This window comes from Streptomyces sp. NPDC001508 (assembly GCF_040298665.1).
Classification (GTDB): domain Bacteria; phylum Actinomycetota; class Actinomycetes; order Streptomycetales; family Streptomycetaceae; genus Streptomyces.
Genome location: NZ_JBEPAP010000075.1, coordinates 1 through 44783, shown reverse-complemented (window position 1 = coordinate 44783; position 44783 = coordinate 1). Strand labels below are relative to the sequence as shown.

Here is a 44783-nt window from a genome sequence, read left to right as displayed (position 1 = left end):
GGTGCTGAAGAGCCTGTCGAAGGCGTTGGCCGACGGTGACCGCGTTCACGCCGTGCTCATGGGCAGCGCGGTCAACAACGACGGCGGCGGGCCGGCCCATGCGTCCGTGCCGGGCACCGGGGTGAGCAGCCCCTGGGTGCGCAGCGCGCCCGACAGGTCCCGCAGCAGCCGCAGATCGCCCCCGCAGATCCGGTGCAGCCGGCGCACCGTGAGCGGTTCCAGGGCGGCGCCGCGGGCGAGCAGCTGGGCCGTCTCCTCGTGGGGCAGCGGTTCCAGGGCCAGCCGCGGCAGGAGTTCACCTGTCCACAGCCGGGACACCGCGCCCGGGACGGGGGCGCGGTCGTCGGCGATCACGATCAGCCGGGTGCGGCCGTGCACGGCGAGCTGGTGCACCAGGGCGGCCGATGCCTCGTCCAGCAGATGGGCGTCGTCGACCACGAGGAGGCGCGTGCCGGACAGCGACCGCACCGCGTGGTGCAGCGAGACCGTCCCGGGCAGCAGCGGGGCGAATGCGGCGAAGGGCAGCGAGCGGGTCTCGAGCGTCCCGGTCACCCGGGCGCAGTCGGTGCCGCGCACGGCCTTGGTGACCAGCCGGGTCTTGCCGCGGCCGGCCGGGCCGGTCACCACGATGCCCTGCCGTCCCGCGGCCAGGGACCGGCCGATCAGCTCCAGTTCGTCCTCCCGGCCGGTGAACGGCCAGGGCAGTTCGAGGGTCTTGGCGTCCTGTACATGAATCGTCACGTCATGGAGAGTCCCGGTACTCACGCCTGATACAGGGGGACTTGAGTAGCCCCCGACTCAGGCGCGCCGGGCGGGGCCGACGGCAGTCTTGGCGCATGACCCAGCGCTACTGCTCACTTCCGCAGCAGCCTGCCCCGTCCTTCGCGCCGGGGCTGGCCGCCGAGCGGCTGAGCGCGCTCGTCGCGGGGCGGCGCATGTGGGTCAACGGCACGGTGCTGCACTACTACTTCTTCGAGGACGACACCGACGGCTCCGTGATCCCCGTGCCGGGGACCGGGGAGACCCGTTGGGTGCCGTGGGCCGGCGCCAAGGAACAGTGCGAGGTCGTACGGGAGTGCTTCCGTCAGTGGCAGGACCTCGGTATCGGGGTGACGTTCGCCGAGGTCGCCGACCGGCGCGAGGCGGAGCTGCGGATCGGGTTCCAGTACGGGGACGGCTCCTGGTCGCAGGTGGGCCGGGACGCCCTCGCGGTCGGCCTCAACGAGCGCACCATGAACCTCGGTTGGGACCTCACCCGGTCCGGTCAGCGGGTCACGGCCCTGCATGAGATCGGGCATGTGCTCGGCATGCAGCACGAGCACCAGAACCCGCTGGCCGGCATCCACTGGGACGACGAGGCGGTGTACGCCGACCTGGCGGGCCCGCCGAACCACTGGAGCCGGGACAGGACGTTCTTCAACATCCTGCGCAAGCTGGACCCGGCCGAGGTCAACGGGTCCGTCTGGGACCCGCAGTCCGTCATGGGGTTCCCGTTCGAGGCGGGGCTGGTCCTGGAGCCGGAGCGGTACCACGGGGGGCTGCATCCGCCGGGCACGCTGTCCCCGGCCGACAAGGAGTTCGTGCTGCGCTGGTACCCGCCGGCCGGGCCGGGACCGGCCGCGGACGGACTGGACGGGCCGGCCGCGCTGGTGCCTTTTCGCTCGGCGCCGCTCAGCCTGGGGCCCGGTGGGCAGGCCGACTTCACCGTCGATCCGCCCGAGACCCGTGACTACGCGGTGGGCACCTTCGGCGACGGGGACGGCGTCGTCGTCGCCTTCGAGGAACGCGACGGCGAACCGCGCTACCTCGCCGGGCGGGACGACGGGGGCACACCGCACAACGCCGTACTCAGGGTCAGGCTCGTCAAGGGCCGCCGCTATTTCGTCCGTGTCCGCCTGTACTCCACGTGGGGAACGGGCGAGACGGCCGTCATGTGCTGGTGACAGCACAGAACCGCGCCACGCGGACGCTCGGACCACAGTCCGGCACCGGGGGAGCGGTCGAGGACGTCACCTTCGGAAGGCGATGTCGCTGAGACACCGTTCGGGGGAGCAGGGTCTCAGCCGGACATCTCTGGTGACGTCCTCGACCACGCCACTCGCCTCGCGCCGTTCAGCGGCGCTGCCATTCCCGGGCCAGCAGTTCATAGGAACGGACCCGGGCCGTGTGGTCGTGGGTGATGGTGGTGATGAGCAACTCGTCGGCCCCGGTGGCCTCCTGGAGCTGTTCCAGGTGGTCGGTGACCTGGGACGGGGAGCCGACGAACCGGGTGTCGACACGGTCGCGCACCAGGTCTTGGTCCGCGTCGGACCAGGCGTGGGCGCGGGCCTCCTCGGGGGTGGGGAACGGGATGGCGCCCTCGGCGGTACGGATGCTGCGCACCCACAGGCCGTACCCGGTGGCGATGTCATGCGCGGTGGCCTCGTCCTCGGCGACCACGACGTCCGCGGAGACGCTGACGTACGGCTTGCCGAGGTCGTCGGAGGGCTGGAAGTACGCGCGGTAGCCGTCCACGGCCTCCAGGACGGTGGCCGGGCTGACGTGGTAGTTCGCGGTGAACCGCAGCCCGCGCCGGCCCGCGACCTCGGCGCTCGTGCCGCCGCTGCTGCCGAGGATCCACACCTCGACGTCGGCGCCCTCACCGGGCACGGCGTGCGCCTCGACGCCCTCCGCCGAGCGGTAGGTGCCGGCCAGCAGGGCGAGGATGTCGTCGACCTGCTCGGCGTAGTCCTGGGACTCGGCGCCCGGCAACTGCAGGAGCCGGCGCTGCAGGGCGATCCTCGGTGAGCCGAGCAGCCGCTCGAAGGAGAACCGGGGCGGGATGAGCAGGCCGCCCGGTGCGCGGCCGTCGACGACCGGGGTCACCGTCGGCGGCGGGTCCGCCCGTTCGCCCGGTGGCCGGCCGCCCGAGCGGCCGAGGCCCAGATCGACGCGGCCCGGGTGCAACGCGTCGATCAGGCCGAACTCCTCCACCGTGCTGAGCGCCGTGCGATGGCCGAGCTGCACGGCGCCCGAGCCGAGCCGGATGCTGGAGGTGGCGGCGGCCGTCAGGGCGAGGACGACCGCCGGTGACGTGCCGGCCACCCCGGGGTTGAGATGGTGCTCGGCGAACCAGTACCGGTGGTAGCCGAGGCGTTCGGCGTGCTGGGCCAGGTCGATGGAGTTGCGCAGCGCCTCGCCGGCCGTGGCCCCCGAGGGGATGGGGACCAGGTCGAGGACGCCGAGGGGTGTGCTGGAGGACATGCGGGCTCTCCCTCAGTGCGCGGCGGGCACGGGCCCGGGGTCCGGTGGCGCGAGCACCGGGCCCCAGGGGAACGGTGGGTCCGGGATGTCCCCGCGCAGCACCGGGGCGACCTCCGTCTGGAACAGCTCGAGCGAGTCCCGGTGCCGGCTCTCCGTCAGCCCGCTCGCGTCCGCGGACACATGCTGCACGGTGTGCCCGAGCCGCTCGTGGTAGCGGTGCACCTTGTCGATGACCTGCTGGGGGCTGCCGATCAGCGCAGAGCTGCGGTCGACGAAGTCCTCCAGGGTCTCGAAGACCACGGGCAGGCCGGTCGCCCGCTGGAAGGCGAGGTTGCCCTCGAAGACCGGCCGGTAGGCGGCGAGTGCTTCCTGTGTGGTCCGGGCGACGCACAGGCCCGCCGAGCCGGCGCCGACGGCGATGCCGGCCGGGTCGTGGCCGTGGTGCTCCCAGCGTTCCCGGTAGTGGCGGACCAGTTCGGCGTACGGCTCTATCGGGTGGGTGACGTTCGCGGAGAACAGCGGGTCGCCGTAGCGGGCGGCGAGGTCCACGCTCCGCTCGCTGGTGGCGCTGCCGTGCCAGACCCGTACGGGCCGCTGGTAGGGCCGCGGCCAGACCTCGGCGTCCGTCAGCTCCGGCCGGAAGCGGGTTTTGGCACTCACCCGGTCCTCGCGCCAGATCCGCCGGAACACCTCGTAGCTCTCGGCGTTGCGCTCCCACTGGTCCTCTGGGGTGACATGGAACAGCTCGCGCTGCGCGGCGCCGTTGCCCTTGCCGATGATCAGGTCGAGCCGTCCGTCGGCGAGATGGTCCAGGGTGGCGTAGTCCTCGTAGGCGCGCACCGGGTCCAGCAGGCTCAGCGTCGTCACCGCGGTGAACAGCCGGATCCGCCGGGTGCGGGCGGCGATGTGGCTGAGCACGACCGTGGGCGAGGAGGAGATGAACGGCCGCTCGTGCCGCTCCCCCACGCCGAAGCCGTCAAAGCCCAGCTCCTCGGCGAGCAGCGCGTTGTCGAGGACTTCCCGGAACCGCTCGTGTGTCGTCTTCCGTACGCCGGTGACCGGATCGGGACGGTGCACGATCAGGGTGATGGCGAGGAACTTCACGAGGCCACCCGCTCACGCTCACCCCGTGCGTCGTCGGGGTGGGCGAGGCCGAGGTGGTCGCGCAGGGTGGTGCCCTCGTAGTCGGCGCGGAAGACGCCGCGCTCCTGGAGCAGCGGGACGACGGTGTCGGCGAACGCGTCGAGGCCGCCCGGTGTGATGTGCGGGACGACGATGAAACCGTCGCTGGCGTCGGCCTGGACGAACTCGTCTATGGTGCGGGCGACGGTGGCCGGGGAGCCGACGAAGGTCTGCCGGTTGCCGGTGTTGATGACCAGGTCGCGGATGGACCAGCGGTGCGCGGCGGCCAACTCGCGCCACTCGCGGGCGGTGGCCAGCGGGTCCCGGTACATGCGGACCTGGGCGCGGCCCCGCGCGATGTGCTCCTCGTCCACGTTCGGGTCGATCTCGGGCAGCGGGCCGTCCGGGTCGTACCCGGACAGGTCCCGGTTCCAGACGAACTCCAGGTGCTTGATCGCGGTGGCGCCGCTGACCTGCTGCCTGCGCACCTCGCGGGCCGCTTCCTCGGCCTCGGCGTCGGTGTCGCCGAGCACGAAGGTCGCCGCGGGCAGGATGAGCAGCTGGTCGCGGCGCCGGCCGTGGGCGGCCAGGCGCCGTTTGACGTCGGCGTAGAACGCCTGGCCCTCCTTGAGGGTGGCGTGCCGGCTGAAGATCGCGTCGGCGCTCGCCGCGGCGAACTCGCGGCCCTCCTCGGAGTCGCCGGCCTGGAAGATCACCGGCCGGCCCTGCGGCGAGCGCGGCACGTTGAACCGGCCGTGGATGTCGAAGTGCCGCCCCCGGTGGACGAAGGCGCCGGCCCGGGCGTCGCGCAGGAAGGTGCCGGTGGCCTGGTCGGCGAGGATCTCGTCGCCGTGCCAGGAGTCGAACAGCTCGTTCGCGGTGGCCAGGAACTCCTTGGCCCGGGAGTACCGCTCCTGCTGGGGCAGAAAGCCGCCGCGGCGGAAGTTCTCGCCGGTGAAGGCGTCCCAGGAGGTGACCACGTTCCAGGCGGACCGGCCGCCGGAGAGGTGGTCGAGGCTGGCGAACTGGCGGGCCACCTCGTAGGGCTCGTTGAAGGTGGAGTTGATGGTGCCGGTCAGGCCGAGCCGGTCGGTGACGGCGGCCAGCGCCGCGAGGACGGTGAAGGTGTCGGGTCGGCCGACGACGTCCAGGTCGTAGATGTGTCCGCCCTGTTCGCGCAGCCTGAGTCCCTCGGCGAGGAACAGGAAGTCGAACTTGGCGCGTTCGGCGGTGCGCGCCAAGTGCGCGAAGGAGGCGAACTCGATGTGGCTGCCGGCGGCCGGGTCGCTCCACACGGTGGTGTTGTTGACGCCGGGGAAGTGGGCGGCCAGATGGATCTGCTTCAGTGGCTTGCTCATGTCGGTGCGGTCCCTCCGGCTCAGGCAGCTGTGTAGCGGTTGGCGGGGCGGGCGAGCCCGAGCAGCCCGCGCAGGGTGTCGGCTTCGTAGGCGCGCCGGAACAGGCCACGGCGCTGGAGTTCGGGCACCAGGCCCCGGGTGATCCGCGGCAGGTCATGGCCGAGTACGGCGGGCCGCAGCCGGAAGCCGGTGAGTCCGCCCTGCCGCAACTCGACCAGGAGATCGGCGAGTTGGCTGGGTGTGCCGGTGAAGATCCGGGCGTCCGAGGTGTACGGCTCACCCGCGAGGTCGTCCAGGCGGGCGCGGCGTGCCGACGCCTCGGCGGGGTCGTCGTCGAGGAAGACCAGCAGGTCGCCGAAGAGGTGCAGGGGCTCTTCGGCGCGGCCGGCCGCCGCCTGTTCGGCCCGGACCTCGGCGACGATCGCGCGGGCCTGTTCCGGGTCGTGCGGGGTGATGTATCCGACGTCGGCCTGGCGGGCCACGAGCCGGTAGGGGACGGTCTGGTGGGCCAGCGCGGTGACGAGCGGCTGCCCCTGCGGCGGGCGGGGCGTGATGCTCGGGCCCTTGACGCTGAAGTGCCGGCCCTCGAAGTCGATGTAGTGCAGTTTGTCCCGGTCGATGAAGCGGCCGGTGGCCGCGTCCCGGATCTCGGCGTCGTCCTCCCAGCTGTCCCAGAGCCGGCGGACGACCTCGACGTGGTCGGCGGCCTCGTCGAACAGGTCGGTGACCAGGTCCTGGGCGGCCGGGCTGTCGTAGGCGTCGAGTTCGGGGAGGGTGCGGCGGCCGAAGTGGGCGGCCTCGTTGGGGCGTGCGGTGATCTGGACGCGCAGGCCGGCGCGGCCGGCGCTGACATAGTCGAGGGTGGCGATCGCCTTGGAGATATGGAACGGCTCCGTGTGCGTGGCCACCACTGTCGGCACCAGACCTATGTGGCGGGTGAGCGGTGCGACACGGGAGGCGATGAGGACCGCGTCCAGCCGGCCGCGCACCTGGTCGGTGCGCTCGTCCGGGTCGAAGAAGCGCGAGGACTGCGGGCCCAGGCCGTCCTCGACGGTGACGAAGTCGATCAGGCCGCGTTCGGCCTCGGCGACCAGATCGGCCCAGTAGCCGGCGCTGAACAGGTCGCGGGGGCGGGCGACCGGCTCGCGCCAGGAGGCGGGGTGCCAGCCGGTGGCGTCGAGCGCTACGGCGAGGTGCAGGGGGGCAGGGGAGGATGAGGACACGAGTGGGCGCCTTCCTGGAGGTCCGTAAGGGATCGCCGGCCCGCCCCGGCCGTCGGGGCGGTGGCGGATGGGGCAACGGGTCAGGAACAACAGAGCGCGCCGGCGACGCGCAGCAGATCGATGTGCGGCCGGGAGTGGAGCCGGACGGCGCGACGGACCAGGAACATGTCCGTCACCTCCGCCCGTCCCGTCGGCGGCCGTGCCGCCGCGCCGTGCACATCTCGACTTCAGTCACAACACGCCGTCCGTCCGGTGTGTTCCGCAGCCGCTGCGGCGGCGGTCAGGAGTTGTCGAGGGGCAGTCCGGGCGGGTTGACCTCGGCCTTGGTGACGGCCTCGTTGGACAGGTTGTAGGCGGCGAGCCACTTGGCGTACTGCCCCTTCTGGATCAGGTGGTTGATCGCGTCGGCGACCGGCCGGGCGAGGCCGCTGTCCTTCTTCGTGGTCGCCGCGATCAGGCCCTGGAGCGTGGCGCCCGCGCCGGAGAAGGTGCCGCCGCTGCGGGTCGGGTTGGGCGATGTGGCCGTCTGCCTGATGTGGTAGGCGATCCCGGGGTTGGCGGAGAAGTACGCGTCGATCTTGCCGCCGGTCAGCGCGAGAGAGGTGGCGTTCTTGCTCGCGTAGTGCTTGACGGTGAGCTGCTTGCCCTCCTGCTTCAGCTTCGCCTGCCACTCCAGGAGGATCTTCTCCTGGTTGGTGCCGTTGTCGACGGCGACGGTCTTGCCGGCCAGGTTCCGGTAGTCGCCGTCGAAGTTCCAGGTGCTCTTCTTCAGCACCTCGAAGCCGAGGTTGTCCTTGCGGTAGGAGGCGAAGTCGTACTTCTTCTTGCGTTCCTCGGTGTCGGTGATGTTGGAGAAGCCGATGTCGGCCCGGCCGCTGTCGATGCCGACGAACATGTTCTCCCAAGTAGCTTTGGAGACCTCCGCCTTCAGACCGAGCACGGCGGCGACCAGGCGGGCGAGGTCGGGCTCGGCGCCGGTGAGGGTCTTCTGGTCCGAGCCGACGTACGCGAGCGGCGGGAAGCCGTCGGGCAGGGCGCCGACGACGATCTTCAGGGTGCCGCTGCCGCGGACGGATGCGGGCAGTTCGGCGCTGATCGACTTCACCTCCGAGACCTTGAGTTCGGTCTGTGTGGCGGCGCCGTTGGACACCCGGCCCACCGTGACCGTGCCCGCGGTGTCGGTGGTGGTGGCGGCGTCGCTGTCGCCCCCGCAGGCGGTGAGGCCGGTGGCGAGGGTGGCTGCGGCGGCGACCGCGGTGATGCCGCGGTTCAGACGGCGTCTGGAGAGCTGGCTGGGCATGGTTGTCCTTCGTCGCTGGGTTCGCTGGGTGTTCGGTGGGTGTGAGCGGGCGCGGGGTGAGTGGGCGTGGGTGTGAGGTGGCCGGGTGTTCGCTGGGTGAGTGGGTGTGAGGTGGCTGGGTGTGAGTGGGTGGGAGAGAGAGCGGGGGTGCGGGGCGGGTGCGGGGAACGGGCGGGCGGTCACAGGACCTTGCTGAGGAAGTCCCTGGTCCGCTCGTGCCGGGGGTGGTCGAGCACCTCGGCGGGCGGGCCCTGTTCGACGATCCGTCCGGCGTCGATGAAGACGATCCGGTCGGCGACCTCGCGGGCGAATCCGATCTCGTGGGTGACGATGACGAGCGTGGTGCCGCTGGTCGCGAGGTCCTTGATGACGGAGAGCACCTCGCCGACGAGTTCCGGGTCGAGCGCCGAGGTCGGTTCGTCGAACAGGATGATGCCGGGGCGCAGCGCGAGGGCGCGGGCGATCGCGACACGCTGCTGCTGGCCGCCGGACAGCTGCCGTGGATAGGCGCCCGTCCGGTCGCCGAGTCCGACCCGGCCGAGCAGGTCACGGGCGAGTTCCTGGGCCGCGGGCCGGGTGAGCCGCCCGGTGGCCACGGGGGCGGCGGCGACGTTGTCCAGCGCGGTCAGATGCGGGAACAGATTGAAGTTCTGGAAGACGAAGCCGATCCGGCTGCGCTGGGCGAGGATCGCCCGCTCGCTCAGTTCCTTCAGCCGCTGGCCGCTGCGTCTGACCCCGATCGGTTCGCCGCCGACGCTGACGTGTCCGATCTCGGGCCGCTCCAGGTGGTTGATCACCCGCAGCAGGGTGGACTTGCCGGACCCGGAGGGGCCGATGACGACGGTGACCTCGCCGGGGCGCACGGTCAGGTCGATGCCGTCGAGGACACGGTGGGCGCCGTACCACTTGTGCACGTTGTGCACCTCCAGGGCGACGGGGGCCTGGGCGGTGTGCGGGCCTGCGGTCATACGGCGGCCTCCCGGCGCAGTCGGGCGCGCAGTCCGGCGAGGCCGGAGCGGGCGCGCTGCCAGGGCGTCGGCGGCAGGGTGCGGGTGGCGCCCCGGGCGAAGTACCGCTCGACATAGAACTGGACGACGGACACGACACTGGTGAGGATCAGGTACCAGACGGTGGCGACCAGCAGCAGCGGCACGATGTCACCGGGGTAGGTGCTGCCCATGGTCTGCACCGCGCCGAACAGGTCGAGCAGCGACACATAGAACACCAGGGACGTGCTCTTGATCAGGCCGATGAGCTGGTTGACATAGTTCGGGGTGATGGACCTGAGGGCCTGCGGGAACACGATCCGGGTGAACTGGTAGCGCTTCGGCAGGCCGAGCGCGGCGGCGGCCTCGTGCTGGCCCTGGTCGACGGAGAGGATGCCGCCGCGGACCACCTCGGAGGCGTACGCCGCCTCGTTGAGGCCGAGCCCGACCACGGCGACCGCCATGTCGGTGGCCAGTCTCGACTCGTCGAAGGTGACGAAGGCGGGTCCGAAGGGGACGCCGAGGCTCACCGTCCGGTACAGGGCCGAGAAGTTGTAGAGGAAGATCAGTACGACGATGAGCGGCACGGACCGGAACAGCCAGGTGTACGTCCAGCTGACGGCGCGCAGCACGGGGCTTCCGGAGAGCCGGCCGAGGGCCAGCAGGATGCCGCCGAGCAGGCCCAGCACGGCGCTGAGCGCGGTCACTTCGAGGGTGATGAGCAGGCCGTCGAGGATGGTGGGGCGCAGAAACCAGTAGCGGAAGCGGTCCCACTGGTAGAAGGGGTTCGTGGCCAGTCCGTGCGCGATCTGCGCCACGACCACCAGCACGACGACCGTGACGGCCCATCGGCCGGGACGGCGCAGCGGCACGACTCGCTGGGCGGACAGGGTTTTTGACGATGTGTCGGCTGGCGGCGGCGCGGTGAGGGACACGGCGCCGCCCGGGGGTTCGGTCATGGCGGGCTCCGGTGGGATCGGGGCACCCCCAGGCCGGCGGCGCGACCCGTGTGGCTGCGACGGCGCTACGCCGGCGGCGTTGAGCCGACGGCGCCATGGCGCGGCGCGGTGCACGGGAGGGGCACGGGGACCGGGGAGGGGCGGGCAGCGGCACACCGCTCGGTCGGTGTGCGTCGGGAACGCGGGGGCCGGAAGTGGCGTCAGCCCCGGCGACGGGCAGGGCCCGAAGCGGTACACAGTGCGCTGTTCACGCGAAGCAGGTCGACCGCCCGGTCGGCGACGAGCAGACCCGCGTACGGATGTACGCAGCTTTGGGTGCGGCCGGCGGCCGTCCCGTCGGCTGCGTACATGTCCGTCACTCGCGTTACTCGCATTTCCGGCCCCTGCGGGGCCCTCGCGCTTACCGAAGCGTCATCCGGTCCGGTCGTCACCTGGGGCACCCCACCGCGGCGCGAGGGTTGCCGGCCAGCGAGCCAGGGCTTGTCGCTGACACTCATGACCGTGCTGAGCGGTAAGTAAGGCAGTTGGGCGGACGTATGTCAACGCCCGTCCGCTGGATGGACCGGTCGCCGCGCCGCTCAACCGCGCCGGGAACCGGGGGCGCCGGCCGCGTGCCGCGCCCAGTCCAGGATCTGCACGGCCGAGCCGGCCGCCTCAAGGCCCGCGCAACGGGCGTGATGACGACGGGCGATGCCGTCCAGGTCGAGGTGCGCGCCGAAGGCGGGCCGGGCCGCCAGCCGCCGGGCGTGCGCCCACAGCGCCGGATGATCGGCCACGCGGTGCACGGCGGCGGCGTCGAGGTGGTGGCGGTGCACGGTGTCGAGTTGCACCAGGGCGACCCACAACTCGACGTCGGCGGCGGTGAGTTTGTCGCCGACGAGGAACTCCCGCCCGGCGAGCCGCCGTTCCAGTTGGGCCAGGGTGCCGAGCAGGACGTCGAGCGCCGCGGCCCGCTCGGCCGCGTCCGCGCCGGCCCGGCCCGCCCGCTGTGCGGCCTCCTCGATGCCCTGCGCGCACAGCCGCTCGATCTCCTCGATCGCGGCCTCGGCGCCGCACGGGTAGAGCCGGTCGCGCCCGTCGCCGAAGCAGCGGTCCAGGTCGCGCAGGATGTCCGGGGCGTGGGTGCTGACGATCCGCCCCGACCAGTCGTCGCTGAGCACCGGCGCGAGCGCCGGCCCGGGGTAGCGGTGCGCGCTCGCCTCGTACAGCGGGCGCAACGCCGAGTGTCCGCCCCCGGGACAGTCGGGGACGGCGTCGAGGAAGGTGACCGGACAGATGTCGTCGAGGGCGAGGAGGCTGTGGCCCACGGCTATCCGCAGGCCGTCGGGACAGGCCGTCGTGAGGTGGAGCCGGTAGCGGCGCGGCACGGCGTAGTGGCCGCTGCGCGCGTCCCGGCCGATCCTGCCCCGGAAGCGTGCGGTCCGCTGGGCGGACGGGACGGCGGCGAGCGGCGTGCTGGACGTGGACATGCGTCTCCCCGGGTGCGAGCGCGCGGGTGTGCGCGGCTGAAGCGTCGTCGGTCGGTGGGTGCGAGGGGCCCCGGTCGGCCGGGAGCGCGGGACGGTCAGCCGCAAAGACTGATCGCGCTGCAGACCCGCAGCAGGTCGATGTGCCGGCGGGAGGTCAGCAGGGGCAGCGACGGCGCACGGCGGCCACGGCCGGTGCTCGTCCCACGGCGGCCCATCTTTTCCCTACCTTTTCACTAGGATTCCCTTCTGGAGTGTCGATCCGCGCCCACAGGCACGTCAAGGGGGCGTCCACCCCTGGAACACCGGCGCCTTTGGAGGGCCTGGCCGGCCCCTCGCGGGTCGGGTTCCATACCGGTCCGACGGCGCCGGACACCGAGGGGCGCGCCCCGTACGCCGACGATGCGGGCCTGGCCGTCCCGGCACCGGGTCGCGGCGTCGGCCGTGGCCGGCTCGCCGGTTCACCCGAACGGTCCGGTCACGCTGGTCGGCCGGGCGGTCCGGTGGTGGCGTGGAGGGACGTACCGCGTTGCGAGGAGGCAGCCCCGATGAACCGTCCGTACCGTCCCGCGCGTGTCCTCGCCTCGGCCCTGGCCGCCGGGTCACTGCTGGCCGCGGGCGCCTGCTCGGACGCCGACGGCGCCTCCGACACGGTGTCCGCCTCCCCCGCCGCCGAGCGGTCCCCGGATGCCGTGGCCGATCCCGGACGGGCCCCGAGCCCGTCCGCCACCCCCGCGCTCACCAGGGCGGGCGCGAAGGCCGCGCTGATCACCGCGGCCGATCTTGAGGACGACTGGACGCAGGCGAACGACGCCGCCTCCTGGCGCGACAAGCTGCTGCTGGGCAAGGTCGACATCGCCGCGTTCCTCAAGGGGAAGGCCGCCGCGGCCGACTGCCAGCGGCTCCTCCACAGCCTGTACTCCGACAGCCTGCTGGGCCGCGCTCCCGGCGCCTCGGCGCTCACCGGGTTCACGGATCCGCGGGCCCGGCTGCTGTACCAGGTCGGCGACTACGGCGAGGCTTCGGTGAAGAAGTCCCTGGACTGGCTGCGGAGCCTGCCGCGAAAGTGCGGCCAGTTCACCGCGACCGGCTCCGACGGCGGCAAGCGGACCGTCCAGGTGGTGTCGGCCCCGCTGCCCACCGTCGGCGACGACCGGGCGGGTGTCACCGTGACGGTGAAGGGCACGGCCGACGGGCAGCCGATCACCCTCACCACGGACGTCGCCGCGCTCCGCGTGGTCGCCTCCGGGGCCACCGTCATCAACGGCGGCCTCTCCGGCGCCGATCGCAGGAGCACCGAGGCGGCCGTGCGGGCGGGTGCGCAGCGGCTGAAGGACGTCCTCGCCGGGAAGACCCCGGCGCCACACCCCAGCGAGTTCGACTGACGGCGCCGTACGCGCGGGTGCGTCGCGGTGCCCGTCGGCCAGGGCCGGCTCGCCGAACGGTCATGATCAGTACGCCTGGCGCCCCTCGGCGCGCAGCCGCTCCCGCCATTGCTCCGCGTTCCTGCTGACCGGCCGCGTCGTCGCGATGAAGTTCTCCAGCACCGCCAGAAAACGGTGCGGATCGGCGCGGAACGGAAAGTGCCCCGAGCCCTCGAAGATCTCCAGACGGCTGCCGGGCATCGCCGCGTGCGCCACGTCGGCGTGCCCGGCGGGCACCACCTGGTCGCGCGAGCCCCAGACCAGCAGGGTCGGCATGCCCGCGGTGAGATAGCAGCGGTCGAGCATGGACACCACCTGACCACGCCAGTCCACCACCGCGCGCAGCGTGCGGATGAACGCGTCGCGGGAGGCCGCATCGGGCAGCGCGTCCACCACGCGCAGCAGATCCGGCGCGTCGACGCCGAGCCCGGTGTCGAGCAGCCGCATCAGCCGGATCACGGCGGCGGTCTGGACCCGCATCGTCGGAAGCCGCAGCAGGGCCAGGGCGAGATGGGCCCCGGGCAGCGAGGCCAGGCGCAACGCCGGGGTGACACCGCGGCCCACCCCGCCGGTGCTCACCAGCGCCAGCCGCTCGGTCCGGCCCGGGAACTGGTACGCGAACTGCATCGCCACACCGCCGCCGAGGGAGTGCCCGACCAGCGTCACCCTGTCGATGTCCAGCACTCCCAGCAGGTCCCGCATGCCGTTGGCGTACGCGGGGACCGAGTAGTCGCCGCGTGGCTTGTCGGAGGAACCGTGGCCCAACAGGTCCGGGGCGATGACCGTGTGGTGCCGGGCCAGCTCGGGAATCAGCTCCGCCCAGGTGTCGGAGGAGTCACCGATGCCATGGATCAGCAGCACGGCCGGACCGCTGCCCGCCATGCGGAAGGCCCAACGGTGGCCGTGCACGAACCGGTACTGCCGTGGGACGGGCTCCTGGATCGCGCGCAACCGCGTGGGCTCGCCACGCTGTGGGGGGATGCTTGCCACGGTGGCTCCTCTCCAGGGCGAAGCCCCTCGGCGCCGGTCGACGTGCTCGTAACTCATACGCTCCGCTGGAATCTAAATCAATAAGTCGACTTACCGAAGTCGGCTAGGTCACAGCGAAACGCCACTGGGGCGTGAGATATGCCATGCCGCCAACCGCGCGCGGCGGGCAGAAGGGGCGCGCGTGGCGGCTGGGCCGGCAGGCCCGCGCCGAGACACCCCTCCGCATCGTCGGCCCCGACCTCACCCACCTCGTCGAACAGGCCGGCCGGGCCGGCATCGCGGCATGCGCGCCGCAGTGCGCGAACAGCGGGCGGTTGGGGCCGAATTGGGCGCCGCAGTAGGCCCGTTGCGACTCTCGTCTCAAAGCTTGCGCACAAATTCCACACATCCTCTCTTCATACCGGTCCCGATGGTCTAGATTGACCGTGCTTCAGCCGTTCGGACACGAGGCGACCAATAATGATCTTTAGGTCCGGTACTACGGAAGGTCAGCAGTCGCGTCCCCGGCGCCGGGCGTGGGGATGATCGATTCTTGGGGCCCGAGAGGGGTCTTGGGTGCGGGGAGCACCCGAGGTTTCGACGGGTTCCCGCACACCTCAGGAGTCGGGCAGAACGGGTGAGTCCGCTGCCGTCGGGGTGGGGTGTCCAAGTATCCAAGTACCTCTGAACCAGCCGGAATGTCATGCGCGGGGGGCCAGGTGCCTCCCGGGGGGAGGAACAGCGCGGCACGGGGGGCGGGGGCCTCCCGGGGGAGGAACAGCACGGCTCGGGGGGCGGGGGCCTCCCGGGGGGGTGGAACAGCACGGCTCGGGGGGCGGGGGCCTCCCGGGGCGAAGAACAGTGTGCGGCGAACACGTCGAACCACTGCGGACCTGGGGGGTTCTGTGCGGCAAGGGGGATTGGTCAGCCCGTTTCCATCGGCGCGCGAGCGTTTGGCGAACGGGGAAATCAGCCAGACCGCGATCGACTGGGAGCAGCGCTACCGCCGTACCGTGATCATCAGCGATACGGTGGCCACCGGCTTCGTGGTGGCGGCGATCGGCAACTTCTTCGGGGCCCGGGACGCGGCCAACTGGCATGAGAAATGGGGGATTCTCGCCTTCGGCACCGAACTTCTGGTGCTGGGGGCGCTCGCGGTGAGCCGGTCGTGGGCGCCGGCCGTGCTCGGCCAGGGCGCCGAGGAATTCCGCCGGCTCGGCCGCTCACTGTTCACGGCGACCGTCGTACTGGCGCTCGGCGGAATCGCCCTCACCTCGCGCAACATCAAGCTCTGGATCTTCGTCGCGATCCCCGCGATCGCGCTCACCACCATGACCGCGCGGTATGTGCTGCGCCTGTGGCTGCACAAACAGCGCAAGGAAGGGCGGTGTCTGAGACCGGTGCTCGCGGCCGGGAGCCCGGCCACCGTGTGTGACCTGATCACCCGAACCCGTAAGTTCCCGCACCTCGGATGGCGGGTCGACGCGGTGTGCACGACGGACGGTGTCGGGCTCACCGGTGACCAAGTGGACGGAGTGCCGGTCGTCGGCCGGCTGGCGGACGTCGCGCGCCACGTGCGCCGCGACGGCTACCGTGTCGTCGCGGTCACACCGGACCCGCACTGGTCACCGGACCGGCTGCAGCGGCTGGCCTGGAACCTCGAAGGCAGCGACGCCGAGATGATCGTGGCCCCCGTGCTGATGGAGGTGGCCGGCCCACGGCTGCATGTCGACGCGGTGCTCGGGATCCCGCTGCTGCGGGTCAGCATGCCGGCCTTCACCGGGGGCCGCCGCGCGATCAAAGAGGTCGTCGACCGGATGGGCGCGGCGATCCTGCTGATGCTGTTCGCGCCGCTGATGGTGTTCGTCGGGCTGCTCGTGCTGGTGGACAGCCGGGGCGGGGCGTTCTACCGCCAGCGCAGGGTCGGCAAGGACGGCCGCGAGTTCACCATGCTCAAGTTCCGCACCATGGTCGCCGGGGCGCACCGGGCACGTGCCGAGCTGGCCCACCGCAACGAGGGCGCCGGCCTGCTGTTCAAACTCCGCCGGGATCCGCGGGTGACCCGGGTCGGAGCAGTGCTGCGCCGGTACTCGATCGATGAACTCCCGCAGCTTTTCAATGTGCTCACCGGATCGATGTCGCTCGTCGGTCCGCGGCCTCCGCTACCGGAGGAGTCCGCAGCGTACGGGCCGGACATCCGGCGGCGGCTGCTGGTCAAGCCCGGACTCACCGGCCTGTGGCAGATCAGCGGACGCAGCGACCTGTCGTGGGAGGAGGCGGTCCGGCTGGACCTGCGATATGTGGAGGACTGGTCGCTCGCCCTGGACACAGTGATCTTGTGGAAGACGCTGCGTGCGGTGCTCTATGGGCAGGGGGCCTACTGATGCGCGGGGGTCTGCAACTCAACGGTTACGCCGGCGTGCGGACCGCGGGCCGAAAGGGCCTGCCTGGGGGGAGAAACGGGTCATGAGAGTCAGCGTTTTCGGGCTCGGCTACGTGGGCTGTGTGTCGGCCGCGTGCCTGGCCGGCATGGGTCACGAGGTCATCGGGGTGGATGTGAACCAGGTGAAGGTCGACCTGGTCAACGACGGCAAGGCCCCGGTCGTCGAGGAGCGGATCGGCGAACTGATCGCCGAGGTCGTACGGACCGGAGCGTTGAGCGCCACCGGCGACGTCCGCGAGGCGATCATGGGCAGCGAGGTGTCGCTGGTCTGCGTGGGCACGCCGTCGGAGCCCAACGGCAGTCTGTGCACCACGTACTTGGAACGGGTCACCGAGCAGATCGGCGCCGCGCTTGCGGATCGTCATGGGCACAGCGGGCGGCACACCGTCGTGTACCGCAGCACCATGCTCCCGGGCACCTGCCTGAACCTGCTGGTGCCCATCCTGGAGAAACACGTCGGCGGCACGGCCGGGGTGGACATCGGGGTCGCGGTCAACCCGGAGTTCCTGCGTGAGGGCACGAGCGTGCGGGACTTCTTCGACCCGCCCAAGACCGTCATCGGCGAACTCGACCCGGCAAGCGGCGATGCGGTGAGGGCGCTGTACGACGGTTTGCCCGGCGAGGTGTTCCGGGTGCCGGTCCCGACGGCCGAGGCGATCAAATACGCGGACAACGCGTTCCACGGCCTCAAGATCGGCTTCGCGAACGAGCTGGGCGCGGTGTGCCAGGCACTGGGGGTGGACTCGCACCAGGTGATGGACGTGTTCCTGGCCGACCACAAGCTGAACATCAGCCCCGCCTATCTGCGGCCCGGCTTCGCCTTCGGCGGCTCCTGCCTGCCCAAGGACCTGCGCAGCCTGGTGCACGCGGCACAGCGGGCCGACGTCTCGGTGCCCATCCTCGCCCATGTGCTGCCCTCCAACTCCGACCATCTGCAACGCGCGGTGGAACTGGTCGAGCGCACCGGCAAGCGCCGGGCGGGCCTGTTCGGGTTGTCCTTCAAACCCGGCACCGACGACCTCCGCGAGAGCCCGCTGGTCGAGCTGGCGGAGAGACTCTTCGGCAAGGGGTACGACCTCAAGATCTACGACGCCAATGTGAGCCTTTCCCGGCTGCTCGGCGCGAACCGCGAGTACATCGAGACCCGGCTGCCGCATCTCGCGCAACTGCTCGCGGATTCCGTCGACGAGGTGCTTGAGCACGCCGAGGTGTGCCTGGTCGGGACCAGGGATCCGGCCGTGCTGTCGGCGCTGCCCCATGGCGACGGCCCGGTGATCGTCGACCTCATCCGTCTTCCCGACGCCGAAGCGCGCCAGGCCGAACCGGGGTACATGGGCCTTGCTTGGTGACACGACCGGCGGCGGCCGGCCGGGCCGGCACGCGCTGATCCTGGTGGAGAACCTGTCGGTGCCGTTCGACCGGCGGGTGTGGCAGGAGTGCACGACGCTGCGCGACGCGGGCTGGACCGTGCACGTCATCTGTCCTCAAGGGAGCAAGCGGGACACGGAGCCGGAGGCGGAGATCGACGGGGTGCGGATCCACCGCTACCCGTTGCGCGCGGCCACCGCAGGGCCGGCCGGCTACCTGCGGGAGTACGGCTCGGCGTTGTGGCACACGGTCCGGCTGGCCCGGAAGGTCGGCCCGGTCGACGTGGTCCACGCCTGCAACCCGCCCGACCTGCTGTTCCTGCCGGCGCTGTGGCTCAAGCGGCGCGGGGCGCGGTTCGTCTTCGACCAGCACGACCTGGTACCCGAGCTGTATCTCTCCCGGTTCGACCGCGGCGAGGATCTGCTCTACCGCGCCGTGTGCGCGCTGGAACGGCTGACCTACCGGGCCGCGGACGCCGTGCTCGCCACGAACGAGAGCTACCGTGATGTCGCGGTGCGCCGTGGCGGCCGGCGGCCGGACGACGTTTTCGTGGTGCGCAGCGCGCCCGACATCGACCGGTTCCATCCCGTACCGCCCGAGCCGGAGCTGAAGCGCGGCAAGCCTCATCTGCTGTGCTACCTCGGCGTCATGGGCCCGCAGGACGGCGTCGACTACGCCTTGCGGGCCCTTGCGAAGCTGCGCGACGAGCTGGGGCGTACCGACTGGCATGCGGTGTTCGTCGGCGCCGGCGACACCTTCGACGCGATGGTGGAGCTGTCCGGGCGGCTCGGCCTGTCGGAGCAGGTGCAGTTCACCGGGCGTGTTCCGGACGCCGATCTGGTGCGCTATCTGTCCACCGCGGACGTGTGCCTCTCCCCCGACCCGCGTAATCCGCTCAACGACGTGTCGACCATGAACAAGGTCCTGGAGTACATGGTGATGGGCCGGCCGGTCGTCTCGTTCGACCTGAAGGAGGCGCGCGTCTCCGCCGGTGACGCCGCCGTCTACGCGCCCGCCAACGACGAGGCCGAGTTCGCCGGGCTGATCGCGCTGCTGCTGGACGATCCGGCGAAGCGGGCCCTGATGGGCAAGGTCGGCCAGGAGCGGATCAGCGGGCCGCTCTCCTGGCGGAACTCGCAAGCGTCGCTGCTCGCCGCCTATGCCGCTGCCTGCCGTGACCGCGCTCCGGCGGCGGGCGGCCGGGACCGGGCAGGGCGGAGGCCGCGCCGTTGAGCGATGACACGATACGCCTGGTCACGATCGGGCGGATTATCCGTCGGCGCGGGCGGCTTCTCATCATCCTCGCCGTGGTGGGCGCGCTCGTCGGCTACGGCACCTCTTTGCTGCTTCCGCCGCGTTACACGACGTCGGCGTCGGTACTGCTGCCGGGGGCGTGGGAGGAGCGCGAGCTGCTGACCCAGGCGGAGATCGCGACCAGTTCGGTCGTGGTCGACCGCGCGGCCGCCGCGCTGCACTGGGCCGGGGTCAGCGGCAGCGACCTGCGGGACCGGGTGAGCGCCAAGGCCGCCGACGGGAACATCATCAAGATCTCGGGCACGGCGGACACCCCGGAGCGCGCGCAGCAGCTCTCCGACCAGGTGGCCCAGCAGTTCGTCACCTTCGCGGCGCGGATCGTGGACGAGAACACCGACCCCGACACGGCGGCACAGTTCAAGGCACTTCAGCAGATGGTGGTGCAGACCAACCGCCGCATCACCGAGCTGGCCGATGCGGCCGATCCGGGGCAGACCGTGGAGAGCGTGCAGACCCGCACCGAGCTGGCGAAGCTGCGCACCTCGCTGCAGGAGGCCATCGGCAAGCTGGACCAGGCCGACCCGGCCGCCGACAAGGCCAACATGGTCGTCATGGGGCTGGCGGCCCGGCCGGCCGGTGAGGCACCGCCGACGCGGATCCAGCTCATCGCCGCCGGGGCGCTGCTGTTCTTCCTCCTCGCGGTCATCGGCTATCTGACCGCCGCACGGATGAGTCGCCGACTGCGCACCCCGCCGGAGATCGCCGCGGTGCTGGGGGCGGTCCTGCTGGGTAGCGTCGACGTGCCCGATGAGCGGCCCGCGCACCGGCCGGAAGGCCGTGGCCCGCGGGCCCGGATCCGCCGGCTGCTCGGCGTCGACGCCCGGTGGGACACCCCGGCCCCGCGGACGTCGGGCGACGAGGCCGGCAGGCTGATCCGCTACCGGCGGGTGTGCGCCCGCCTCCGGGACCAACTGCCGTCCCCCCGGCGGCTGCTGGTCGTCGTCCCGGACGGCGACGAGATCGCCCGCCGGGCCGCCGGGCAGCTCGTCGCCGAGGCCGAGGGCGATCCGCTGCTGCGGGTGGTGGGGGTCTCCGTGTCCCAGCCGATGGTGCCGGACCGCGACCACGAGTCCGGTGCCCTGGTCGTACTGAGCGCGGGCAACTGGACCGCGGGGGAACTCGCCGGCGTCGCCGATGCCTGTGCGGACGCCGAGCACGAGGTCGTCGGCATCGTGCTCGCCGACCCGGTCCGGGTCCGTGCGACGCGGCCCGCCGGCCGTCCCCGGCCTGCCACCGCGCCGCTGCTCGCGGTCGGCGACGACGCGAAGGGAAGTTCAGGGTGACGACGAGTACGACTTCGCAGTCGTCGGCCGCCGCTCCGCTGCTGGACCTACAGGCGCTGGTGGTGGCGGTGCGCAGGCGGCGCCGCTTCTGGGGCTCCGTGGCGCTGCTGGGGCTGCTCGTCGGCGCGGCGGTGGCGGTGCTGCTGCCGCCGCCGCCGACCGCGGTGACCGAGGTGCTGGTCGCACATCAGGAGGACCAGCCGAACGACCCCGGAACGCTGATCCGCACCGACGCCGCGCTGCTGCACACCACGCGGATCGCCGGTGAGGCCCTGAAGCTGCTCGACTCCCCGGAAAAACCAGAGGACTTCATGCGGGACTACGAGGGGATCGGCCTGACCAACAACCTGCTGCGGATCACCGCGACAGGTGACAGCGACGCGCAAGCGGTCGCCCGCGCCAAGGCGCTGGCCGACGCGTTCGTCGCGGACCATGTCAGACGGATACAGGAAGCCGCGAACGCCGAGGCCAAGGCCCTGCTCGACCAGCGTGACCGGATGCGGGGCGAACTCGAACAGGTCAACAAGGCGATCGGAGACGGATCGTCGCAGAGCGGGCAGAAGGCGTCGGCGAACCTGGAGTCGCTCTTCGCCCGCCGGGCCGAACTCACCTCGCGCATCAGCGACTTCGGCCAGCGCGCCGCGGAGGCGCGCATCGGTACGCCCCAACTCGTCGCCGGCACACAGATCGTGGACGCGCCGCGCACGGTGCGGCACTCCCTGCCCAGAACAGCGGCCACCGACGCCGCGATCGGGCTCGTCCTCGGACTCGTCCTCGGGCTCGCGGTGGCCGCGGTCGGCACGGTCGTGGCGGACCGCCCCGTGCTGCGCCGGGACATCGCGGCGAACCTCGGTGCCTCGGTCATCGCGGAACTCCCCCGCCGGTCGGGCAGGCTGTGGCAGCGCCGACGGATCCGGGCGGCACGCGAACGGCTCACCGCGTCCCTGGCCCGCACCGCGCGCGGCTCCGCGGAACCGGTGTCGCTGCTGGAGTTGGGCTGTGCGCGCAGCACGAGCGTGATCGCCCTGGATCTCGCCAGGGCACTGGCGGCGGGCGGGCCGGTGGTCGTCATCGACGGTCTGCCCGGACTGCAACTCGCGGACCGCCGCCCGAAGCCGGGAGACCCCACCGTGGTCAGCGGCGAGCGTGCCGCGGCCGTGTCGCACCAGGAGCGCCGGCTCGGCGTCGGCTCGGTGGCGCCCGGCACGGCGTGGACCGACCTCCAGTACCTCGGCACACAGACCGTGCTCGTCGTGCGCGCCGGGCACGGCAGCGCCGCATGGCTGCACACCGTCGCCCGGCAACTCGCGGACCAGCGCATCTGGGTGATCGGTGTGGTGCTGATCGACCCCGATCCGCGTGACCGGACCGACGGCACGCTGTGGGACGGGCTGCACACCGCGCTGCGCGGCCACAGCGAGCGGCAGGCCCGGCAGAACGGTGGGGGTACCTCCCACGCCGTTCAGGCAGTGGGGGAGGGCCGGCGGCAGCCGGAGCGGCTGCCGACGTGGGCGGCACGGGTTCCGGACAGCGACCAGGAGGCGCGGTAGGACATGTGTGGCATCGCAGGCACGTACCGATGGCCGGACGGGAAGGCCGTGGCCGACCGGCTCACCGACACCCTCGCCCACCGCGGTCCGGACGGGGCCGGCCGCTACAGCCACCCCGCCGGTGACGGCGAGGTGCACCTCGGGCACCGCCGGCTGGCCGTCATCGACCTGTCGGAGACCGGCGCCCAGCCGATGGCCTCGGGCGGCCTCGTCCTGACGTACAACGGCGAGCTGTACAACGCGCCCGAGCTGCGTGCCGAGCTGGCAGCCGCCGGGGTGCGCTTTCGCGGTACCTCCGACACCGAGGTGCTGCTGGAGGCCTGGCGGCGCTGGGGCACGGACTGCCTGCCCCGGCTGCGGGGCATGTTCGCGTTCGGGATCTTCGACGAGCGAACCGGTGACCTGGTGCTCGCCCGCGACCAGCTCGGCATCAAGCCGCTGTTCCTGCTCCGGCGCGGCGAGGGCCTGGTGTTCGCCTCCGAGCTGAAGGCGCTCGCCGCCGTGACCGGCGGGTCGCTGGAGGTGGATCATGCGGCGATGGTGGCCTCGCTGCTGTACTACTGGGTGCCGGACTCACGGTGCGCGTTCCGCGAGGCGGAGAAACTGCCGCCGGGGAGCTGGCTGAGGTGCCGGCCTGACGGCCGGGTGGAGCGCGGCCGGTACTGGCACCTCCGGGACGTCGCCGCCGAGGCCCGGGAGCGGGCCCGGGGCGGCGAGCTGCCGGATGTCGCCGCCGTCGTGGAGGAGTCGACCCGGCGCCATCTGCTCTCCGACGTACCCGTGGCGACCTTTCTGTCCGGCGGTCTTGACTCCAGTTATCTGACCGCGCTGGCGGCCCGCGACCGACCCGGGATCTCCGCTTACACGATCGGGTTCCGCGCCGAGGACGCCCGGTTCGAGGCGATGCCGGACGACCTGCGCCATGCCCGGCGGGTGGCCGAGCGGTTCGGTGTCGACCTGAAGGAGATCGAGATCGCGCCGAATGTGCTCGACCTGCTGCCGCGGATGACGTACCACCTGGACGAGCCGATCGGCGACCCCGCCGCGATCAACACGTTTCTGATCTGCTCGGCCGCCCGGGAGGCCGGGGTCAAGGTGATGCTCTCGGGGATGGGTGCCGACGAGCTGTTCGCCGGGTACCGAAAACACCTGGCCAACCTGATCGCGCTGCGCTACCAGCGCGTCCCGCGGCCCCTGCGGCGCGGCCTGTCCGGGGCCGTGGACCGGCTGCCGGTCGCCACGGCCCGCCGGGGGTACCGGTCGGTGCGCTTCGCGAAGCGGTTCCTGTCCTTCGCCGATCTGCCGGAGGAGACCGCGTTCCGGCGCAGCTACACCCTGTACGACCGGGACGAACTGCTCGCCCTGATCGATCCGGACCTGGCCCACACGGTCGACGACGTGCTGACGGAGCATGCGGACATCTACCAGGACAACGACCTCGACGACTTCGTCAACCGCATGTGCCTGGGCGATGCCCGGATGTTTCTGCCGGGCCTGAACCTCGCCTACACCGACCGGTCGAGCATGGCCGCGTCGACCGAGGTGCGGGTGCCGTATGTGGATGTCGAGGTGGTCAAGGCGGCGTTCGCCGTGCCCGGTGATCGCAAGATCGTCGGACGGCAGGGCAAGGCCGTCCTCAAGGAGGCGGCCCGCTCGGTCCTGCCCCAGGAGATCGTGTACCGGCCCAAGGGCCTGTTCAGCGCCCCGCTGCGCGCCTGGATGAGCCGGGATCTGGCCCCGCTGGTGCGCGAGGTGATCAACGACGGCGAGCTTGTCCGTTCCGGGTTCCTGCGCCGTGACGCGCTGGCCCGGCTCGTCGCCGAGGACGCCGCCGGGCACCGGGACTTCTCCAAGCATCTGTGGCATGTGCTGACCCTTGAGTACTGGTACCGCGGCGCGACCTCCGGGGCCGGCCAGGACTCCCCCTTGACGGCGTAGAGACAAGAGGACTTCGGGTGAAACAGGTAGTGCAGAACTACAAGAGCGGCGAACTGGCGCTGCTTGACGTGCCGGTGCCCCGGTGCAAGCCGGACGGTGTGCTGGTCCGCAGCGCCTACTCGCTGATATCCACCGGGACCGAGCTGATGAAGGTGTCCGAGGCCGGCATGTCGATGCTGGGCAAGGCACGCTCCCGGCCGGACCAGGTGGCCAAGGTCGTGCAGAGCGTGGCCACCAACGGGGTGCCCGCCACCTACCGCAAGGTGATGGGAAAGCTCGACTCGTACACGCCCCTCGGCTACTCGCTGTGCGGGGTGGTGGAGCAGGTCGGCGCCGGGATCGAGGATGTGAAGGTCGGCGACCTCGTGGCCTGCGCCGGCAACGAGCACGCGTTGCACGCCGAGTTGAACTGGGTGCCGAAGAACCTCTACGCCCCGGTGCCGGACGGCCTCGCGCCCCGGCACGCGGCCTTCGGCACCGTCGGGTCGATCGCGTTGCAGGGCGTGCGCCGAGGCGAGCCGCAACTGGGCGAAGTGGCGCTGGTCATCGGCCTCGGCCTGATCGGGCAGCTGGTGGTGCAGCTCCTCGCAGCGTCGGGAGTCCGCGTCGTCGGCGCCGACCCCGACCCGGCGCGCTGCGGGCTCGCCGAGCGCCTGGGCGCGGCGGCCTGCGGCGATCCCGCGTCGGCTGCCGTGGAAACCGCCGTCGCCGAACTCACCGGCGGCCTGGGCGTGGACCAGGTGTATCTGGCCGCGGGCGGCGGCAGCAACCAGCCCGTCGAGCTGGCCGCGCGGCTCAGCCGGGACCGCGGCCGGGTCGTCGACATCGGCAAGTGCCGCCTGGACCTGCCGTGGAACGCGTACTACGAGAAGGAACTCGACGTCCGCTTCTCCCGTTCGTACGGCCCCGGTCGCTATGACCCGTCGTACGAGCTGGAGGGGCGCGACTACCCGATCGGTTATGTGCGCTGGACCGAGCGCCGCAACCTGGCGTGCTTCCTCGATCTCGTCGCCCGCGGACGCGTCGACGTGGAGCCGTTGGTCTCGCACATCGCCGACTTCGACGACGCCGTGGAGACGTATCAGCGCCTGAAGGACGGCGACTTGAAGGCCGTGGCCGTGCTGTTCCGCTACCCCGGCCACCCCGGCCACCCCGGCCGAGCCGCCGAAGCGGAGGCCCCGGCGGTGGCCGTGCCCGCGGTGAACGGGACACCGGGCCGGGCCCGGGCCGCCGGGACACCGGTGAAGCTGGCGTTCGTCGGCGCGGGCAACTACGCGACGTCGATGCTGCTGCCGCACCTGGCCCAGCGCGACGGCGTCGAGTTGTCGGCCGTCGTCACCACGACGGCGCTGTCCGCGGCCAACGCGCAGCGGAAGTTCGGCTTCGCCGAGGCGACCACCGATCTCGACGCCGTGCTCGGCGACACCTCCATCGACGCGGTGTTCGTGGTCACCCGCCACAGCTCGCACGCCGAACTGACCCGGCAGGCACTCCTGGCGGGCAAGACGGTCTTCGTGGAGAAGCCCCTGGCCCTCACCGAAAACGAGCTGACCGGCGTGCTCGCGGCGGTGGAGGAGTCCGGCAACGACCGGCTGCAGGTCGGCTTCAACCGCCGGTTCGCGCCGCTGCTGAACGAGGCCAGGAAGCGGTTCGGTGCCCGGACCGGCCCGGCGAGCCTGCGCTACCTGGTCAACGCGGGCCGGCTGGAGCACGGCAGCTGGTACCTCCGACAGGGCACCGAGGGCTCGCGGTTCGCCGGCGAGGGCGGGCACTTCATCGACACGGCGAGCTGGCTGCTCGGCGCCGACCCGGTCTCGGTGTACGCGACCGCCCCGTCCGGCCATGAGGATCTGCAGGTCGTACTGCGCTACCCCGACGGGTCCACCGCCACCATCGGCTACGTCACCACCGGCCCGGCCGGCCTCCCCAAGGAGACGCTGGACCTGGTCGGGGACGGCAAGGCGCTGCGGCTGGACGACTTCGTCCGTGCCAGTGTCTACGACGGCCGCCGCAAGCGGTGGGTCAGTTCACGCCTTCCCAAGGCCCGGGACAAGGGCCAGAACGCCGAACTGGCCGCGTTCATCAAGGCCGTGCGGACCGGGGGCCCGATGCCGGTGCCCCTGGAGTCACTGGTCGCCACCACGGCGGCCACCCTGGCCGTGCAGACCGGCCTGGCGGGCGGTGCGCCCGTGACGTTGGCGAGGGCGCGGTGACTGTCAGCTCCGGAGGTCCGGGCTGGTACCTGCGGCGGCTGTCCCGGATGGGACCGCGGGAGGTCGGCGGCCGGGCGGTCGACACGGTGCGCAGGCGGCGGTGGCGGTCGGCGCGGCCCAACTGCCCGAGCGTGACCGGCGCCCGGTTCACCGCGGTGCTGCCCGCGGGGACGCTCGCCGCGGTGCCACCGGACGCCGCGAAACGTCTGATCGCCGAGGCGGACCGGCTGATGGCCGGGCACGCCGAGTACTTCGGGGTGCACCGCGACGACCTGGCCGACCCGGACTGGTCGTACGACCCGAAGACCGGGCGCCGTGCTCCGTTCGGCTACGCCTTCGACGTGCCGTACCGGAACGAGGACGCGGTCGGGGACATCAAGCAGATCTGGGAGCTGTCCCGGCATCAGTACCTCACCGTGCTCGCCGCCGCCTACGCGATCACCGGGAACGAGCGGTATGCCGAGCGGGTGGCCGAGCACCTGCGGTCGTGGTGGTCGGCCAATGCGCCGCTGCGCGGAGTGCACTGGATCAGCGGCATCGAGCTGGGGATCCGGCTGCTGTCCTGGGTGTGGATCCGTCGGCTGCTCGACGGCTGGCCGGGCGCGGCCGGGCTGTTCGAGGACAACCCGGTGGCACTGGACCAGATCTGGCACCACCAGCGCTGGCTGGCCGCCTTCCCCAGCCGGGGGTCCTCGGCGAACAACCATGTCATCGCCGAGGCCGCCGGGCAGTTCGCCGCGGCCTGCGCGTTCGGCTGGTTCCCCGACTCGGCGCGCCTGCGTGCCGACGCGCTGCGGTCGCTGGAGCGGCAGCTGCGAGGCAACACCTTCGGCTCCGGCCTGAACCGCGAGCTGGCCACCGAGTATCACGGGCTGGTGCTGGAGCTCGGCCTGGCCGCGGTGGCCGAGGCGGATGCCGCGGGTGTGCCGGTCCCCGCGTCGATCCGGCTGGTGCTGCTGCGGATGACCGACGCGCTCGCGGCCGTCGTGGACGGCCGGCTGCGGCCGCCGCGTCAGGGGGACGCGGACGACGGGCACGGTCTGGTCGTGGACGGCGCGGGCACCGACCGCTGGGCCTCGCTGCTGGCCACCGGGGACGCCGTGTTCGGCCGGCTCGCCTGGTGGCCGGAGGTGACCGGCACCGATGTACGCACCGCGCTGCTGGCCGCGCTCATCCGGCCGTACCCGGACAAGGGAACCGCATCGGCCGCCTCCCGGCCGGCCGGCCGACCCGCCCATTTCGCCGACGCGGGCATGACCATCCTGCGTGGTCCGGCGGAGATCTGGTGCCGCTGCGACGGTGGTCCGCACGGATTCCTGTCCATCGCCGCGCATGCCCACGCGGACGCGCTGTCCGTGGAGGTCCGGCACGACGGGGTCGATGTGCTCGCCGACCCGGGGACGTTCTGCTATCACGGGCAGCCCGAGTGGCGGCGGTACTTCCGCTCGACCCTCGGCCACAACACCCTGCAAGTGGACGGCGGTGACCAGTCCGTCTCCGGCGGCCCGTTCCTGTGGACCCGGCAGGCCCGCAGCCGCGTCCTGGTCGCGGACACCTCCCATGAGGGTGTGGCCCGTTGGTGTGCCGAGCACGACGGCTACCGGCCGTCCGTGCACCGCCGCCAGGTGGAACTGACGGCCGCACACAAGGAGTTGAAGATCGTCGACGAGGTGCGTGGGCCGCGCCGCGCCGTGCGGCTGGCGTTCCATCTGGGCCCCGCGATCACCGCGGACCTGGTGGACAACCGGGCCGTGCTCACCTGGATCCGGGACGGCGAGGGGCGCTCCGCGGCGCTCGACCTGCCCGGGCAGCTGTCCTGGCGGGCGCATCGCGGCGAGAGCGACCCGCCGCTGGGCTGGTACTCCGCCGGGTTCGGCCGCAAGGAACCCACCACCACGCTGGTCGGCACCGGCTTCGCCGACGGCACGGAGGAGTTCACCACCGTACTCAGGTTCCGCGGCTAGAGGGGAGGACGCGTGGGGATCAAGTGGCGGCACTGGGCGTTGCCGGCGGCACCGCTGGCGCTGACCCTGCTGGCGGCGACCGGCTGTACGAACACGCCGGACGCCCGGGCGGAGCCGACCGCTGCGCCGTCCACGGCCGAGGCGCCCTCCACGCCCGTGGCCCGGGTGTGCGCCAAGCCCGCGGCCGGGCCGGTGAAGGCGCCGGCGGGCGCGGTGACGGTCGACCCCGCGGTGGTCGGTGACCTGGCCGCGAAGACCAAGAGCAGTCCCCCGGGCACCACGTTCTGGCTTCGGCCCGGCAAGCACAGGCTCAAGCCGGACCGCTACGCCCAGGTCATCGCCAAGAAGGGGAACCGCTACCTCGGCGCGCCGGGTGCGGTGCTCGACGGCGGGAAGAAGAACAACTACGCGTTCAGCGGTACCGCCCGCGACGTCACCATCCGCTATCTGACCGTGCAGCATTTCGTCGCGCCGCCCGATGAGGGCGTGGTCAACCATGACATGGCCGACGGGTGGGTGATCGAGCACACGAAGATCCAGTACAACTCCGGCGCCGGGCTGATGGCCGGTGCACGCCAGCAGGTCCGCGCCACCTGTCTGCGCGGCAACGGACAGTACGGAATGAACGCGTACAAGACCGGTGATTCCATCCGCGGCCTGGTGGTCGAGGGCAACGAGATCGTGGGCAACAACACCGACGACTGGGAGCGGCGGAAGCCGGGCTGCGGCTGCACCGGAGGCATCAAGTTCTGGGCCGTCAACGGCGCCGAGATACGCGGCAACTGGGTGCACGGCAACCACGGGGCCGGGTTGTGGGCGGACAACAACAACAACGACTTCCGCATCGAGGACAATCTGCTCGAGGCCAACGACGGTGCCGCGCTGATCTACGAGACCAGCTACAACGCGGTCATCCGGAAGAACACGATCCGGCGGAACAACTGGGTCGAGGGCCGCAAGTACGCCGACCGCGGCGACGACTTCCCGTACGCGACCGTCTATGTGTCCGAGTCCGGGGGCGAACCACGGATCCGCGCACGCACCGACAAGATCGATATCTACCGGAACGTGCTGGAGAACAACTGGAACGGGATCACCCTGTGGGAGAACGCCGACCGGTTCTGCAACAGCCCGGCCAACACCTCGACCGGTTACTGCACGTTGCTGGTGAAGGACACCGACCGCTGCGCGAAGCCGGCGATCGCCACCGCTCCGCTCTACGCCGACTGCCGGTGGAAGACCCAGCGGGTGGACATCCACGACAACCGCTTCCTGCTGGACACGTCCGTCGTCGAGTGCACGACGGAATGCGGCCGCATGGCGGTCCTCGCCAACTACGGCACCTATCCGGACTGGTCGCCGTACAAGGGCAAGCCGGTGGCCGAGGCGATCACCCACAAGCAGCACAACCGCTGGCACGACAACGTCTACCGCGGACCGTGGAGCTTCGTCGCGGTCGACACCGACCACAAGCTCGACTCCGGGCAGTGGCAGGGCCCGCCGTACCGGCAGGACACGGGCAGCACCTTCGACCCGGGGGCCGGTGGCTGAGATGGACGGAAACCCGAGGCACGGCGTCCTGCCGGACGGACCGGACACGGCAGGCACGCTGTCCGGCGCCGCATCGCGCCCTGCCGGCACACCGAAGGCCGTCGGGATCGTCTGGGCGTTGCTGGGCCTCAACACGCTCGGCTCCGCCGGTGCGAAGACCATCGTCGCGCTGCCCCGCTCCCTCATCCAGATGGTCACCATGGGGGCGCTGGCCGCCGCGTTCGCGCTGGCGCTCATGCTCAATCTCCGGCTGCGCATCCGGGCCAGCGCCTTCGTGTTCCTGCTCAGCCTGCTGCTGGTGCCGAGCGTGATCTCCAGCGCGAATCTGGAGGTCGGGTTCGGCGCGCTGTTCCGCTGCGCCCGGCTGGCTCTCTTCGTCGGCACGCTGTGGCTGCTCAGCCGCTGGTGGGACGGCAGCCTGACCTTCGTCCGGCACCACGTCCGGATGTACTTCGCGGTGCTCGGCTCGGTGGCCGCCGGCCTGGTCGTCTCACCGGGCACGGCCCTGCCCGAGTACTACGGCGGACGCCTTGTCGGCGCGTTGTGGCCGCTCACCCCGCCACAGATCGGACAGTACGCCGCGGTGATCATCGGGCTCACCGTTCTGCTCGTACTGGGCCGCCGGGTCGACAGGACCAGTGCGGCGGTGGTCATCGTGGCCTCACTCGTGCTGCTCGCGTTGACCCATACCCGGACGGCCACGCTGGGGCTGCTCCTCGGACTGGCGCTGGCGATCGGCTCGCTCATCCTGACCAGTTCCGCCGCCCGCCGGTTCTTCACCTGGGCGGTGCTGTGCGCCACGGTGGCCGCGGTGGTGTTCAGCTCCGCGCTGCAGGCGTGGTTCCTGCGCGGACAGAGCAAGGAGAACTTCTCCAACCTCACCGGCCGGGCCAAGGTCTGGGACGCCCTGCTGGCGGCGCCCCGGACGACCTCGGAGTACCTGTTCGGCACGGGCCTGGGCGACAAGTCGTTCGGCGGGCTGCCGATCGACAACAGCTGGCTGGCCGTCTACAACGAGCAGGGTCTGATCGGGGTGGCCCTGGTGGCGGCGTTCATCATCGTGCTGGGCGGTGTCGCGTTGCTGCGGCCACCGTCGCTGTCGAGGGCCTGCGCGATCTTCCTGATCAGCTACGTCGCGATCTCCTCGTACACCGAGGCCGGCCTCGGTGACGCCTCGCCGTATCTGCTGCATCTGGCCCTGGCCGCCTCGCTGCTGGCGGCACCTGCCGCGGACACGCCCCTGACGAAGGCCGCGCCCCTGACGACGTCCGCAGTCCCTCGACAACGTATCCCGCGATGGGCCCGCAACCGGGAGGTGAACTGACCATGCACGTCCTCGTGGTGCACAACCGCTACTCCTCGGCGCAGCCGAGCGGGGAGAACAGGGTCGTCGACCAGGAAGTGGGGCTGCTGCGCGCGGCCGGCCACCGGGTCGAGGTGTTCGAGCGGCGCAGCGACGACATCGCCGACCGGTCCCTGCCCGGCAAGGCCGCCGTGCCGCTCCTTGTGCCGTGGAACCCGGCGGTCCGCGCGGAACTCACCGCCCGGCTGCGCACCGAGCGGCCGGACGTCGTCCACGTCCACAACGTCTTCCCGCTCCTGTCGCCCGCCGTGCTTGCCGCCTGCGCGGACGCCGGGGTGCCCGCCGTCGCCACGCTGCACAACTACACCCAGGTCTGCCCGCCCGGCACGCTGCACCGGGACGGCCGGGCGTGCACCGAGTGCGTCGGGTCGAGGGCGTCGCTGCCCGCCGTCCGGCACGGCTGCTACCGCAACTCCCGCCTTGCGACGGTGCCGCTCGCGGTCAGCCTCATGGTCAACCGGCGGCGGTGGTGGTCCGGCGTGGAGCGGTTCTTCTGCATCTCAGCGGCGCAGCGCGACGTCCTGGTGCGGTCCGGTATGCCATCCGAGCGGCTGACGGTGAAGCACAACTTCGTACCCGACCCCGGCGCCCGCCGGGCGGGCGACGGCGAGCAACTGCTCTTTCTCGGCCGGCTCGCGGAGGCCAAAGGCGTGCGGCTGCTGATGGCCGCGTGGGACGAGATCGCCGCGGACGGCGGTGTGGGTGTGCCGCTCGTGCTCGCGGGCGCGGGGCCACTGGAGCGGGAGGTGACCGCCTGGGCGGCGGGCCGCGACGATGTGCGCCACGTCGGCCTGCTCGACCCGGACCAGTGCCGACGGGCCGTCGGGCGGTCGGTCGCCGTGGTGGCTCCCTCGTTGGCCCTGGAGACGTTCGGTTTGGTGGTCGCGGAGGCGATGGCGGCGGGGGTCCCGGCCGTCGCCGCCGGTCACGGCGCCTTCGTCGAACTCGTCGAGGACGGGGTGACCGGGCTGCTGCACCGGCCGGGCGATCCCGCCTCGCTCGCGTCCTGCCTGCGCCGGATCACGGCCGGGCCGGCCCGGAACCGGGAGATGGGCCAGGCGGCCCGGCGCCGCTACGAACAGCGCTTCAGCCCGGCGATCGGGCTGGAGCGCCTGGTGGAGGGGTACCGCACCGCGATCGCGGGTCGGTCGGAATCAAGGGGGACGGAATCAATGGGGGGCAGTAGATGACACGATGCCGACTCTGCGGCTCGGCGGCACTGGCGAGCGTCGTCGATCTCGGGGCGACACCACCGTGTGAGAGCTTTCTCGCCGCGGACCGACTGGACCGGCCGGAGCCTGCGTACCCGCTGCATCTGCGGGTCTGCACCGACTGCTGGCTGGCGCAGATACCTCCGCTGATCACGCCGGAGGAGACGTTCACGCAGTACGCGTACTTCTCCTCCTACTCGACATCCTGGGTGGAGCACGCGCGCACATTCGTCGCCGACGCCGTACAGCGCCTCGCGCTCGGACCCGACGCCTTCGTGGTCGAGGTCGCGAGCAACGACGGTTATCTGCTGAGGCACCTGGTGGACCGGGGGATCCGCTGCCTCGGCATCGAGCCGTCGGTGAACGTCGGCGCCGCGGCGCGGGACGCGGGTGTGCCCACGCTCACCGAGTTCCTGGACCCGGCCACCGGCTCACATGTCCGCGACGAGCACGGCCCGGCGGACCTGGTCGTGGCCAACAACGTGTACGCGCACATCCCCGACGTGGTCGGGTTCACCCGGGGCCTGCGTGCCCTGGTCGCCGACGACGGCTGGGTCTCCATCGAGGTGCAGCACCTGCTGACCCTGATCGAGAAGAACCAGTACGACACGATCTACCACGAGCACTTCCAGTACTACACGGTAGCGTCGGCGGCCCGGGCGCTGGCCAGCGGCGGACTCGCGCTGGTGGACGTCGAGTTGCTGCCCACGCACGGCGGCTCCGTCCGGCTGTGGGCCCGGCCCGCCGAGGTGGCCGGCGAGCCGACCCGTCGGGTGGCCGATGTGCTGGACCAGGAGAAGGCCGCCGGACTGCAAGAGCTGTCCGGTTACACCGAGTTCTCCGCCCGGGTGGCCAAGGTGCGCCGGGACCTTTTGCGGTTCCTCATCGAGGCGGCCGAGCGCGGCGAGACGGTGGTCGGCTACGGCGCCCCGGGCAAGGGCAACACCCTGCTCAACCACTGCGGTATCCGGCCCGATCTGCTCCCGTACACCGTCGACCGCAACCCGTACAAGCACGGCAGGTTCACCCCGGGCACCCGCATCCCGATCCTGCCGCCCGAGCGGATCAGCACCGACCGACCGGACTATGTCCTCGTCTTGCCGTGGAACCTGCGGGCCGAGCTGGTCGAGCAACTCTCCTTCATCCACGAGTGGGGCGGCCGGCTGGTCTTTCCCATCCCGGAACTGAGCATTGTCGAGGTCAAGTCATGAAGGTCGTTCTGTTCTGCGGCGGCTACGGGATGCGGATGCGCAACGGGGCCACCGACGACATGCCCAAGCCGATGGCGATGGTCGGCCCCAGGCCGCTGATCTGGCACGTCATGCGCTACTACGCGCACTTCGGGCACACGGAGTTCATCCTGTGCCTCGGGTACGGGGCGCACCACATCAAGAACTTCTTCCTCACCTACGAGGAGACGACGTCCAACGACTTCGTCCTGCGCAGAGGGCGGACCGAGCTGCTGTCCACCGACATCGCCGACTGGACGATCACGTTCGCGCAGACCGGCGTCGAGTCACCGATCGGGGAGCGGCTGCGCCGGGTGCGGCACCACCTGGACGGCGACGAGATGTTCCTCGCCAACTACGCCGACGTGCTCACCGATGCCCCGCTGGACGAGATGATCGACCGGTTCGCCCGGCGCGACGCCGGTGCGTCGATGATGGTGGTGCCGCCGCAGTCCTCGTTCCACTGCGTGGACCTGGGCGAGGACGGCCTGGTGGGGGGCATCACCGCGGTGAGCGAGCTGCCGCTGTGGGAGAACGGCGGCTACTTCGTGCTCCGCCAGGAGGTCTTCGACCACATACCGGAGAACGGGGACCTCGTCGCCGACGGATGTGCCCGACTGGCCAAGCGCGGCCGGCTGGTGGCACATCAGCACCGCGGCTTCTGGAAGCCGACCGACACCGTGAAGGAGCGGGCCGCGCTGGATGCCGCCTACGCCCGGGGCGACCGCCCGTGGGCCGTGTGGGAACGGCAGGGCGCGGGGGCGGACGCCACAGTGAGGACCGCATGATCCAGCTCGGCGCCGGGCGCCTGGACCGGATCGTCGCGGTGGGCGCGCACTGCGACGACATCGCCATCGGCGCCGGCGGCACCCTGTTGACGCTGTGCCTCGCGCGGCCGGGTGTCCGCGTCGACGCGCTGGTGCTCTGCGGCGGTGGCAGCGAGCGGGAGCAGGAGGAGCGGGCCGCGCTCGCCGCCTTCTGCCCGGGCGCCGACCTGCGGCTGACCGTGCTGAAGCTGCCGGACGGACGGCTGCCCGTGCACTGGGACGAGGCCAAGGCCGCGGTCGAGGAGTTGCGCGTGCGGACCGAGCCGGATCTGATCCTGGCCCCGCGTACCGACGACGCGCACCAGGATCACCGCGGCCTGGCGCAGCTGATACCCACCGCGTTCCGCGACCACCTGGTCCTCGGCTACGAGATCGTCAAGTGGGACGGCGATCTGGGCCGTCCGGCGGCGTACCAGCCGCTGACACCTCAGATCGCCGAACAAAAGGTGCGGCTGCTGCAGGAGCACTACCCCTCGCAGCGGCACCGGCCCTGGTACGACCGGGAAGCCTTCCTCGGGCTGGCCCGGATCCGCGGCATCGAATGCCACGCGCGCTACGCCGAGGCGTTCGCCGTCACCAAACTCACTCTCAACCTGGGGGGTTGAACCTTGCGCGTACTGCTGACCGGACACCAGGGCTATCTGGGCACCGTCATGGCCCCGGTCCTCACGGCCGCCGGACACGAGGTCGTCGGCCTTGACGCCGGTCTGTTCGCCGACTGCGTGCTGGGGCCGCCGCCCGCGGACCCGCCGGGGCATCGGGTGGATCTGCGCGACGTCACGGCCGACCATGTGTCCGGGGTGGACGCCGTGATCCACCTGGCCGCGCTGTCCAACGACCCGCTGGGAGCGCTGGCGCCCGACCTCACCTACGACATCAACCACCACGCGTCCGTGCGGCTGGCCCGGCTGGCCCGCGACGCCGGAGTGCGGCGCTTCCTGTACGCGTCGACCTGCTCGGTCTACGGCGCCGCCGGCGGCGGCGACCTGGTGACCGAGGACGCCCCGCTGCGCCCGGTGACGCCGTACGCGGAGTCCAAGGTGCGGGTGGAGGACGACCTGCACGCGCTGGCCGACGGCGACTTCAGCCCGGTGTACCTGCGCAACGCCACCGCCTTCGGCCACTCGCCCCGGCTGCGCGCCGACATCGTGCTGAACAACCTGGTGGGCCACGCGCTCCTGTCCGGCGAGGTGCTGGTGCTCTCCGACGGCACCCCCTGGCGCCCGCTGGTGCACGCCGCCGACATCGCACGGGCCTTCGCGGCCGCGCTGGTGGCGCCGCGGGAAGCGGTCCACGACCGGGCGTTCAACATCGGCAGCGAGACCAACAACGTCACGGTCGCCGAGATCGCCGAGCAGGTCGCCGCGGCGGTGTCCGGCTCGCGGGTGGTGATCACCGGGGAGACCGGTGCCGATCCGCGGTCCTACCGCGTGGACTTCTCCCGGTTCCGCGCCGCGGTGCCCGGCTTCGACTGCGAGTGGACGGTGAAGCAGGGCGCGCTCGAACTCGCCGACGCCTACCGGACCCACGGGCTGACCCGGGAGGACTTCGAGCGCCGCTTCACCCGGCTGGCCGTGCTGCGCGCCGCGTCCGACGCCGGTGCCGTCGACGCCACCCTGCGACGGCGCCGATGAGCGCCGCCGGCGAGCAGCTGTTCGCGCTGGTGGAGCGGCTGTACCCGCTGTGCCGGAGCATCACGGGCGACGGTGTGCGCGCCACCCTGAAGATCGTCGACGAGTACGTTCCGCTACAGGTGCACGAGGTGCCGACCGGGACACAGGTGCTCGACTGGACGGTGCCCAAGGAGTGGAACATCCGGGACGCGTACATCGCCGACACCGCCGGCCACCGGGTCGTCGACTTCGCCGCGTCCAGCCTGCATGTGCTCGGCTACAGCGTGCCGGTGTCGGCGACCATGCCGCTGGCCGAGCTGCGCGGGCATCTGCACACCCTGCCGGAGCACCCGAACTGGGTGCCGTACCGCACCAGTTACTACCGGCCGGAATGGGGGTTCTGCCTGGCCCAGGAGACCCTGGACGCGATGCCGGACGGCGAGTACCGGGTGCACATCGACTCCACACTCGCGGATGGCCACCTCACCTACGCCGAGCACGTCGTCCCGGGGCAGGTCCCCGACGAGGTGATCGTCTCCTGCCATGTCTGCCACCCGTCGCTGGCCAACGACAACCTGGCCGGCATCGCGGTGGCGACGTTCCTGGCGCGGGCGCTGGCGGAGCAGACGCCGTACTACACCTACCGGTTTCTGTTCGCGCCCGGCACCATCGGGGCGATCACCTGGCTGGCCCGCAACAGGGAACGGGTGGAACGGGTCAAGCACGGTCTTGTGCTGGCCTGCGCCGGCGACCCCGGTCACCTGACGTACAAGCAGAGCAGACGCGGCGACGCGGAGATCGACCGGGTGCTGCACCATGTGCTGGCCGCCTCCGAACGCCCGCACCGCATCACCGAGTTCACTCCGTACGGCTACGACGAGCGGCAGTTCTGCTCCCCCGGGTTCGATCTCGGCGTGGGCTCGCTCACCCGCACCCCGTACGCCGGTTACCCCGAATACCACACCTCGGCGGACAACCTGGACTTCGTCTCCCCCGAGGCGATGGCGGACACCCTCGCCGTCTGCCGCGAGGCATTCGCCGTCCTCGACCGCAACCGGCGGTACGTCAACCTCAGTCCCTACGGCGAACCACAGCTGGGGCGGCGGGGGTTGTACGACTCGCTCGGCGGCCGCAGCGACGCGAAGCAGGCCCAGATGGCCATGCTCTGGGTGCTCAACCTCTCCGACGGCGAGCACAGTCTGCTGGACGTCGCCGAGCGGTCCGGGCTGCCGTTCGACACCGTCGCCGTCGCGGCCGACGCCCTGCACGGCGCCGGGCTGATCAAAGCATGACGCCGATGACCAGCGAGGGGGAGAGTCCGCAGACACTGGGGACACCGGCCGGATCCGCCAAGCGGGCCCTCGTCGGCCGGCTGTCCTGGGGGCTGGCCGACCAGGCGGCCTCCAGCATGTCCAACTTCGTGGTGGGCGTCTATGTGGCCCGCTCGCTGGGGGTGACCGCGTTCGGCGTGTTCAGCCTCGCCTGGGTGACCTACGGCGTGGTGCTCAACGTCTCCCGCGGGCTGGCCACCGACCCGCTCGTGGTGCGCTTCAGCGGCGTGTCGGACACGTCCTGGCGCGGGGCGGTGGCCCGGTCGTCGGGTACCGCGCTCGGCGTCGGCGCCGCCCTCGGCGCGGCGTGTCTGCTGGCCGGGCTCGCTCTCGGCGGCCGTGTGGGACCCGCGTTCGCCTGCCTCGGCGTCGTACTGCCGGGGCTGCTGCTGCAGGACGCATGGCGGTTCGCGTTCTTCGCCGCCGGCACCGGACGGAAGGCGTTCGTCAACGACCTCGTGTGGGGCGTCGTACTCGTCCCGGCCATGGTGGCGGCGGCCCGCGTGGGCAGCGTGGCCGCGTTCGTGCTCGCCTGGGGCGCATCCGCCGCGGTGGCCGCGGTGTACGGCTGCTTCCAGTCCGGCATCCGGCCCCGTTCGACCGGAGCGCGCGAGTGGCTTCGTGAGCACCGCGACCTCGGCTACCGGTACCTGGTCGAGAACATCAGCAACAGCGGCGCCAGCCAGCTGCGGGCGTACGGGCTCGGCGCGATCGTCGGGGTCGGAGCGGTGGGCGTGATCCGTGGTGCCGAGCTGCTGCTCGGCCCGTTCATGGCTGTGCTGATGGGGCTTTCGCTGGTCACCGTGGCGGAGGCGGCCCGGGTGCTGCGGCGGGCCCCGCAGCGGCTGGGGACGTTCTGCCTCCTGCTCGGCGGCGGGCAGGCCGTCGCCGCGCTGCTCTGGGGCGCGGCGCTGCTGCTGGTGCCGGACCGGGTCGGCGAGTTCGTGCTCGGCGGCGTCTGGCACTCCGCCGAGCAGCTCATCGTGCCGGTCACGCTCGGCGTCGCGGGCGCCGGCCTCGGCACCGGCGCGGCGGCGGGGCTGCGCGCGCTCGGCGCGGCCCGGCGCAGCCTGCGCAGCCAACTGATCGCCTCCGCCTGCTATGTCGTCGGCGGGCTCGGCGGCGCGGCCGTGGCCGGCACGGTCGGCTCGGCCTGGGGCGTCGCCGCCGCGACCGGCTGCGGCTCGGCCGTGTGGTGGCTGCAGCTGCGCTCCGCCCTGCGCGAGCGCCACCGGAACCCCATCCCCGAAGTGAGGACGTCATGACCGCCCACCCCCGGCTGAGCATCGGCCTGCCCGTGTACAACGGCGAGGAGTACCTCGCCGAGTCGCTCGACGCCCTGCTCGGCCAGACCTACGAGGACTTCGAGCTGGTCATCTCCGACAACGCCTCGACCGACGGGACTCAGGAGATCTGCCGCACGTACGCCGCACAGGACTCGCGCATCCGGTACATCCGGCTGCCCCGGAACATCGGCGCCGCGCCGAACCACAACTATGTGTTCACCGAGTGCCGCGGCGAGCTGTTCAAGTGGGCCTCGCACGATGACCTGTACGCCCGGGACCTGCTGCGGCGCTGCGTCCAGGCGCTGGACGAGCGGCCGGAGGTGATCCTCGCACACGCCGACCAGGCGGTCATCGACGGCGACGGCCGGGTGAAGGTCCCCTACGAGTACGGGCTCGCCACCGACTCGCCGCACGCGCCCGAGCGGTTCCGCAGCATGCTGTTCGAGCCCGGCGGCGACGATTTCTACGGGGTGATGCGGGCCGATGTGCTGCGCCGGGTGAAGCCGCACGACAGCTACCACCACGCGGACCGCACGTTCGTCGCCGAGATCGGCCTGCACGGGCCCTTCCACCAGGTGCCGGAGCTGCTGTACTTCCGCCGCGACCACCCCACCCGCGCCGAGCGGGCGAACCCCGGCAAACGCTCCCGGTGCGTCAACCTCGACCCGCGCCGGGCAGGCCCGCTGCATCCGACGCCGCGGCTGCTCGCCGAGTACGTCTGGGGCTTTGTCGCGGCGATCCGGCGGGCGCCGTTGTCCCCGGCCGACCGGCGCGCGTGCTACCGCCACCTGGCCGCGTGGATGGCCAGCCGGGTCCGGCCGGGCGCCGGCGAGCGGGTCGAGGACCGCGCCCCCGTCGACCCGGCCCGGCTCACCGTCTCCGTCGACGCCCTCGTCGCCGGCCGTGAGGGGAGGCGGGCATGACGTCCGCGGACCGGCCTCCGGTGCGGGTCGGGGTGTTCGGCCTGCTCGGCTCCGGCAACCTCGGCAACGACGGGTCGCTCGAGGCCGTGCTCGGGTACCTGCGCGCCCAGCACCCGGAGGCGGTCGTGGACGCGCTGTGCGGCGGACCCGAGGTCGTCGCGGCCCGGTACCGGATCCCCGCGACACGGCTGCACTGGTACCGCGGGGAGTACCGGACCGCGTCACGTGCGGGCGCGATCGCGGCCAAGGGTCTTGGCAAACTCGTCGACGCCGTCCGCACCGCCGCCTGGGTGCGCCGGCACGACGTGGTGATCGTGCCGGGCATGGGCGTCCTGGAGGCCACCCTGCCGCTGCGGCCATGGGGCTTCCCGTACGCCCTGTTCCTGCTCTGCGCGTCCGGCCGGCTGTTCGGCACCCCGGTCGCGCTGGTCGGCGTCGGCGCCGCCCCGATCGGCGACCGGCCGACCCGGGCCCTGGTGCGCTGGTCGGCGCGGCTGGCCGCCTACCGGTCGTACCGGGACGCCCCGTCCCGCGACGCGATGCGGAAGATGGGCGTGGACACCGCGCGCGACGAGGTCTACCCGGATCTCGCGTTCGCCCTGCCGACGCCGCCGGCGAGCACGCCCTCGGACCCGCCGGGCCGAGTCTGCGTCGGTGTCATGGACTTCCACGGCGGCAACGACGACCGCGCCCGGGCCGAGGAGATCCACCGGCGCTACCTCGACGGGACGACCCGTTTCGTCCGCGCGCTGGTCGAGGACGGCAGGCCGGTCCGGCTGCTCACCGGCGACGAGTGCGACGCGTCGGTGGTCGCCGCGATCCTCGACGCGGTGGACTCGCCGCTGGTCACCGCCGCCGAGACGGCCTCGCTCGCCGACCTGATGAAGGAGACGGCGGCTGCCGAGACCGTGGTGGCGACCCGCTACCACAATCTGATCTGCGCGCTGAAGGCCGGCACTCCGACGCTCGCGCTCAGCTATGCGGCGAAGAGCGACGCGCTCATGGCGCAGATGGGCCTTGCCGCGTACTGCCATCCGGCTCGGGAGGTCGACGCCGACCGGCTGCTCGAACAGTTCCGGGCGCTGGAGCGGAGATCGGCGCAGCTGCGACGGACCCTCACCGAGCGGAACCTGACCGCTGCCCGGCGACTTGAGCACCAGTTCACCGCCCTGACGGCGGCGCTGTTCCCGGCGACCGACCACGTTCACGCCCATGCCCTGCGGGAGACTCTGTGAAAGCGACCGAAGTCCCGGCGATCGCCGGCGCGTACCTGTTCGAGCCGACGCCGTACGCCGACGAGCGCGGCTTCTTCTGCCGCACCTTCGACGCCGATGTCGTCCGCTCGGTGGGCCTCGACCCGGACGCCTTCGTCCAGGACAGCCTGTCCCGCTCGGCCCGGGGTGTGCTGCGCGGACTGCATCTGCGCTCCGGCGCCGGCGAGGCCAAGCTGGTGCGGTGCTCGTACGGGAGGATCTTCGACGTCGTCGTGGACCTGCGGACACAGTCGCCGACCTACCTGGGCCGGGCCTTCTTCGAGCTGTCCGACGAGACGCAGGCGACCCTGTACATCCCGGCGGGGTGTGCGCACGGCTTCCAGGCACTGACCGAAACCGCCGACACCTCGTACCGGATCGACCGCCCGCACGATCCGGCCGAGGACATGACGATCGCCTTCGACGACCCGGAGCTGGCCATTCCCTGGCCGCTGCCCGTCACATCGATGTCCCAGCGGGACCGGGAGGCGCCGAGCCTCGCCGACGTCTCGAAGCAGAAGGAGAGTTGAGGTCGGCGTGGACACCGAAGACACCGAGGGGCTTTTCCTGCCCCGGTCGCGGCAGGCGAACGAGCGGCTGCACGCCCTGATCCCCGGGGGCGCGCACACCTACGCCAAGGGCGACGACCAGTACCCCGAACACCTGGCCCCGGTCATCAGCCACGGCCGTGGTGCCCATGTGTGGGACATCGACGGCAACCGCTACATCGAGTACGGCTCCGGCCTGCGGTCGGTCAGCCTCGGCCACGCCCACCCACGTGTGATCGAGGCGGTACGGCGGGAACTCGACCGCGGCAGCAACTTCGTACGGCCGTCCATCGTGGAGGTCGAAGCCGCGGAACGCTTCCTGGCCACGGTGCCCACCGCCGAGATGGTGAAGTTCGCGAAGAACGGCTCCGACGCCACCACCGCCGCGGTGCGGCTCGCCCGCGCCGCCACCGGGCGCCCGCGGGTGGCCGTCTGTGCCGACCACCCGTTCTTCTCCGTCGACGACTGGTTCATCGGCACCACACCGATGTCCGCCGGTGTTCCGGCGGCGAGCACCGAGCTGACCGTGGCGTTCCCCTACGGGGACCTGGCCGCCACGGAGGAACTGCTCACCCGGTACCAGGACGAGGTCGCCTGCCTGATCCTGGAACCCGCCACCCACACCGAGCCCCCACCCGGGTACCTCGCCGGCCTGCGCGAGCTGGCCGACCGGCACGGCTGTGTACTGGTCTTCGATGAGATGATCACCGGCTTCCGCTGGTCCGAGGCGGGCGCCCAGGGCCTGTACGGCGTCGTCCCCGACCTGTCCACGTTCGGCAAGGCGCTGGGCAACGGATTCGCCGTCTCCGCGCTGGCCGGGCGCCGCGAGCTGATGGAACGGGGCGGGCTGCGTCACTCCGGCGACCGGGTGTTCCTGCTGTCGACCACGCACGGTGCGGAGACACACTCTCTGGCAGCCGCGATGGCCGTGCTCACCACCTATGTCGAAGAGGGCGTCACCGCGCGGCTGCACGCCCTCGGCGAGCGGTTGGCCGCCGGGGTCCGCGAGGCCGCGGCCGGCATGGGCGTAGGCGACCACATCGTCGTCCGGGGCCGGGCCAGCAACCTGGTCTTCGCCACCCTCGACGAGAACCGGCAGCCGTCGCAGCGATACCGCACCCTGTTCCTGCGCTGGCTCCTCGCGGGCGGGGTGCTGGCCCCGTCGTTCGTGGTGAGCAGCGCGCTCAGCGATGCGGACATCGATCACACCGTCGAGGTGGTGGCCCAGGCATGTGCGGTGTACCGGAAGGCACTGGACGCCGCCGACCCCACCCCCTGGCTGGCCGGCCGGCCGGTGAAGCCGGTGTTCCGCCGCTTGGCGTGAGGTGAGGTGTGAGTGTGATGACGTGTGACGTGAGGTGACGTGACGCGAGGTGAGGTGCGGTAACGCGACGTGAGGTGAGGTGACGCGAGGTGACGTGACGTCAGCGGTGCTCGGTCCGGCCGGCGTCGGCGGTCCGATCGACCAGCCGGTCGGCCGTCCGGTCGATCAGCCAAGCGGTCGCCGGTATCACCGCGAGCGCGGTGCACCAGCCGCCGAGGACGTCGGTCGGGTAGTGCGCGCCCAAGGTGACCTGCGCCCAGCCCATGGCGGCGCCGGCGACCAGCGCCGCGGCGAGCACGAGTGACGTACCGGCCGTCCTGCCGAGACCGAGCCGGCCGGTCACGGGCAGCGCCACCACGAGGGCGAGCGCGGTGGCGAAGGCGGTGTGCCCGCTCGGGTAGGACAGGTTCCCGTCGTGAATGGTGCGTCCTACAAGGGACTTGAGCACCGTCGCCGTCCCCACGGTCAGGCCGGCGCCGACGACGATGAGCACCGCCGCGCGGGGACGCCGAAGCAGCAGGCACCCGGTCACGGTGACCGCGACCAGCGTCGCCGCTCCCACGGGCTCCCCCAAGGAGTCCACGGCCAGAGCGACATGCCGCCACGGCGGCCCCACGCCGTACACCGCCGCCCCGATCCGCGCGTCCACCCTGCCGGGCTCGCTGTCGTCGGCATACAGGACCCCGAGCACGACGACCAGCAGCGCGGCGAGGGCAGCGATCGGCCCGAGCCACGCGCGCAGCGACACGGGCAGCACCGCGGCCGCCGACCGCCCGCTCACCCGCCCACCACATCCGGTCGACCCGCGGTGCGAACGGCCGCCGCTACCGCGACGCGATCGTGAGCTGTACGGGCTGCGCACGGTTTCGGCTTCTGCTGCCGCCAACTCCCCACCGACGAGCCCCCGTCGTGTCTCCAGCCCGCCCATCACCCTGGCCGAGGCCATCGAAACCAGTCCTACTCGCCACCCTAACCAACAACGCGACCCCGGCACACCACCGCCGGAAATTCCTACGCCGCCGCCTCTCCGCACCTCAGCACGCTGCACACACGCCCCCACGTGGCCCCAGGAGCAGACACCCCGCCCCGCAACACCCGAAGACCGCTCTGTTTGCTGGTCCGGTGGCGTGCGTGAGTATCCGTGGTTGTGCGGGATCTCTCTCCTGCCGTCAGGCGTTCAGCCCAGGTACGGCCTGTCGCGATGTTCCAGGAAGTGCCGGAGTCTGAGCCGTTGAGTGGGGTGCATCGGCAACTGCTCGCTATCTTCGGGCGGTACGAACCGGAGTTCGGTGGACTCGTCAGAGATCTCCAGTTGGCCGCCGGTGATGCGGGCGGTGAAGCAGACGTTGAACTGTCGCCGGACCTCACCGTCGGTGTAGGCCATGACGTGTTTCGGATCGGTGTAGGTGCCGACCAGGCCGGTGATCTCGACGTCGAGGCCCGTCTCTTCCTTGACTTCGCGGACGGCCGTGCCGGGCAGGGAGTCGGTGAGGTCCATGCCACCGCCGGGCAGCGCCCACAGGCCGTTGTCGCGGCGGCGCTGGAGGAGGATGCGGCCGTGGTCGTCAGTGACGACGGCGGATGCGGCGACGACCATGCTGTTCGGCTCAGGCGCGTTCGGGTCGTCGTAGTACTCGGTGCGGGCCACGGTCAGCCTTCCTGTTGTACGCAGGGGCACAGATTCACGCCGCCGAGGAGCGTCAACGTGCCAGCGAACGCCATCCCATGTGTTCCCGCCCTGCGACCGGATGCCCGGCCTCGGACTGCCTGTCCGGGGCGGCCACGATGACGGCCCACAACCCTGACGCGGGCCGGCACACCACCTCGCCAAGTGTGGGCGCCGTGATGGTCGACCGCCGTAACGGCAAGGTGGGCGTGGTGATGGGCCATGTGGGGCCGTACGTGCAGCTTCGGCCGCCGCGCGGTGGCCGGGAGTGGGACGTACCGCCCGATGACGTGCGTCCGCCGACCCCGGCCGAGGAGTTGAGCGCCAAGGTTGCCGTGGCCAACCGGAGGTGGGGACGGTGAACCCTCGCTCGGTCCTCCGTTACGAAACCTGGCCCCTCCAACCCGACCGCGAGCCGGACGCGGAGCCGGTCCTGTACGCGATGAACCGCCCCGGCTCGAATGGAGACTCGATTTCATGAAAGGATCGAGTCATGGCACGACCTTCCCGTTACCCGCTTGAGCTCCGTCGTCGT

At 71.7% G+C, this 44783-nt stretch carries 39 protein-coding genes, 1 pseudogene and 1 riboswitch; of the genes and pseudogenes, 26 read left to right on the top strand and 14 right to left on the bottom strand.

The window, feature by feature from the left end; translation table 11 throughout:
- Window positions 1-81 precede the first annotated feature (81 nt).
- Window positions 82-741 (bottom strand): annotated as a pseudogene (locus ABT245_RS39830) (ATP-binding protein); the annotation flags it as partial.
- A gap of 95 nt (window positions 742-836) precedes the next feature.
- Between ABT245_RS39830 and absR1 the strand changes: the two are divergent.
- Entirely contained in the window at window positions 837-1943 is a 1107-nt protein-coding gene (gene absR1, locus ABT245_RS39825) for a beta-glucuronidase AbsR1 (protein ID WP_351744124.1), read from the top strand.
- A gap of 169 nt (window positions 1944-2112) precedes the next feature.
- Here absR1 and ABT245_RS39820 read toward each other — a convergent pair whose 3' ends face one another.
- The 10 genes from ABT245_RS39820 to ABT245_RS39775 all read right to left on the bottom strand — a co-directional run bounded on the left by ABT245_RS39820 (window position 2113) and on the right by ABT245_RS39775 (window position 11875).
- A complete protein-coding gene (locus tag ABT245_RS39820; protein ID WP_351744121.1) occupies window positions 2113-3243 on the bottom strand; it encodes an LLM class flavin-dependent oxidoreductase in 1131 nt (376 codons plus the stop codon).
- A gap of 12 nt (window positions 3244-3255) precedes the next feature.
- Window positions 3256-4347: an LLM class flavin-dependent oxidoreductase gene (locus ABT245_RS39815; protein ID WP_351744119.1), complete on the bottom strand. Its 1092-nt coding sequence runs from the start codon at window positions 4345-4347 to the stop codon at window positions 3256-3258.
- On the bottom strand, window positions 4344-5723 hold the full coding sequence (locus ABT245_RS39810; RefSeq protein ID WP_351744116.1) for an NtaA/DmoA family FMN-dependent monooxygenase: 1380 nt from the start codon (window positions 5721-5723) through the stop codon (window positions 4344-4346). Before ABT245_RS39810 ends, ABT245_RS39815 begins: the two co-directional genes overlap by 4 nt.
- Before the next feature lie 20 nt (window positions 5724-5743).
- Window positions 5744-6946, bottom strand: a complete 1203-nt coding sequence (locus tag ABT245_RS39805) for an LLM class flavin-dependent oxidoreductase (RefSeq protein WP_351744114.1) — start codon at window positions 6944-6946, stop codon at window positions 5744-5746.
- An 80-nt stretch (window positions 6947-7026) separates the two neighbouring features.
- Window positions 7027-7113, bottom strand: coding sequence for a putative leader peptide (locus ABT245_RS39800; RefSeq protein WP_351744130.1), 87 nt, complete (start codon window positions 7111-7113; stop codon window positions 7027-7029).
- Between the two features lie 113 nt (window positions 7114-7226).
- The gene (locus ABT245_RS39795) at window positions 7227-8246 is read right to left on the bottom strand and encodes a transporter substrate-binding domain-containing protein (RefSeq protein WP_351744112.1); all 1020 of its coding nucleotides are present in this window, start codon (window positions 8244-8246) and stop codon (window positions 7227-7229) included.
- Between the two features lie 179 nt (window positions 8247-8425).
- On the bottom strand, window positions 8426-9214 hold the full coding sequence (locus ABT245_RS39790) for an amino acid ABC transporter ATP-binding protein (RefSeq protein WP_351744109.1): 789 nt from the start codon (window positions 9212-9214) through the stop codon (window positions 8426-8428).
- Window positions 9211-10191, bottom strand: a complete 981-nt coding sequence (locus tag ABT245_RS39785; protein WP_351744106.1) for an amino acid ABC transporter permease — start codon at window positions 10189-10191, stop codon at window positions 9211-9213. Before ABT245_RS39785 ends, ABT245_RS39790 begins: the two co-directional genes overlap by 4 nt.
- Before the next feature lie 391 nt (window positions 10192-10582).
- Window positions 10583-10692, bottom strand: a riboswitch (SAM riboswitch).
- A 77-nt stretch (window positions 10693-10769) separates the two neighbouring features.
- Window positions 10770-11660, bottom strand: coding sequence for a glutathione S-transferase C-terminal domain-containing protein (locus ABT245_RS39780; protein WP_351744103.1), 891 nt, complete (start codon window positions 11658-11660; stop codon window positions 10770-10772).
- 95 nt (window positions 11661-11755) lie between these two features.
- Window positions 11756-11875: a putative leader peptide gene (locus ABT245_RS39775; RefSeq protein WP_351744101.1), complete on the bottom strand. Its 120-nt coding sequence runs from the start codon at window positions 11873-11875 to the stop codon at window positions 11756-11758.
- A gap of 330 nt (window positions 11876-12205) precedes the next feature.
- Here ABT245_RS39775 and ABT245_RS39770 point away from each other — a divergent pair, with 330 nt between their 5' ends.
- Window positions 12206-13042, top strand: a complete 837-nt coding sequence (locus tag ABT245_RS39770; RefSeq protein ID WP_351744098.1) for a hypothetical protein — start codon at window positions 12206-12208, stop codon at window positions 13040-13042.
- Window positions 13043-13108: 66 nt separating this feature from the next.
- Here ABT245_RS39770 and ABT245_RS39765 read toward each other — a convergent pair whose 3' ends face one another.
- Entirely contained in the window at window positions 13109-14071 is a 963-nt protein-coding gene (locus tag ABT245_RS39765; RefSeq protein WP_502982282.1) for an alpha/beta fold hydrolase, read from the bottom strand.
- A 143-nt stretch (window positions 14072-14214) separates the two neighbouring features.
- Here ABT245_RS39765 and ABT245_RS39760 point away from each other — a divergent pair, with 143 nt between their 5' ends.
- The 22 genes from ABT245_RS39760 to ABT245_RS39655 all read left to right on the top strand — a co-directional run bounded on the left by ABT245_RS39760 (window position 14215) and on the right by ABT245_RS39655 (window position 42582).
- On the top strand, window positions 14215-14412 hold the full coding sequence (locus ABT245_RS39760) for a hypothetical protein (protein ID WP_351744096.1): 198 nt from the start codon (window positions 14215-14217) through the stop codon (window positions 14410-14412).
- A 543-nt stretch (window positions 14413-14955) separates the two neighbouring features.
- Window positions 14956-16434 carry a sugar transferase gene (locus ABT245_RS39755; protein WP_351744094.1) on the top strand — a complete coding sequence of 493 codons (1479 nt, stop codon included), beginning with the start codon at window positions 14956-14958 and terminating at the stop codon, window positions 16432-16434.
- An 82-nt stretch (window positions 16435-16516) separates the two neighbouring features.
- Window positions 16517-17842: a nucleotide sugar dehydrogenase gene (locus tag ABT245_RS39750; protein ID WP_351744091.1), complete on the top strand. Its 1326-nt coding sequence runs from the start codon at window positions 16517-16519 to the stop codon at window positions 17840-17842.
- Window positions 17832-19094 (top strand): glycosyltransferase family 4 protein, encoded by a 1263-nt coding sequence (locus ABT245_RS39745; RefSeq protein WP_351744088.1) that lies wholly within the window; start codon window positions 17832-17834, stop codon window positions 19092-19094. Before ABT245_RS39750 ends, ABT245_RS39745 begins: the two co-directional genes overlap by 11 nt.
- Window positions 19091-20458 carry a Wzz/FepE/Etk N-terminal domain-containing protein gene (locus ABT245_RS39740; RefSeq protein ID WP_351744085.1) on the top strand — a complete coding sequence of 456 codons (1368 nt, stop codon included), beginning with the start codon at window positions 19091-19093 and terminating at the stop codon, window positions 20456-20458. The genes ABT245_RS39745 and ABT245_RS39740 overlap by 4 nt, the downstream gene beginning before the upstream one ends.
- Window positions 20455-22008, top strand: a complete 1554-nt coding sequence (locus ABT245_RS39735; RefSeq protein ID WP_351744082.1) for a Wzz/FepE/Etk N-terminal domain-containing protein — start codon at window positions 20455-20457, stop codon at window positions 22006-22008. The genes ABT245_RS39740 and ABT245_RS39735 overlap by 4 nt, the downstream gene beginning before the upstream one ends.
- A 3-nt stretch (window positions 22009-22011) precedes the next feature.
- Window positions 22012-23946 carry an asparagine synthase (glutamine-hydrolyzing) gene (asnB, locus tag ABT245_RS39730; protein ID WP_351744080.1) on the top strand — a complete coding sequence of 645 codons (1935 nt, stop codon included), beginning with the start codon at window positions 22012-22014 and terminating at the stop codon, window positions 23944-23946.
- Between the two features lie 17 nt (window positions 23947-23963).
- A complete protein-coding gene (locus ABT245_RS39725) occupies window positions 23964-26159 on the top strand; it encodes a bi-domain-containing oxidoreductase (RefSeq protein WP_351744077.1) in 2196 nt (731 codons plus the stop codon).
- A 47-nt stretch (window positions 26160-26206) separates the two neighbouring features.
- The gene (locus ABT245_RS39720; protein WP_502982283.1) at window positions 26207-28123 is read left to right on the top strand and encodes a heparinase II/III family protein; all 1917 of its coding nucleotides are present in this window, start codon (window positions 26207-26209) and stop codon (window positions 28121-28123) included.
- 12 nt (window positions 28124-28135) lie between these two features.
- Window positions 28136-29674 carry a right-handed parallel beta-helix repeat-containing protein gene (locus ABT245_RS39715; RefSeq protein ID WP_351744072.1) on the top strand — a complete coding sequence of 513 codons (1539 nt, stop codon included), beginning with the start codon at window positions 28136-28138 and terminating at the stop codon, window positions 29672-29674.
- A gap of 1 nt (window position 29675) precedes the next feature.
- On the top strand, window positions 29676-30998 hold the full coding sequence (locus ABT245_RS39710; protein WP_351744069.1) for an O-antigen ligase family protein: 1323 nt from the start codon (window positions 29676-29678) through the stop codon (window positions 30996-30998).
- Window positions 30999-31000: 2 nt separating this feature from the next.
- Window positions 31001-32227, top strand: a complete 1227-nt coding sequence (locus ABT245_RS39705) for a glycosyltransferase (RefSeq protein WP_351744066.1) — start codon at window positions 31001-31003, stop codon at window positions 32225-32227.
- The gene (locus tag ABT245_RS39700) at window positions 32224-33459 is read left to right on the top strand and encodes a class I SAM-dependent methyltransferase (RefSeq protein ID WP_351744064.1); all 1236 of its coding nucleotides are present in this window, start codon (window positions 32224-32226) and stop codon (window positions 33457-33459) included. Before ABT245_RS39705 ends, ABT245_RS39700 begins: the two co-directional genes overlap by 4 nt.
- A complete protein-coding gene (locus tag ABT245_RS39695; RefSeq protein ID WP_351744061.1) occupies window positions 33456-34265 on the top strand; it encodes a sugar phosphate nucleotidyltransferase in 810 nt (269 codons plus the stop codon). The genes ABT245_RS39700 and ABT245_RS39695 overlap by 4 nt, the downstream gene beginning before the upstream one ends.
- Entirely contained in the window at window positions 34262-34909 is a 648-nt protein-coding gene (locus tag ABT245_RS39690; protein ID WP_351744058.1) for a PIG-L deacetylase family protein, read from the top strand. Before ABT245_RS39695 ends, ABT245_RS39690 begins: the two co-directional genes overlap by 4 nt.
- A gap of 3 nt (window positions 34910-34912) precedes the next feature.
- On the top strand, window positions 34913-35938 hold the full coding sequence (locus tag ABT245_RS39685) for an NAD-dependent epimerase/dehydratase family protein (protein ID WP_351744055.1): 1026 nt from the start codon (window positions 34913-34915) through the stop codon (window positions 35936-35938).
- Window positions 35935-37209: a DUF4910 domain-containing protein gene (locus tag ABT245_RS39680; protein ID WP_351744053.1), complete on the top strand. Its 1275-nt coding sequence runs from the start codon at window positions 35935-35937 to the stop codon at window positions 37207-37209. The genes ABT245_RS39685 and ABT245_RS39680 overlap by 4 nt, the downstream gene beginning before the upstream one ends.
- The gene (locus tag ABT245_RS39675; protein WP_502982281.1) at window positions 37206-38513 is read left to right on the top strand and encodes a hypothetical protein; all 1308 of its coding nucleotides are present in this window, start codon (window positions 37206-37208) and stop codon (window positions 38511-38513) included. The genes ABT245_RS39680 and ABT245_RS39675 overlap by 4 nt, the downstream gene beginning before the upstream one ends.
- The gene (locus ABT245_RS39670) at window positions 38510-39457 is read left to right on the top strand and encodes a glycosyltransferase family 2 protein (protein ID WP_351744047.1); all 948 of its coding nucleotides are present in this window, start codon (window positions 38510-38512) and stop codon (window positions 39455-39457) included. The genes ABT245_RS39675 and ABT245_RS39670 overlap by 4 nt, the downstream gene beginning before the upstream one ends.
- Window positions 39454-40692, top strand: a complete 1239-nt coding sequence (locus ABT245_RS39665) for a polysaccharide pyruvyl transferase family protein (RefSeq protein ID WP_351744044.1) — start codon at window positions 39454-39456, stop codon at window positions 40690-40692. Before ABT245_RS39670 ends, ABT245_RS39665 begins: the two co-directional genes overlap by 4 nt.
- Window positions 40689-41240, top strand: a complete 552-nt coding sequence (rfbC, locus tag ABT245_RS39660) for a dTDP-4-dehydrorhamnose 3,5-epimerase (protein ID WP_351744042.1) — start codon at window positions 40689-40691, stop codon at window positions 41238-41240. Before ABT245_RS39665 ends, rfbC begins: the two co-directional genes overlap by 4 nt.
- A 7-nt stretch (window positions 41241-41247) precedes the next feature.
- On the top strand, window positions 41248-42582 hold the full coding sequence (locus ABT245_RS39655; RefSeq protein ID WP_351744039.1) for a glutamate-1-semialdehyde 2,1-aminomutase: 1335 nt from the start codon (window positions 41248-41250) through the stop codon (window positions 42580-42582).
- Between the two features lie 100 nt (window positions 42583-42682).
- On the opposite strand, the gene ABT245_RS39650 is transcribed toward ABT245_RS39655, so the two are convergent.
- Together ABT245_RS39650 and ABT245_RS39645 are read right to left on the bottom strand one after the other, a co-directional pair.
- Window positions 42683-43363 carry a phosphatase PAP2 family protein gene (locus ABT245_RS39650; RefSeq protein WP_351744036.1) on the bottom strand — a complete coding sequence of 227 codons (681 nt, stop codon included), beginning with the start codon at window positions 43361-43363 and terminating at the stop codon, window positions 42683-42685.
- Between the two features lie 396 nt (window positions 43364-43759).
- The gene (locus ABT245_RS39645; RefSeq protein ID WP_351744033.1) at window positions 43760-44230 is read right to left on the bottom strand and encodes an NUDIX domain-containing protein; all 471 of its coding nucleotides are present in this window, start codon (window positions 44228-44230) and stop codon (window positions 43760-43762) included.
- A 137-nt stretch (window positions 44231-44367) separates the two neighbouring features.
- Here ABT245_RS39645 and ABT245_RS39640 point away from each other — a divergent pair, with 137 nt between their 5' ends.
- Together ABT245_RS39640 and ABT245_RS46355 are read left to right on the top strand one after the other, a co-directional pair.
- Complete coding sequence (locus ABT245_RS39640; RefSeq protein WP_351744030.1) at window positions 44368-44610, top strand: hypothetical protein; 243 nt, start codon at window positions 44368-44370, stop codon at window positions 44608-44610.
- Complete coding sequence (locus ABT245_RS46355; RefSeq protein WP_502982280.1) at window positions 44598-44729, top strand: DUF7848 domain-containing protein; 132 nt, start codon at window positions 44598-44600, stop codon at window positions 44727-44729. Before ABT245_RS39640 ends, ABT245_RS46355 begins: the two co-directional genes overlap by 13 nt.
- Window positions 44730-44783: the final 54 nt, after the last annotated feature.

Coding starts and splice junctions, on each gene's coding strand:
- absR1 (WP_351744124.1), top strand. CDS start 837: ATGACCCAGCGCTACTGCTCACTTCCGCAGCAGCCTGCCCCGTCCTTC.
- ABT245_RS39820 (WP_351744121.1), bottom strand. CDS start 3,243: ATGTCCTCCAGCACACCCCTCGGCGTCCTCGACCTGGTCCCCATCCCC.
- ABT245_RS39810 (WP_351744116.1), bottom strand. CDS start 5,723: ATGAGCAAGCCACTGAAGCAGATCCATCTGGCCGCCCACTTCCCCGGC.
- ABT245_RS39800 (WP_351744130.1), bottom strand. CDS start 7,113: ATGTTCCTGGTCCGTCGCGCCGTCCGGCTCCACTCCCGGCCGCACATC.
- ABT245_RS39795 (WP_351744112.1), bottom strand. CDS start 8,246: ATGCCCAGCCAGCTCTCCAGACGCCGTCTGAACCGCGGCATCACCGCG.
- ABT245_RS39790 (WP_351744109.1), bottom strand. CDS start 9,214: ATGACCGCAGGCCCGCACACCGCCCAGGCCCCCGTCGCCCTGGAGGTG.
- ABT245_RS39785 (WP_351744106.1), bottom strand. CDS start 10,191: ATGACCGAACCCCCGGGCGGCGCCGTGTCCCTCACCGCGCCGCCGCCA.
- ABT245_RS39780 (WP_351744103.1), bottom strand. CDS start 11,660: ATGTCCACGTCCAGCACGCCGCTCGCCGCCGTCCCGTCCGCCCAGCGG.
- ABT245_RS39775 (WP_351744101.1), bottom strand. CDS start 11,875: ATGGGCCGCCGTGGGACGAGCACCGGCCGTGGCCGCCGTGCGCCGTCG.
- ABT245_RS39770 (WP_351744098.1), top strand. CDS start 12,206: ATGAACCGTCCGTACCGTCCCGCGCGTGTCCTCGCCTCGGCCCTGGCC.
- ABT245_RS39760 (WP_351744096.1), top strand. CDS start 14,215: ATGCCGCCAACCGCGCGCGGCGGGCAGAAGGGGCGCGCGTGGCGGCTG.
- ABT245_RS39750 (WP_351744091.1), top strand. CDS start 16,517: ATGAGAGTCAGCGTTTTCGGGCTCGGCTACGTGGGCTGTGTGTCGGCC.
- asnB (WP_351744080.1), top strand. CDS start 22,012: ATGTGTGGCATCGCAGGCACGTACCGATGGCCGGACGGGAAGGCCGTG.
- ABT245_RS39720 (WP_502982283.1), top strand. CDS start 26,207: ATGGGACCGCGGGAGGTCGGCGGCCGGGCGGTCGACACGGTGCGCAGG.
- ABT245_RS39710 (WP_351744069.1), top strand. CDS start 29,676: ATGGACGGAAACCCGAGGCACGGCGTCCTGCCGGACGGACCGGACACG.
- ABT245_RS39705 (WP_351744066.1), top strand. CDS start 31,001: ATGCACGTCCTCGTGGTGCACAACCGCTACTCCTCGGCGCAGCCGAGC.
- ABT245_RS39700 (WP_351744064.1), top strand. CDS start 32,224: ATGACACGATGCCGACTCTGCGGCTCGGCGGCACTGGCGAGCGTCGTC.
- ABT245_RS39695 (WP_351744061.1), top strand. CDS start 33,456: ATGAAGGTCGTTCTGTTCTGCGGCGGCTACGGGATGCGGATGCGCAAC.
- ABT245_RS39690 (WP_351744058.1), top strand. CDS start 34,262: ATGATCCAGCTCGGCGCCGGGCGCCTGGACCGGATCGTCGCGGTGGGC.
- ABT245_RS39680 (WP_351744053.1), top strand. CDS start 35,935: ATGAGCGCCGCCGGCGAGCAGCTGTTCGCGCTGGTGGAGCGGCTGTAC.
- ABT245_RS39675 (WP_502982281.1), top strand. CDS start 37,206: ATGACGCCGATGACCAGCGAGGGGGAGAGTCCGCAGACACTGGGGACA.
- ABT245_RS39670 (WP_351744047.1), top strand. CDS start 38,510: ATGACCGCCCACCCCCGGCTGAGCATCGGCCTGCCCGTGTACAACGGC.
- ABT245_RS39665 (WP_351744044.1), top strand. CDS start 39,454: ATGACGTCCGCGGACCGGCCTCCGGTGCGGGTCGGGGTGTTCGGCCTG.
- ABT245_RS39640 (WP_351744030.1), top strand. CDS start 44,368: ATGACGGCCCACAACCCTGACGCGGGCCGGCACACCACCTCGCCAAGT.